This is a genomic window from Sediminibacterium sp. FW305-C-61 (assembly GCF_058231065.1).
In genome coordinates, this window is record NZ_JBIQXR010000003.1 from 230,687 (window position 1) to 288,357 (window position 57,671).

Below are 57,671 nucleotides of genomic sequence, written 5' to 3' on the forward strand. Positions count from 1 at the left end.
AAAATAACCAGCTCCTGTAAATTATTGCAGGAGCTTTTTTGTGGGGTTAGGTGCTGCGTACTGGGTACTAGGTACTAGGTAATAGGTGTTAGGTATTAGGAATTAGGAATTAGGAATTAGGAATTAGGTGTTAGGCTGGATAACTACTAAAAAAAGTTCCAAATACCTAGTACCCAGTACCTAATACCTAACACCTAAAGCCTAACACCTAACACCCCACCCAATGCTAATTCAATTGCGGGTCTATGGGGTAATTGATCATCTGGCTATATTCTCCCCCAAGATCGGCGAGGGCTTTTTTCCATATAATGCCTGTATCTGTATGGAATACCAGGCTTTTGTTTGCCGGGCGGGTGATCCAGCTTTTCTCGGTTAATTCAGCGGCCAACTGTTGTTCACCCCATCCACTATAACCCACAAACAAACGGATATCATTCGATTGTAAGGTTTTGTTTTGTAAAGCAGACAGTACTATATCAAAATCACCACCCCAGAAAACATGGTCCGTAATCTGTATCCCGTTTGGGATCAGGTCTGGTCGCTGATGTAAAAAATGCAGACTGTCTCTCTGAACGGGCCCGCCATCTTGCAGCGGAATCGGTAAACCAACAGCTTCGGGCATTACATCTTCCAAAGTGATATCCAAGGGTTTGTTTAACACAAAACCAAAACTCCCCTCATCCTGGTGCTCACATAAAAGCACAACTGTTCGAAGAAAATTAGGATCCTTTAAAAAGGGATCTGAAATCAGTAAAATACCTGGCTTTAATTGATCCATAATGAAAAGTTAAGCTAAAGATTTTATTTTGGCAAGCCCGAAAACATGCGTTAAAATGGTGATAAAGCTGCCATTTCAATTTTGCTGCTGCGGGCATACTATTATATTTGTGAGAATGAAGAAAACTTTCCCCGTTATCGTCATACTGATTACCCTCTCTCTTTTAGGGCTTTTTATTGTACAAAGCTCCTGGTTGAATAATTTAATGGAGATAAGGAATTCAGAATTCAGGAATAAGGTAGACAATGCCGGCTTCAGGGTAGCTAATCTGTTGAATGGTTCAGCAAAAAGCACACAATCATTGCGTTTGCCAAAGCGGGGTGGACTCACTTTTAATTCCGATTTCCATCTGCATGTACTAAAACCTCCTACCATCGATCAGCGTTACAGTATGCAGGATGTTTATCGGATGATCCGTACAGAATTAAACGGGGAAGGATTAAAAGATATCAATTTTGAATTTGCAGTCATAGCACCGAATGACGATATTGAAATGGCTACACGAAACTTCTCAAAAGAATATTGGGACACTGTCGTAAACCGCCGTCATTATATTCCAATTGTTCCGGAAAGTGGTTCAGATTTTGAGGGCATCAGCGCACTTGAATCTTTGGTAATAGTAGTGCCCGATTTCAAAAAACAGGTATGGGCCTCTCTTAAATGGGAATTAATTGGTGCCGCATTATTTATGCTGATCATCATTGCTGCTTTTTATGTAACCATTCGCTCCTTGTTGAATCAGAAAAAACTGAGTGAAATTAAAAGTGATTTCATCAACAACATGACGCATGAATTTAAAACACCACTGGCTACCATATCATTGGCTGTTGATGCGATCAAAAACGAAAAAGTACAGGCCGATCCGGCAAAGATGAAATACTTCAGCGGTATCATCAAAGAAGAAAATATTCGCATGAACAAACATGTGGAAACCATATTGCAAGCAGCACTTATGGAGAAGCAGGAGTTGAAGTTAAACCTTGAACCTTTGCATGTACACGATGTGATACAACATGCACTCGATAATCACCAATTGCAATTACAAGATAAAGAAGGGGTGGTAGAACTTCACCTCAATGCAGCCAATGACCTGATTGAAGCAGATGAAGTGCATTTCACCAATATGATCTCTAACCTGGTGGATAATGCCATAAAATATTCGAAAGACAAACCAGTGCTACGCATCACTACCCATAGTACCAATAAAAATATTGTTATCAGGCTCGAGGATAATGGTATTGGTATGAATAAAGAAACATTGAAACGAATTTTCGAAAAATTCTACCGGGCTCATACCGGCAACCTACATAATGTAAAAGGATTTGGTTTGGGTATGAGTTATGTTAAGACGGTAATGGATGCCCATCGCGGAAGAATAAAAGTAGAAAGTACATTAGGTAAGGGTAGTACATTTACGCTGGAAATGTCGTTAAAAAAGCATGAGGACTAATACCGCTAAAATATTCCTGCTAATCTGTATTGCACCATAACAGACATCCATCGCCATAACTTAGAAAGCGATAGCCATTCGTCAGCGCATGATGATAGATATCCTTCCATTTAGGTCCTGTAATAGCGGCTACTAATAATAATAAGGTTGATTGAGGTTGATGGAAATTGGTAATTAACCCGCGTATCATTTTGAATTGATAACCTGGGGCAATGATGATACTTGTTTTGGTTATCAGTCTTTTCATTTCATGTTGCTTCATCCAGTTCAAAAGTGCTTCAATTGCAGCGGAACTTTCTGGAAGTACGCTGCTTTCATAAGGCTCCCATTGGGTAACGGTTAAGTTTTCCGGTTTTATAGAAGGGTCTTGTAAGGTTTTAACACCTAACCAATAAATACTTTCTAAAGTGCGCAGGGAAGTTGTGCCAACTGCAATGATCGGATCCTTAAGTCTGCTTCTTAGTTGTTCAATAATATCAATAGACAGGTCAATATATTCTGCATGCATATCATGATCCTGCATGCGGGTAGCTTTAACAGGTTTGAAAGTGCCTGCTCCAACATGTAAGGTTACAAATGCAGCATCAATTTTTGCAGCAGCAAGATTTTCAAGTAATGCAGGTGTGAAATGCAAACCAGCGGTTGGGGCTGCAACTGAACCATCATGTTTAGCATATACTGTTTGGTATCTTTTATGATCTTCAGGTTCTGCGGCCCTGTTCATATAAGGCGGTAATGGAAGATTGCCTGCAGCATGCAATACTTCCGCAAATGAAAGATCAATATTGTTCCACTCAAGTGAAATGATATAATAATCCAGTGCCTGGTTTATTTTTTTTGCAGTAAGTATGGTATTTTTTCCCTGGTAGGTAAATGATAATTGTAATACAGGTTCCTTCCATTTTTTTGCACCCCCCACTAAACATTTCCAATATACTTTTCCCTTTTGTAACATAGCGGTGGTGATGTCTGGGTATTGATCATCTGGTTCGAGGCAAAATACTTCAATGGTACTACCACTGCTCTTTTGGAACAATAAACGTGCTTCTACAACTTTAGTATTATTAAATACCAGTAATGTTTGTGGTGATAATAAAGCAGGCAGCTGATGATAAAATGTATCCTGTATCTTTCCCTGCTGAAAAACCAATAGCTTGCTTTGGTCTCTTTCTGATAAGGGATATTGTGCAATTTTTTCTACTGGTAAATCATAGGTAAAATCCAGTATGGCTATATCTTTCGGATGCATCACATCAATTTAAGCGGCAAAGTTAATAGCGCAGGGCGATTATCAATTGTAGGATTAGGTAGAATAATACCAATTCCTTACTAGTAAAGCATTTCCCTCCGTTTACTTTTTTGTCTTGACACAAAAAAGTAACAAAAAAAGTCAAGGCTTCAGAAAAAAAGCTAAAATTCATTCCATTGCGCTACAATGGATGAAGACTAAAGCCAAGCTTTCAGTTCAATGATGGGTCGAAACTGTGCTTCAGCTATTGCACATTGCCAAACATCATCCATTGCTTAACGCTCCATTACATGAATTTCTTAACGCTTTTTTTCTAAGGCCGATCGCAAACCCAATAAAATAAGAGGTTTGATACTATTCTACCTAATCCTATATCAATTGTTCATTTCTTTCTGCGTAAGAATTTCAATCCACTCCATTGTTCGCTCACTGAACAAACTTTTACATCTACCCATCCGGTGGGCAATATTATTTCCCTGATACTGTCTTCTGTAAGATCGGTTTGTATGCCTGCAGATTTTTTATACCAGGAAATCCAGATACAACCTCCTTCTGCCACTTTTTGTATTAGGGCAGGCAATACCTTTTGTAAAGAAGCCCGGCTGGTCACAAAACAATGAATAATGTCGGCAGCCTTCGCTGTGGTGGTTAATGAGCCCGTCCAGCCAACCAATTCTGCATAATCAGCCGGAGCATCTACCAGGTGAATCCTGGAATCAGGCTCAATTCCGAGCTTTTGCCATACGGGTTTGCCAGAATATCCGGTGGTTTTCATGAATGCTTTTATAGTTGATAATCAGTTAAATGCGCTATGGGTAAGGGTCTTTCAGGCTTATGCACTTCTTATTAACAGCTATTCACATCTAATTCACATCTTCTTTTGCTAAAACACGCTGTAAATCAAGCTGGTATTGAATTGCAGGCATTTTTCGTTTGTGGATAAATACAATCGCTCCAAATTCGGGTAGAAAGTGGGAAAAAGTGTTATTTTGTGTCAACAAGTGGTAATCTAAACAAATATTTATTCACCAATGACCGGATTTCACGGAGAATATGAAGCTACAGTTGACGCGAAAGGGCGTTTCCTGATTCCTGGCGGACTGAAAAAACAGTTGCCGGAAGGGGAGAACCGTTTCATCCTCAGCCGTGGCTTCGAAAAATGTCTCACGTTATATCCTTTGAAAAGTTGGGAAATAATTATTGCAAAGATCAGCCAGTTGAATGATTTCGACCCCAAGGTACGTCAATTCCGTCGTCAGTTTTTGGGTGGAGCAACCGAAATAGAGCTGGATAGCGCTGGTCGGATGTTATTGCCCGGATCATTGAAGGAGTTTGCCGGCTTAAGCAAGGACATTATCCTGGCAGCAGCCCTTGATCGATTCGAAATCTGGGATGCAGGTAAGTACAAACAGCTCTTTGAGGATTTCTCACCAGAAGCTTTCAGTAGCCTGGCGCAGGAAGTGATGACTGAAAAAATTTGAAAATGAGGCAATTTGAAAATTTGAAAATGACACATGCATGTTGCTTCGTTTTCGACTTTTCTCCGTTGCAGGCATTTTCAAATTCCCAAATTTTCAAATTTTCAAATTAATAAAAAGTGTATCACATCCCCGTCCTCTACAACGAAACGCTCGATGCTTTGTCGATAAACCCCGATGGTGTATATGTGGATTGCACTTTTGGTGGTGGTGGACATAGCAGGGGTATTTTGGAAAAGCTTAGTACGAAAGGCAGATTGATTGCTTTTGACCAGGATGCTGATGCACAGCAGAATTTACCTGATGATAAACGCGTCTTATTTGTGCCACAAAATTTCCGTCACCTGCAACGTTTTTTACGCTTGCATGAAATTGAAAAGGTGGACGGTGTTTTGGCAGACTTAGGCGTTAGTAGTCACCAGTTCGATGAAGGAGAACGCGGTTTCTCTATTCGTTTCTCTGGTCCGCTGGATATGCGCATGGATAGAAGACAACCCTTAAGTGCGGTTGAAATAGTGCGTAATTATTCAGCACAGCAACTGCATAAATTGTTTGAACAATACGGTGAAGTCAGTAATTCAAAAACGCTGGCGCATCATATTGTACAGCAACGCAATCATCTGCAGGTTCAAACTATTGAACAGTTCAAGGCTATGATAAGTCCGGTGGTTAAGGGAAATCCTAATAAGTATTTGGCTCAGGTATTCCAGGCGCTTCGAATGGAGGTAAACGATGAAATGGGGGCTTTGAAAGAAATGCTGCAGCAGATTCCTGCTGTGCTTAAAACAGGTGGCCGTGTTGCCATCATCACCTTTCATTCTATAGAAGACAGGCTGGTAAAAAACTTTTTCCGGCAGGGGAGTTTCGATGAAACACCTGATAACCCCTTCTTGCCTGTTGTGAAAGAGCAGGTGCTGAAAGTGATCACAAAGAAGCCAATAATAGCCGCGCAGGAAGAGTTGAAACAAAATACAAGAAGCAGAAGTGCGAAGCTTAGGGTGGCGGAACGGGTGTAAAAAGAAACATGAAAAGTGCATTCCTCTCTCTCTGCAAAGGAGAGGCTGCTGGAACGAATGAAAATAAATCCCCTCTTTGCGAAGCTTGGGCTAGCGGAACGGTTGAAAAAACATTTCTCCTTCTCTGCGAAGCAGAAGCTATCGGAACGATTGGAAAAAAATCCCCTCTTTGCGAAGCAGAGAGGGCCAGGGTGAGTTAAAAAGATGTCAGAGACAGAAAAAATACAACAAAACAAAAATCCACTGAAAGGCTTATTCAACTATCAGTGGATACTGAAGAATATTCCATTCTTCCTGTTTTTATCTGTGCTGGCGGTATTATATATAGCCAATGGGCACCTGGCGGATAAAACAATCAGGAATATAAATAATACAACTAAAGAACTAAAAGAACTTCAATACGAGTATAAGACACTGAAAAGTGAAGTGATGTTTAAGAGTGAGGAGCAGCAGGTGATCAAAGCAACAGAACCACTCGGGTTGAAAGTGATTAAAGAAACACCGGTGAGATTGAAGAGTGAGAGATAGGGCGTGAGAAGTGAGAGAGGGGTGAAAAGTGAAAGAATTGTACTAGCTCAATGTTTGCCATCGGCAAACAGCATTCCCTCTTTGCGAAGCAGAGAGGGTTAGGGTGAGTTGAAAATATATAACCGTACCAACTTGGAAGTAAAACGCGACATACTATGGAGAGTCTACCTCAGTTATATACTGGTGGTGCTTGTATGTGTGGCCATTTTTGGTAAAGCGGTTTATATACAGCAGGTAGAAGGGTCTTACTGGAGAAGCATGAGTGATAGTCTTCACCAACGCATCGATGAAATAGAAGCAGAGCGAGGTACAATATATAGTGAAGACGGACAAATGCTAAGTACCAGTATTCCGCAATTTGATATTTATATGGATTTCCGCGTTGAATCATTGCGCGCGAAAAATGGCCTCCTGTTCCGTGAAAATGTTGATTCCTTAAGTTATCATCTCTCTAAACTTTTTGGCGATCAGTCTAAAGAAGATTACAAAACATTATTAAAACAGGGCTATAAGAAAAACGATGCCTATTTCCTCCTAAAGAAAAAAATATCTTTTCGTGAGTATGAAGAGCTGAGGAAATTTCCTTTGTTCAAATTTGGACGATACAAAAGCGGATTAATTGCAAACGAAAAAACCATTCGCCTCAATCCGTACAAAATGCTTGCTTTCAGAACCATCGGACTGGCAAGAGATGCGAATAAAGTCGGACTTGAAATGACTTACGACAGTATCCTGAAAGGAAGAAACGGTAAGCAGTTGGTGCGCTCAATTGCCGGAGGTGTTTATGTTCCGGTTGATGCAGATACCTATGAAATTGAACCTGAAACAGGAAAAGATATTGTTAGCACCATTGATGTGTTCATCCAGGAAGTTACAGAGAATGCCCTGATGAAAATGATGGTGAAGAACGAAGCCGAATATGGTACTGCCATAGTGATGGAAACAAAAACCGGAAAAATTAAAGCAGTGGCAAATCTTGGCAAAAGAAGTGCCGGTGAATATTGGGAAGATTTTAATTACGCGATTAGTCCATCTGAGCCGGGTTCCACTTTCAAGCTGGCCACCATGATTGCTTTACTTGAAGATAAAAAAGTAAACCTCAATCAAGGCGTTGACCTGGAAGGCGGTACTTGGAAAGTGGCCGGACAGGTAGTATACGATAGTGAGAAGCATGGTCGTAATATGGTTACCGTGAAACAGGCATTCGAGTTGAGCTCAAATGTGGGTATGGCCAAACTTGCGGTCGCGCATTATGCATCAAACCCTAACCGTTTTATAAGTCACCTGAAGAAAATGCGGATGGATACTTTAACGGGTATTGATCTGACAGGCGAACGTAGACCAACCATTTTTAAACCGGGTCATAAACTATGGGGTCCCACCACGCTTCCATGGATGGCTTTTGGATATAATTTATTGGTGAGTCCGCTACAAACCGTTTCACTGTATAACGCTGTGGCGAATAATGGACGAATGATGAAACCTTATCTGGTTAGCGCGGTAAAAGAAGAAGGTGTTTTACAAAAAAGTTTCTCGCCTGTTGTGGTAGATGAAAAAATCTGCAGTGACGAAACATTGCGCCAACTGCGTGAATGTCTTGAAGGTGTTTGTATTTCCGGAACGGCCGCTTCACTGTTCAAAGAAACACCTTATAAAGTAGCAGGTAAAACTGGTACAGCATTGGTGGCAAATGGAAACAGGGGTTATGCAGATAAAGTTTACCAGTCTTCTTTTGCAGGTTATTTCCCTGCCAATGATCCACAGTACACTTGTCTGGTTGTGATAAAAAATAAACCACATGCAGCGGTTTATTATGGGGGCTCTGTTGCTGGTCCGGTATTTAAAGAGATAGCCGATCGCCTGTACAGCACTTATGTACGCGTAAACAATCTTGCAAAAAAATCGAGTGGGTTAGATAGCAGCTATTTCGCGTATGCCGGTTATAAAAGTGATCTCGCGACTGTAGTAAAACAATTAAGTATTAGCTATAAAGATTCAAGTAAACGCATTGATGAGTGGGTTGCTATTAATGGAAAAAATAAACAGGTATCCATCAATACTAAACCCGTTTCAGATAAGTCAATGCCACAACTTAAAGGGATGGGATTGAAAGATGTGGTTTACCTGTGTGAAAACCTTGGATTAAAAGTTCATGTGCAAGGCAAAGGAAAAGCAGTTGCACAATCGGTACAGGCAGGTGAGGCAATAGCGAAAGGACAACTAGTAACAATAGCATTCAATTAAAATGACAAAACTGCAAGACATATTATATCGGGTTCACCTCAAACAGGTGCATGGCAGTACTGATATAACTGTTTCAGGCATTCAGATTGATTCCAGAAAACTGGAAGCGGGAAATGTTTTTGTGGCCATCAGGGGAGTTGTTTCTGATGGACATGAATATATAGATAAAGCTATTGCAAACGGTGCCAGTGTTATAGTATGCGATACTATGCCTGCCAGGTTTGAAGATGGGATCACTTACCTGGAAGTGGCAGATACGCAGGAAGCTGTGGCATATATGGCACACCAGTTTTATGATGAGCCATCCCTCAAGCTTAAATTGGTTGGGGTGACTGGTACGAATGGGAAAACTACTATTGCTACGGTGCTTTTCAAATTGTTTAATAAGCTTGGGTATAAATGCGGATTAATTAGCACGGTACAAAACCAGATCGGTGATGAAATCATTCCATCTACTCACACAACACCAGATGCGGTAAGTCTTAATGCCTTATTGAAACTGATGTTAGATGCAGGATGCAGTCATGTTTTCATGGAGTGCAGCAGTCATGCTATACACCAGCACAGAATCACCGGATTACAATTTACCGGGGCACTGTTTAGTAATATCACCCATGACCACCTCGATTATCATAAAACTTTTGAAGAATACATCAGGGTAAAAAAATCATTCTTCGATCATTTGCCTGCAACTGCATTTGCTATTTCAAATGCAGACGATAAAAGAGGAGAAGTGATGTTGCAGAATACACAGGCCAGTAAATATATGTACAGCCTTAAAACCGTAGCAGCATTTAAAGGAAAAATACTGGAGAATGCACTCACCGGTCTTATAATGACGATAAACGATAAAGAAGTGCATTTCAGACTGATCGGAGAGTTTAATGCATATAATCTCCTGGCAGTATACGGTGCAGCGGTTTGTTTGGGAGAAGATAGTGAAGAAGTGCTTACGGCACTTAGCATGTTAAGCGGTGCTGAAGGAAGGTTTGATTATGTGATCAGCGGAGGATTAATCATCGGTATTGTAGATTATGCGCATACGCCGGATGCATTGGAAAATGTGTTGATGACTATTAAAAAATTGCGGAAGGGGCATGAGCAGGTTATTACTGTAGTCGGATGCGGTGGCGACAGAGACAAAACCAAGCGCCCTGTTATGGCACAAACAGCCTGCGATTTAAGCGACAGGGTAATTCTTACCAGCGATAATCCCAGAACAGAAGAGCCGGAAGCTATTTTGAGAGATATGGAAACGGGTTTAGGCAGTTCAGCAAAAAGAAAATATATCAGTATAGTAGACAGAAAGGAAGCAATAAGAACAGCGGTAAGTTATGCAGGACCAGAAGATATTATACTGGTAGCAGGAAAGGGACATGAGAAATACCAGGATATAAAAGGAGTAAAACATGCTTTTGATGATAAGCAGGTTTTACTGGAAATGTTTGCGGCGCTTAAAAAATAACCTACAAAACCAAACACCAATATGCTGTATCAATTATTTACATGGCTAAAGCAGGAATTCAATGTACCAGGTGCGGGTATGTTCCAGTTCCTGACTTTCAGGATAGCTATGGCTGTTTTGCTATCGCTGGTAATAGCTACAGTATATGGTAAGCGACTAATCCTTTTCCTGCAAAAGAAACAGATTGGTGAAACTGTAAGGGATCTTGGTCTGCAGGGCGAACACCTGAAAAAGGGAACCCCAACCATGGGTGGGATCATCATTTTACTTAGCATATTGATCCCAACATTGCTTTTTGCCAATCTCGACAAAGTATATATCCGTTTGATGGTGCTTTGTACGGTATGGCTCGGCATTATTGGCTTTCTGGATGATTATTTCAAGATCAAAGCAAGAAGGGCCGCTTTGCAAAAAGGAGAATCTTATAAAAAGAAAGATAGTGATGGTCTGGCAGGCGTTTCAAAAATTATTGGTCAGGTAGGATTAGGTATCATCATAGGTGTTACACTTTATTTTAGTAATGCCGTAACGGTCGAAAGAGAAATCATATCTACCAATGTTGTTGAACTGCAAAAAGGTGAACGACTGGCAAAAGATACCAATATCATCACCAGAAATATCAATGGTGTAGAGCGCAGGTATGTAAAAGTGAAAACACCGATCACAACTATCCCGTTTGTAAAAAACCATGAATTCAATTATAGTAAACTCATTAGCTGGATGGGTGAGGGGGCAGAAAAGTACACCTGGATCATCTATATATTGATTGTCACTTTTATTATAACTGCAGTATCTAACGGCGCAAATATTACCGATGGAATCGACGGACAGGCTGCAGGTGTGAGTGCCATTATTGGCGTAGCACTTGGTGTGTTTATATATGTGAGTGGTAACTATGTATTGGCAGATTACCTGAATGTAATGTATATCCCTAATCTTGGTGAACTCTCCATTTTTGTAGGTGCGTTTGTCGGAGCCTGTATCGGATTTCTCTGGTACAATGTTTACCCTGCACAGGTATTTATGGGCGATACAGGAAGCTTGGCATTGGGTGGTATCATCGCATCGCTGGCCATTATTGTACGAAAAGAATTACTTATTCCAATTTTCTGTGGTGTATTCCTGGTAGAACTGGTGAGTGTGATGTTGCAAGTGAGTTATTTCAAATATACCAGAAAGAAATTCGGTGAAGGAAGAAGAATATTCCTGATGAGTCCCCTGCACCACCATTACCAGAAGAAAGGTTTTCATGAAAATAAAATAGCAATCAGGTTCTGGATTGTAACGGTGTTATGTGTTGTAATGTCGATACTGACCCTGAAAATGAGATAGAGCAAATGAAGCAACACAGACTTGTTATACTGGGTGGGGGAGAAAGCGGTGTAGGAGCTGCTATTCTTGGCAAACAAAAAGGATACGATGTGTTCCTTAGTGATGGTGGTGTAATAAAACCTGGGTATGAAAAAACGCTCATTGAAAATAATATCGAATTCGAATCGGCTAAACATACACTTGAGCTGATACTGAATGCAGATGAAGTGATGAAGAGTCCGGGCATACCGGAAAAAAATGAAGTGGTGAAAGCCATACGTGCAAAAGGTATTCCGGTGATCAGTGAGATTGAGTTGGCTTACAGGTTTAAAGGGAACTCAAAGATTGTGGCCATTACGGGTAGTAATGGTAAAAGCACAACCACTTCTTTGATTTATCATATCTGTAAAACAGCAGGATTAAACTGTGCACTGGTAGGCAATATTGGTTATTCGTTTGCCAGGCAGGTAGCAGAAGATCCGAAAGAGATATATGTGGCAGAAGTGAGTTCTTTTCAACTGGATGATATAAAAGATTTCCGTGCGGATGTAAGTGTGTTATTGAATATTACGGAAGATCATCTCGACAGGTATGATTATAAGTTCGAGAACTATATCAACAGCAAATTCAGGATCATTGAAAACCAAACGGCTGACGATTATTTCATCTACTGCGAAGATGATGAAGTGATCATGGAAAAATTGAGACTACTAACCATCCATACTAACCCATTACCATTCTCTATGAAACACGAAGTAAAAAAAGGCGGCTACATCAAGGGCGACCAGATGATGCTAAGAATCCAGGAAGAAAGAGTAAGCATGAGTATTTACGATTTTGCCCTTAAGGGGAAACACAACAACTACAACACTATGGCTGCAGGAATAGCCGCTACCACTTTGGGTATCAGAAAGGAAAAAATCCGTGAAGCAGTGAAAGATTTTCACAGCCTCGAACACAGGATGGAATTTGTTGCCATGGTACGTGGTGTTGAATTCATTAACGATAGTAAGGCAACCAACATAAACAGTACCTGGTTTGCCCTCGAAAGTATGACTAAGCCTACCGTACTCATACTAGGAGGGACAGATAAAGGCAATGATTATTCCTTACTGGAAGAATTGGTAAAAGAAAAGGTGAAAGCTATTGTTTGTATGGGTATAGACAATAGTAAAATAATAGAGGCATTTAAAGATATCGTACCTGTAATTGTTGAAACGGATAGCGCTAAAAAAGCGGTGAATGCTTCTTTTAAACTTGCGGCAAAAGGTGATATGGTTTTGCTGAGTCCGGCTTGTGCAAGTTTCGACCTGTTTAAAAATTATGAGGATCGCGGTACGCAATTTAAAGACGCCGTAAAAGAATTGTAATAACCCGCCCGCGGGTTACTCATTGAAGAATGAACTGTTGACATTGATATTATGCCAGAAGTAACCGATAAATTGTTTTCACAAATACCCAGCGTGCAAGGTGTACGAAGCCAGCTTGTTGACAGGGCAAGAGGTGATAAGTATATCTGGGGTATTGTGTTGCTATTATCCCTGATCTCTATACTGGTGGTATATAGCGCAACCGGATCACTTGCTTATAAAATGTACAAAGGGAATACCAATGTGTACCTTTTTAAGCAGGTTTCGTTTACACTGGTAGGACTTATGCTGATATATTTTCTGCACAGGATCAATTACTCCCTGTTTTCAAGAATAGCAACAATTCTATTCCTGCTGTCTATTCCGCTGCTGATTTATACACTGTTTTTTGGTGCAAAGATTAATGAAGGAAGTCGTTGGATTAAACTGCCGATTATTCACCTCACTGTACAAACAAGTGATCTGGCTAAGCTGGCATTATTTATGTATATCTCCAAACTGCTGAGTAAAAAGCAGGAAGTGATCAAGGATTTTAAAAAAGGGTTTATACCAATTGTAACACCTGTACTTATTATATGTGCGTTGATTATGCCGGCTAACTTATCAAATGCATTGTTAACAGGTGCAACTTCTTTGTTGTTAATGTTTATTGGCAGGGTAAGCTTGAAACATATTTTGTTAACCATCGGTGTGGCCTTGATACCCGTTGCATTTATTGTATCGGTAGCTGTAATGACACACCAGAGCAAAGCCAAAAATGGTGATGCAGTTGTAGCAGAGAAAGCAAAATCGATCGGACGTTTCGGTACCTGGGTAAAACGTGTGCAGGATTTTATTTATGCAAAAGAAGCAGAAGTGCCTTATCAGGTTCAACAAGCTAAAATTGCCATTGCTAATGGTGGTGTTTTAATGGGATTAGGGCCAGGTAATAGTCAGCAAAGAAATTTTCTTCCACAGGCCTATAACGATTTTATTTATTCCATCATCATTGAAGAGTATGGGTTGATTGGAGGAGCATTTATGATATTTATTTATCTCGTTTTCTTATTTCGGTGTATCAGGATATTCAGAAAATGTCCTTATGCATTTGGTGCATTTCTGGCACTGGGACTAAGCTTTACATTGGTAATACAAGCTGTTGCGAATATGGCTGTTAATGTAAACCTCGTACCGGTAACGGGCGTAACCCTTCCATTGGTAAGTATGGGAGGTAGTTCTTTTCTGTTTACCTGTTGCGCAATCGGAATTGTATTAAGTGTGGCGAGAAATGTGGAGCAAATAGAAGGTAAGCCTGAGCCAGAACCGATAGTTGTTCATCCTTTAACAGATACCCCTGCTTAGACTATGAAAAAGAAAATCATCATAGCCGGTGGAGGTACTGGCGGACATATTTTCCCGGCAATAGCCATAGCAAATGCCATTAAAAAGCAGGCGCCTGATACTGAATTTCTATTCATCGGTGCGCAGGGTAAAATGGAAATGGAAAAAGTGCCGCAGGCTGGTTATAAAATTGAAGGATTAGATATTGCCGGATTTAACCGATCAAATCTCTTTAAAAATATTTCACTTCCGCTTAAACTGATCAGGAGTTTTTGGAAAGTGAGAAAACTTGTGAATCAGTTTCAGCCAGATGCTGTAATAGGTGTTGGGGGCTATTCCACTTTTCCTGTGTTAAGATATGCACAGCAAAAAGGCTTACCAACTTTTATCCATGAAGCCAATTCATTCGCAGGTAAATCGAATATGTTATTGGGTGCCAGAGCTGCCAAAATTTTTGTTGGTACTACCGATATGGAAAAGTTTTTCCCGCCTGAAAAAATTATGGTTACTGGGAATCCTGTAAGACAATCAATAACAGGTGTTGATGCAGTAGCTAAAGATAAGGCGCTGGAAAGATTTGGATTAAAAAATGGAGCTACCACAATTCTGGTAATGGGGGGAAGCTTAGGAGCAAAGAGTATTAATGATGTAATCGCAGCGCATATTCATGAATTTCATTCCATGAATATTCAACTGATATGGCAAACCGGAAAAAATAATGCAGGTGCTTATAAGGAAAGAGGAAAATCATATGCTAACGTGTGGGTAGATACATTCATTACGGATATGGAAATGGCTTATGCAGCGGCAGATATCGTAGTGTCTCGCGCTGGTGCTATGTCGGTAGCAGAAATATGTGTAGTGAAAAAGCCGGCCATTTTTGTTCCTTATCCTTTTGCGGCCGAAGATCATCAAACAGTAAATGCAATGCACCTTGTTTCAAAAGGTGCGGCATGGTTGGTTAAAGATAATGAAGCACCGAAAGAGCTCTATTCAAAAATGGTGGAACTCGCAAAAGATAAAGCAATGCAAATGGAATTGATAGCGAAAATCACACCGCTGGCTATTATAAATGCTGATGAAATGGTGGCAACAGAAATACTAAAATACATACGTGGTTAAGTTAAACGACATACAGAAAATATATTTTATCGGCATCGGTGGCATTGGTATGAGTGCACTGGCTAGGTATTTTAAATCGAGGGGTGTTGCCGTAAGTGGATATGATAAAACCGTTACGCCGCTGACCACTGCACTTGCCGAGCAAGGTATTGATATTCATTATGAAGAGCGGGTTGATCTTGCCCCTAAAGATGTTGATGCAGTTGTATACACACCCGCTATTCCTGTAACACATGCTGAGCTGGTTTATTACAGGGAGCAGGGATATGTTGTGGTTAAAAGAAGCGATGTGTTACAATGGATCACTGAAGGCTCTTTCAATATCTGTGTAGGAGGTACCCATGGTAAAACAACGGTAACCTCTATGATTGCTCATTTATTAAGGCATTCAGGATACGGGTGTAACGCATTTCTCGGAGGTATTGCTGCAAACTACAATACCAATTTCTGGAGCAGTGAAAGAAATGTAGTGGTGGTAGAAGCTGATGAATATGATCGAAGCTTTCTGAAATTAGTGCCGGATATAGCTGTGGTAACTGCAATTGATCCAGATCACCTCGATATATATGGTACCCCGCAGGAAGTAGAAAATGCCTTTGTTGCTTTTGCGCAAAAAGTAAAACCAGGCGGATGTCTTGTAACCAAAAAGGGATTAAGCAGGGAAGCTGAATTAATGGCCGCGCATAATTACAGGTACAGCTATAATTCACCCGAAGCAGATGTTAAAGCAGTAAACCTGGAAGTAAAAAATGGCAGCTACCATTTTAATGCTAGTGGTCCGGGCTGGATGGTTGAAAATATTACCCTTACAATGGGAGGGTTTCACAATATCGAAAATGTAATAGCGGCTATTACTGTAGCTAAATATTTGAATATTGAAGATGATGCCATTCGTGCGGCAGTAGCAGATTTTAAAGGTGTTCGCAGAAGATTTGAATATGCGTTAAAAACAGATGAGCATGTGGTGATTGATGACTATGCACATCATCCGGAAGAGTTAAGGGCTTTAATCACTGGAGTAAGGAGCATATTTCCGAACCATAAGCTTACCCTGGTATTTCAGCCTCATTTATTCAGCAGGACAAATGACCTTGCCGATGATTTTGCAAAAAGCCTGGATATGGCTGATGAAGTAGTGTTATTACCAATCTACCCGGCTCGCGAATTGCCCATGCCGGGTGTGACAAGTGAACTCTTACTTCATAAAATGAAGTTGGCAGACAAACAAATACTTGAAAAGGAAGCCATGTTGGCTTGGGTAAAAGAACAACGGCCTTCGTTGGTGGTAATGGCCGGGGCAGGTGATATAGATGCATTGGTGAATCAGGTTAAAAATATACTGGAACAATAATAAGCAGATGCGCAAAGTGGATTGGAAAAAAAGACTGGTACAGGCTGCCTGGATTTTGGCAGGGGTTGGTACTATCGTACTGATGGGCGCTGCTATGCAAAAGAAAAGCCAAAAGGCCTGTAGCGATATTAAGATTGAAATATCAGGGATAGAGGAAAATATGTTTATCGATGAAAAAGATATTCTTGAATTGATCAACCAGCAACAGAAAACCATCGGAACACCGATAGCAAAGCTTAATCTCAGAGCGATGGAAGCAGCTATGGAAAAAAATCCCTGGGTAAGAAATGCAGAGCTTTTTATCAATAATCAACAAGTGCTGGAGGTTCAGATCGATGAAAGGCAACCAGTAGCAAGGGTTTTTACAACACAGGGAGGTTCCTTTTATGTGGATAGTGGCGGACTAAGACTCCCCCTGAGTGACAGACTAAGCGCACGTGTGCCAATGTTCACAGGGTTTCCATCAGATAATATTAAGCTATCAAAACCAGATAGTTTATTACTGAATGATATAGTAAAACTGGGCAGTTATATACTGGAAGACAGTTTTTGGATAGCGCAGGTGGCACAGATTGATATAGAACCGGGTAACCAGTTTGAACTGGTGCCGGTATTTGGTGAACATATTGTTAGCATCGGAGGGGCAACTGATCTTGATGCCAAGTTTAACCGCCTGTATACTTTTTATAAGCAGGCCTGGTTACAGCATGGTATCCATTATTATGAACGAATCAATGTACAATATGATAAACAGGTGGTGGCAGTAAAAAGAGGCATGAGTGGTATTAAACAAGATTCAACCGCAGCACTGGAACTGATCAGGCAGATGACAGCCCCGGTTACAGACAGATCTGTTTTGCCGGTTGAAACAACAAAGACTCCGGTAAAAGACAGTGTTGTAAAATTATCGGCACCGGTTAAAAGTCCTGTTAAAGAAACACCTCCTCCAAAAACTGTTACCAACATCAACAATAAAACAAATACGAAACCGTTATCGAAGAAGGCTGAGCAGAAAAAAGAGGAAAAGACAATAAAGCCTAAGCCTAAAGCAGTGATGAAGAAGAGTGAGTAATGAGTGTGAATTGTCAATGGTGAATTGTGAATGTATTGACCATTCACCATTGACAATTCACGCAAAAAAATGGAAACAACTAAAACGCATACCTTATGAATCACAATGAATCACCAATCATTGTTGGTCTGGACATCGGAACTACAAAGATCGCAGCTATTGCAGGTCGCAAAAACGAGTATGGCAAATTGGAGATACTCGGGTTTGGACGTGCCAACAGCAGCGGCGTGCAGCATGGTCAAGTGTTGAATATCGACCAAACGATCAAAGCAATCCAACAGGCTTTGTTAAACTGCTATGAAAGTAATCCTGATCTGGAGATCAATGAAGTATATGTGGGTATAGCCGGACATCATATCAAAAGTCTCCAAACCAGGGGAGATATGGTTCGCCAGGATCCGGAAACCGAAATACAACGCTGGGAAATTGACCAGTTGCTGAACAATCAGCGCAAAACATTTATTCCTGCAGGTGATCAGATTATTGATGTGATACCACAGGATTTTCATGTAGATAATATCCAGAACATCAAGGACCCCGTTGGATATAATGGCGTTAAAGTAGGAGCCAATTTTCATATCATTACCGGCGACAGAAACGCTATTCGTAATATCCACCGCGCTGTTGACAGAAGCGGTTTAAGCACTAAAGACCTTGTATTACAACCATTGGCTTCTGCAAGTGCTGTAATGAGTGAGATCGACATGGAAGCAGGTGTTGCCATCCTTGATATTGGTGGTGGTACCAGTGACCTGGCTGTTTTTTATGAAGGTATCCTGAAGCATACAGCGGTTATTCCTTTTGGTGGTGAAAATATTACCAATGATATCCGTATGGGATTAGGGGTATTAAAAAGCCAGGCTGAAGCCATGAAAGTGCAGTTTGGTAGTGCTTTAGCTGATGAAGCCAAAGCTAATGCCTATATCACCATTCCTGGACTGAAAGGCATGCCTGCAAAAGAAATCAGTGTTAAAAACCTGGCAGCAATTATCCAGGCGAGAATGAGTGAAATACTTGATTTTGTTACTTACCATATTAAAACAGTGGGTCTCGACAGCCGTGCGCTGAATGGTGGTATCATCCTTACTGGTGGCGGATCTCAGTTGAAACACCTGATTCAATTAACAGAATATACTACCGGCTTGAATGCAAGAATCGGGTTGCCGAACGAACACCTGGCTCCGAACCATATTGAAGAGTTGAAGAAGCCGATGTATGCTACCTGTCTTGGGTTGATACTTAAAGGTTACAGCGACTACGATCATAAGTACAAAGAGTTTAATGAACAATTCAAGAAGATCGAAGTGCCTAGGAACCTGAAAGTTGAAGCTGCAGCCGAGGTAGAAATGCCAGTAACATCGGCACCTCAGGAAGTAGACGGAAATGCAAGAAAACAGAAGTTCTGGGATAAGTTTAAAAACAACCTGATAGATCTGTTTAAAGAAGAGGAAGACCAGGTAATAAAATAAAATACAGTTAACATACGTTTCCTATATATCGTCCCATTGAAAACACAGTAATCTACTAACCCCTATAAATCGTTCTCTATGATTCACTTTGATCTTCCCAAACAGAAATCTTCCATCATCAAGGTACTTGGTGTTGGAGGCGGCGGGAGCAACGCTGTTAACTTCATGTTTGATCAGAATATCGAAGGTGTTGATTTTATTATCTGTAATACCGACGCCAAAGCAATCGAACAAAGCAAGATCCCGAATAAAATACAATTAGGCCCACACCTTACACAAGGTTTAGGCGCAGGTGCCAACCCTGAAGTTGGTAAAAAAGCAACGGAGGAATCGCTCGAAGAAATCAAACGCATACTTGAAGTAAATACCAAAATGGCATTTATTACTGTAGGTATGGGTGGTGGTACCGGTACAGGAGGAGCTCCAATTATTGCACAAATCTGTAAAGAACTTGGCATACTTACCGTTGGTATAGTAACAACGCCATTCGGATTTGAAGGCCCGCGCCGACAGCTACAGGCTGACGAAGGTATTCGCCAGTTAAAGCCTTATGTGGATACATTGCTGGTAATCAGCAACGATAAACTGAGGATCCAATATGGTAACCTCAAAATGAAAGAAGCATTTGCAAAAGCAGATAATGTTTTGGCAACTGCTGCGAAATGTATTACAGATGTAATCAACAGCCGTGGACATATCATCGTCGATTTTGCGGATGTATGTACGGTGATGAAAAATGGCGGTGTAGCAATTCTCGGTAAAGCAGAAGTAGAAGGTGAAAACCGTGCGCAACTTGCCATTGAAGAAGCACTTTCCTCTCCATTGCTGAATGATAATGATATCAGAGGAGCTAAATGGATACTCATTAATATCAACAGTGCTGAAGGTGATCATGAGTGTACCATGGATGAATTGGAAACCATCAATAATCACCTGCGCATGCAGGCTGGCGAAGACACAGATGTGATTGTTGGTATGGGTTATGATAATACACTGGATAAAAAAATTGGTATCACACTGATTGCAACTGGATTCGAACACAAAGACCCTTTCGCAAAACCAGTTGAGCAAAAAAAGCCAGAACCCAAGCAGGAGAAGATTGTTATGACATTGGATGTTGAACAGGCAGAACAAAAGCCGGTACAGCAACCAGTTCAACAAACACTCCCCCTTGAAGATAAAGATCCATTTGCACCAAGAATGGAAGAAGCGGTTGAAGAAACACCGGTGCTGAATATTTTTGCCGCTACACCTATTGTAGCTGAGGAACCAGTGGTTGAAGAACCAGCAGAAAATTTCACACTACAGTTTGAACTAAGTACTGAAATAACGGAAGAAATAGCTGTACCTGAAGTTCCTAAAGAAGAAGTACATGTTACTAAATCTATAGTACAGGATGAGATGCTGCAGTTCAAAGTAAACGAACAGCCTCAACAACCAGTAACTACCATGTTCAGCAAACCCATGAATATTTACGCTGAGCCTGAAAAACAAGCACCAGCTCCTTTACAGGAAATGGTGCAGCCTGTAAAACAGATTGTAGAAGAAAAACCAGTAGCGCAGGAAGAAGATATGATGATGCAACTGGTAGAGAAAGAAGAAAAACCAGCTCCTGTAGTTGCAGTTGCTCCGCCAACAAACTTTATTGATGATTCGGTATTAGATGATGCGGAAGAGCAGAAAAGAAGGGCAGCAGAGCGCATTCAGAAATTACGTAATCTTTCTTTTAACATGAATAACAGCACGGACGCAAATAATGAGTTTGACAATGTGCCAGCATATGTAAGAAGAAATATGGAACTTTTTGGAAATACACTTACTTCTGTGGAAGACTTTTATAGTAAATACACAGTAGGTAAGGATGAAAATAATCAGACCCAAATTTCTACCATCAATACTTTTTTGGATGGTAAGAAGCCTGATTAACGATTGCTTATCATAGCGTTTTAGCCTGGTGATTTTAGTTGTTGACCCCGACCTATGCGTCGGGGTTATTTTTTAGAACATTATTGTCGGATATTTGTTATACCTGTACAATCATGGAAACAATACTTATTACTGGTGGAACGGGTATGATAGGCCATTACCTCACCAAATTACTGGTGGAGAGGGGCTATCGTGTAACCTGGCTAAGCAGAAAAGCTGGAGAAGCATACGTTGACGGAAAACAGATTAGTATTTATTCATGGAATATTCAGGAGCAAACCATTGAAGAAGCAGCAATCAGTAGCGCTGATCATATCATCCATTTAGCTGGGGCAGGAGTAGCAGATAAAAGGTGGACAGAAGCCCGTAAAAAAGAAATACTGGATAGCAGAACTCACAGCAGTAAGTTATTGGTGCAGGCACTTCAAACGATGCCTAATAAAGTTAAAACTGTTGTAAGTGCGTCCGCAATTGGCTGGTATGGTCCAGACCGGGAAGATGTTCGATTGCCGTTTACCGAGGACATGCCTGCTTATCCTGGTTTTTTGGGCGATACCTGTAAAGCATGGGAGGAGAGCATAGCTCCAGTTACAGACAGTAATAAGCGACTGGTTCGTTTGCGTGTTGGAATAGTATTGAGTGGGACCGGAGGTGCTATTGCTGAATTTAAAAAACCAATTGCTGCAGGCATCTTACCCATATTTGGTACAGGAAAACAAGTAGTAAGCTGGATACATATAGAAGACCTGTGTAGGCTCTTTATCTATGCCATAGAAAACCCGGAGATAGCAGGGGTATACAATGCAGTGTCTCCAAATCCGGTATCAAGCAGAAACCTGATGAAGGCCCTTGCAAAAACTATGCGCAGGTCATGGGCCATCCCAATTCCAATACCTGCATTCTTTTTAAAACTATTATTGGGAGAAATGAGTATCGAAATCCTCAAAAGCACAACCGTAAGCAGCCGGAAAATCCAGGCCACAGGTTTTGTTTTTAACTATCCGGGAATTGAGGAAGGGGTTAGGGGTTAGGTATGAGGTATTAGGTGTTAGCCATTAGCCATTAGCTATTAGCACTAATACCATAACCTAAAGTTTTTTAAATCACTTATAAATCACCCATAAATCAGACATCAGACATCAGACATCAGACATCCGCCATCAGCGATCTGCCATCCTAAAGGTCTCTCCTCTTATGTATTCTATAGCAAATAAACCAGATTAGTGCAGTTAATACAAGGGTTAAGCCAACATGCATTGGGATGGCATCAAGTGCTTTTTGATATCCGGCTTTCATGTCTTGCCCGAATTTGCCAATAAACGCAGGTACAGGAATTAATCGGTCTGATATTTCAAATGGGAAAAATTTTCCGATATCAGTTTTTACCTGGTATTTAAACCAGGATACAGCAATGTTTTCCAGTATAAGGTAATGAAACAGAAATAGGCCGAGTGCAATGAAGGCTTTTTTAATCAAATACCCCAGTAAAAAAGCAATAGATAACTGTGAAAATGTCTGGAGAAAAAATAATGGTATGTATTGCAATTGTTCTGACCAGCGGTAGAAATTTTTATCGTCAGTGTATGCGCCATAAGCAATGGCAACAATCGCATAAGATAATGTGATGATGAATGTTACTATCAATACATCGCAGAGCTTACTCGTTATGAAATCTTTTCTTGACCAACCATCAATGATATTCTGTCGATGTGTTCTATAATTGTATTCATTGGTTACCAGCATAATTACAAGTATTGCGGGTAATACAATAAAGAATGAGGAGAAGAATGCAACAGTATGCCATGTTTCAGGAAAAGCATAGGGGTTGCCCAGAAGCATTTTTGCTATTTCTCCCATTTCTTTTCCTTTGGTAATATCTTCATACACCTTCAGGAACATCAGGTTAATGCTGGGATAGGTTAAGGCAACGATACCTAACATCCACCAGAATGCCGGGTATTTTTTAATTTTTAACCATTCTATTTTTATAAGGGAAAGCATAGTTTCTTTTTTAGGATGAATTAGTCGTTGGTTAATTCGAAGAACTTGGTTTCAAGACTCTTCTTCTTTAACAATAATTGATTGAGTACAACGCCATGTTCGAAGCAATGGCGGTTCAGGTCTTCCATGCGGGCAGTGCCGAGTGGGAAAAACAATTCAAACAATTTGCCATCTTGCTTCAGGTGCGAATGGCCGTTATAGCTTTCTAATACAGCTTTAAGTTTATCTGTATCTGTGGCAGAAATTTCAACGATATCTTCATTAGCCAATACTTCATCAACTTTTCCCGCAGTAATTAATGTGCCTTTTTTGAGGATGGCTACATGGGTGCAAACTTTTTCAACTTCATCGAGCAGGTGACTTGCCATGATGATGGTTTTTCCTTCCCTTGCCAGTTGCTTAATTAATTCCCTGATCTCCGCAATACCAACCGGATCGAGTCCGTTGGTTGGTTCATCAAACACCAGCACTTCCGGATTACCCAGTAATGCGGCTCCTATTGCAAGCCTTTGTTTCATACCTAAGCTATAGGTTTTGAACTTGCTGTTTTTACGTGCAGACAGTTTAACAATTTCCAAAACCCTGTCTATATCTGCAGCATCACCACGCCCACTGATTGCCTTGGTAATATTGAGGTTGTCAACAGCGGAGAGATAATGATAAAAATTGGGGGTCTCAAGCAATGATCCAATCTGTTTCCTTGTTTCTGGTGAACCCGGTTTTCCAAACCAGGCATAAGTGCCTGAATTCGATTGTAAAATATCCAGGATAATACTCAACATGGTTGTTTTTCCACTACCATTTGGACCCAGGATACCGAAAACACAGCCTTGGGGAACATCAAAAGAAACATTGTTCAATGCCTGGATAGATCCATATCTTTTAGATATTCCCTGTATAGAGAGGACAGGTTGCATAAGCAGTTGTTAACGATGAATAATAATCAAGGCATATTAATGCCTTAATTCCGAAGATACTTAGAATATTTTCAGATTCCCAGAAATGGGATGATCTGTTTTTTACATGTATCAGCGGTAGAAGGGGAGGGCGAATATATCACCAACCCTCTGCGAAACCTCCGTTTTCTCTCTGTCTCTGCGGTGAGTAAAAGGTCTGTTTACCGCAGAGGCACTAAGTGAGCAGAGGCTTCGCAGAGTGGGGTGATTAATTCCTGAGCGGGCGCCCGCTTTTGAGAACACTTTGGATACGTTCGAGGGTTTTTCTTTCTCCGCAAAGACTTAAAAAGGCTTCTCTTTCAAGATCCAGTAAATATTGTTCGGTTACGAGGGTTGGTTCACTAAGATCGCCTCCACACATTACATAAGCCAGTTTACGCGCAACTAATGCATCGTGGTCGGTTGCGTAGTTGCCTCTCCACATGCCATTTATGCCAGCGTAGAGGGCACCAAGTGCGGAGCGGCCGAGCACTTTAATATCGCTTCGTTGTATTGGTGTAGTGTAGCCACTATCATATAATTCAATAACAGATTTTTTTGCTTCGGTGAGTCTTCTGCCGAGGTTCATCACTATTTCATCAGCACCCTTTCTCAGAATACCCATTTCAACAGCTTCCTGTGCAGAGGTAGCTACCTTGGCGGTTGCGATGGATAAAAACCGATTCTTTAAAGTGATGGTTTCTGGTTCATCTTCGTGCATATCATCTGCAGCACGTAATACAAATTCTTTTGTTCCACCACCACCGGGTATCAATCCAACGCCCAATTCAACCAGTCCAATATAAGTTTCAGCAGCCGCACAAATTTTATCGGCATGCAGGTTCATTTCACAACCACCGCCCAGGGTAAGCCCGTGAGGGGCCGTAACAACCGGAACAGAAGAATATCGCACACGCATCATAGTATTTTGGAACATGCGTATAGCCATATCCAGTTCATCATATTCCTGTTCAATGGCCAGCATAAAGATCATGCCTACATTTGCACCGGCACTGAAGTTGGCGCCTTCGTTTCCGATGATCAGTCCTTTGAATTTTTCTTCAGCGATACCGATAGATTTGTTGATGCCTTCCAAAACCTCGCCGCCGATACTATTCATTTTTGTGCTCCATTCTAAACCGGCAACACCATCACCGATATCGTATAATCTGCAGGCACTGTTTTTCCAAACGAGTTTGTCTTTATGATTATTGAGTACTAAGAATGATTCTCCTCCAGGTATAGTCTTGTATGATTTTGAAGCCTGGTCATAATACATTCTTTTACCCTGCTCTACTTTATAGAAACTGGTAGCACCAGATGCCAACATTTCATCGATCCAGGCTGCAACACTATAACCAGCGGCTTTCATGGCTTTTACGGTTGTTTCAACACCAACCGTATCCCAGCTTTCAAAAGCACCTATTTCCCATCCGAAACCAGCCATCATGGCATCATCTACGCGATAAATATCATCACTTATTTCTGGGATGCGATGAGAGATATAAGAGAAAAGAGAGAAATGAAATGCACGATAAAATTCACCTGCTTTATCAGTTGCAGCAGAGAGCATTTTAATTCGCTGTTTCAGATCATCAACAGGTTTAGCTGCTTCGATGCTGGCAAATTTTGGTTTGTTTCTCGGACCATATTCCATGGTCGCGAGGTTCAGAGTTTGTATTTCCTTGCCTTCAGCCGATTTTATTTTTTTGAAAAAGCCCTGTCCCGTTTTATCTCCTAACCAGTTGTTGGCAACAATAGTATCAAGCCATGCAGGAATCGTGAAAATATCTTTTGCTTCATCCGTAGGACAATTATCTGCCACTCCTTTGGCTACTTTAACGAGAGTGTCGATGCCAACCACATCGGCGGTTCTGAAAGTTGCTGATTTGGGTCTGCCGATAATTGGACCGGTAAGCGCATCTATATCATCAATTCCTAAGCCCAGCTTATCCATGATATGAAAAATACTCATGATGCTGAATACACCAATTCTGTTGGCGATAAAGGCAGGTGTATCTTTACAAAGCACCGTTGTTTTACCAAGGTGCAGGTCACCATATTCCATTAGAAAATCAACTATCTCAGGATCTGTGTATGGTGTTGGAATAATTTCCAGCAAGCGCAAATAGCGTGGGGGATTAAAGAAATGTGATCCGCAGAAATGCTTTTTAAAATCATCCGATCTGCCCTCGGCCATCAAATGAATGGGTATACCTGAAGTGTTGGATGTAACCAGCGTGCCCGGTTTACGAAATGCCTCCACTTTTGTATAAATCAATTGTTTGATATCCAGTCTTTCAACAACCACTTCAATGATCCAGTCGCAAGTGGCAATATCTTTCATATTATCATCGAAATTGCCGGTCTTGATATGTTTGATTACCTGTTTGCTATAAACAGGAGAGGGGTTGCTTTTAATGGCAGATTGTAAAGCATCATTCACCAGTTTGTTACGTTCTGCTGGTTTGGTGCTTTCTTCAGCACCTTTGGTAACCATGTCTAACAAGAGTACCTGTACCCCAATACCTGCAAAATGACAGGCGATACGAGACCCCATTACACCACTACCCAATACCGCTACTTTTTTGATGGAACGTTTCATAAATTAAGCTTTACCGTAAAATTAGTTAGTTATGCAACTATTTGTATCGAAGGTAAGGGAAATTATTTTTAATACAGTGGGTTGGGAATCTGTGGTATAGACAAAAAATATCCAACAATAGGTTCTGGCAAGGGAACGATATTGTTGGATATCAATGGGTCTTCAGTAGAATAGTTATATCATGTTATTTATTCCTCCGAAGGAGCCGCACCTTTGTATGCCATGTAGAGGCAACCCAGGTAAACAATTAATAAAATGTATACTAACATAATCGGGGGGGATTTGTTTCCTACAATTTAAGATGAATGGCGCATATTTCAGGGAGGTTTAACAGTACTTTTATTCACTATATGTGGATAGACGAATGAATGAACTGATTTATAGCGGCTTAGGGTATGTTAAGTTTTTTCAAAACAGCTTTTGAAGTTTTATCTGAAGTAGTATTTTTTGGCTGCAAGCTGCAGGCCGTTGTTGACCTGCGAAAAACAGCTTCTAGCCACTAGCTGCTAGCTACTAGCTTTTTTTGCTTTTAATTTAACCATCCACAAGCGTGGAAATAGTAATTAAATATTTATTTTAAGTGGGTTTATTACAAAACAAATTCGCAAGACTTCTCATTTATTCAAATAATAGCAGAAAACCTAAAATAAGCACCCATCAAGGCTAGCAGCTAGTAGCTAGAAGCTCGCAGCCTATTTTCCCCTTAAAGCAATGGCTTGCAGCCCAAATTGTCTGCCATTCAACAATATTCGATTGATTTTGGGCTTCTTTCAGTTATTTTTGTTTACATGGAGCTCACACCCGAACTTGTTGATCATCTCGCGCATTTATCCAGGCTGCATTTTTCTGATGAAGCGAAAAAGGAAATCCAGGCCGATATGCAGAAAATGGTAGCTTTTGTCGAGAAACTTTCAGAGCTCGACACAAGTGGTGTACAACCAATGTTGCACATGGGGCAAACATTTAATGTACTGAGAGAAGATGAATTGAACGGTTCAGTAACGAGAGAACTTGCATTAAAAAATGCACCCGGCGCTGACGAGCAATTTTTCAGGGTGCCTAAAGTGATCAGAAAATAGTTTAATAAAATACGCATTCAGACATGTCAAACCAGGTAATCATCCGACTCGAACAGATCCAGAAAAGTTATTTTATGGGGAGCCAGGCCATTCCTGTACTCAAGGGCATATCTCTGGATATCCGTAAAAATGAATACGTAGCATTAATGGGACCATCTGGTAGTGGTAAAAGTACCCTCATGAATATCCTGGGTTGTTTGGATTCACCTACTGGAGGGAAATACATACTGAACCAGAAAGATGTAAGTAAGATGTCTGATGATGAACTGGCAGAAGTGCGTAATTCTGAAATCGGCTTTGTATTCCAGCAATTTAATCTCTTACCAAGACTAACCGCGGCTGAAAATGTGGCATTGCCTTTAATTTATGCGGGTGTTAGTAAAAAGGAAAGAATGGAAAGGGCAATGGCTGCATTAGAAAAAGTAGGACTTGCGGATAGAAGTCACCATAAATCGAATGAGTTAAGTGGTGGACAGATTCAGCGTGTGGCAATTGCGCGGGCCTTGGTTAATAATCCTTCCATTTTGCTGGCAGATGAACCTACCGGTAACCTTGATTCAAAAACATCGGTGGAAGTAATGGAGATATTTGGCAAAATACAGGAAGCGGGTAATACCGTGGTACTGGTTACCCACGAAGAAGATATAGCAGCCTATGCACACAGGGTAGTACGTTTACGCGATGGATTGGTGGAAACGGATAAAACCAGGAATACTTCAATGGCAGGATTCTCATAGTCTAAATATTTAGTACCGCATTAAATTTTCGTTGCTTAAATCTGAACCAATTGAATCTGTTTTTGTATATCAAACTGAATTTCTAAACAATGGCATTAAAGATTTATACAAAAACCGGCGATCTGGGTAAAACATCCTTAATTGGAGGTACCAAAGTGCCTAAGAACCATATTCGTATTGAAACCTACGGAACAGTAGATGAATTGAATTCACATATAGGAATGGTAAGTGATTGTTTCGATGAAACCCATTCACGCACGGTACTGAAAGAAATACAGGATCGTTTATTTACCATTGGATCTTCCTTAGCTTGTGACCCTGATAAAGAACCACTGATGAAACTTCCAGATTTGAAGGAAGCCGATATTACTGCGCTTGAAATGGAAATCGATAAAATGAATGAAGTGTTGGCGCCAATGAAATTCTTTATTCTTCCTGGTGGACATATAGCCGTTTCTTCAGCGCATATAGCGCGTTGTGTTTGCAGAAGGGCAGAACGGAATTGTGTGAATATGCAGGAGCAGGAAATTTTTGTAGACCCAATGGTAATCAAATACCTCAATCGGTTGAGTGATTATTTATTCGTCCTCGCCCGCTTCATAGCCCACCACCTGGGCGTAGCAGAAGTAGCGTGGAAACCGAGGGTTTGATTTCACGTGAATTGTCAATGGTGAATGGTGAATGAAAATGTACAATTCAAAAATCAAAAATCAAAATTCAAAAATCAAAATTCAAAATTCAAATTGACAATTCACCATTGACAATTCACCCCTTTCAGCTCATCCTCCCATCCTTCATATGTAGCACGCGATCGCTTAATGCTGCCAGTTCCTCATTATGGGTGACGATTAAAAAAGTTTGCTGAAACTGTTCGCGAAGTTGTCCGAATAAGGCATGTAATTCGCGGGCATTGGTGCTGTCCAGGTTACCTGTGGGTTCATCCGCAAAAATGATATCGGGCTGGTTTATCAGTGCCCTTGCAACGGCTACGCGTTGTTGTTCGCCTCCTGATAATTGGTTAGGTTTGTTTTCCATCCGGTCTTGTAATCCCAGGAGTTCAAGTAGTTCGATAGCTCTTTTTTCCACATTTTTTTTAGGTGTGCCTGCGATCCACCCGGGTATGCAAACATTTTCCAGTGCAGAGAATTCGGGTAAGAGATGGTGAAACTGAAAAACAAAACCAATATGCCGGTTACGGAAAGCAGATAATTTTTCACCTTTTAACAGATCAACCTGCTGCTGATTGAGCCAGATAGACCCGCTATCAGCCTTATCAAGGGTTCCAAGGATATGCAACAGGGTGCTTTTGCCGGCTCCGGATGAGCCTACAATACTTACCATTTCCCCTTTAGACACGTCAATATTTACACCTTTCAGTACCTCCAGTTGACCGTATTTCCGGGTTATATTGACCGCTTTTAGCATATTTTGAACCTGTTTAGACGCTCAAACTTAGCCTATATCGGGCTTTTTTTAAACATTTCTTTACACAGGAGGGCCGGGCACATTTGGTAGTATCATATATACGGTTACATTTGCAAAAAATTAAAAGGTAAGTTATGTTCTGGACATTAGAATTGGCAAGTTATCTGGAAGAAGCTCCCTGGCCAGCCACCAAAGATGAACTGATTGATTATTCAATCCGTAGTGGCGCGCCTATTGAAGTGGTAGAAAATCTCCAGGAGCTGGAAGATGAGGGTGAAGTGTACGAGAGCATAGAAGATATCTGGCCTGACTATCCAAGCCAGGAAGACTTCATGTTCAATGAAGACGAATACTAATACCCGCTTTCAGGAAGAATAGATCAAGAAAAAATCCCGCTACAGCATTGTGGCGGGATTTTTTTGTGCTGATAGCTTTTAGCCATTAGCCTTTAGCTGTTAGCTTTTCTTTTTAAAAGTAAGTTTAAAATAGAGCAGTACCAGCGTCAGGGTCAGCACTACAAAGTTGGCTACAATGACCGGACCGCTTTCTATGGCGAAACCATATACCAACCATACAATGGTGCTGGTAACAACAATGGTAATCATCCAGATACTCAAATCACCCACACTTTTAGACTGCCAGGATTTATATACCTGTGGAATAAAAGTAATAGAAGTAAGAAATGAGCCCAGGTAGCCGATTAATTCGATCCAATTCATAGTGTTATTATTTGATAATCGCTGATGGCTTATTTAAATATATCCGACATCAGCCATCAGCGATCAATACATGCTTATTCTACTCCCAATTTCGTCATCACATCCATACTCACCCCTGTGGTTGAATAACCGCCATCGTGGAAGAGGTTTTGCATGGTAACCATACGGGTGAGGTCGGAGAAGAGGGTGATACAGTAGTTGGCACAATCTTCTGCGCTTGCGTTTCCTAATGGTGCAATGGCGTTGGCATAATCAAAGAAATCGCCGAAACCTTTGATTCCGGTACCTGCTGTGGTTTTGGTAGGAGATTGTGATACGGTGTTGATACGAACCTTTTTCTCCAGACCATAATGGTATCCGAAACTACGGGCAATTGATTCCAGCATGGCTTTGATATCGGCCATGTCTGTATAGAAAGGATAAGTTCTTTGTGCCGCCATATAAGTAAGTGCAACAACACTTCCCCATTCATTAATGGCATCGAGTTTTTTTGCCACTGCCAGCATTTTATGAAGCGACATAGCAGATACATCGATACCCTTCATAAAGTAATCGTAATTAGATTCTGTATAAGGTATTTTTTTACGGATGTTAACGCTCATACCAATTGAGTGTAACACAAAATCGATTTTACCGCCCAAAACTTCCTGCGATTGGGTAAAAAGGGTGGTTAGTTCTTCTACACTGGTTGCATCTGCAGGAATAATCTGGGAATTTGTTTTTTCGGCCAATTTATTGATCTCACCCATGCGCATGGCAATAGGGGCATTGGTTAGTACAAAAGTGGCACCTTCTTCGTGTGCTTTTTCTGCCACTTTCCAGGCAATAGAATTTTCATCGAGGGCACCGGTAATGATACCGCGTTTTCCTTTTAGCAGGTTATAAGCCATATTGGTTGGTTTAAAAATGGTTTAGTAGGGGTAAAAGTATAGAATATCAGTTAAACCCTTTAATTCCGCATCATTTCCCTTGCATTTTCCATTGCTGCTGCGGTAGGTTTTTCTCCGCTGAGCATACGGGCAATAGCTGTTATGCGTTCATCAGTATCCAGTAAGCGGATATTTGTTTTTACCTGATCGGCAACAATTTCCTTGTAAACAAAGAAGTGTGCATCAGCTTTACCTGCTATTTGCGGCTGGTGGGTAATACAGATGATCTGCCTGTTGTTGGCCATGTTTTTCATGATCAATCCAACCTGTTTTGCAGCTTCGCCTGATATGCCTGAATCTATTTCATCAAATATCATGGTTGGCAGGTCGATAGAGGCTGCTACAAGCGATTTAATGCACAACATCAGCCTACTCAGTTCGCCACCGCTGGCGACCTTACGAATGGGTTCAAAGCGATTGTTATTACTTGCTTGTCCGGCAGGCTGGTTGGCATCAAAAAGAAAGTCGATCTGGTTCTTGCCAAATAAATGTAGTGCCACTGTTTTTATGTCGACTTTCAAACGTGCATTGGGCATACCAACCTGAACCAGTAAACGGTTTACAGATAACTCCAGAGGCTCCAACTGTTTCTGTCTGCTCACAGATAATTGTTCCGCCAGTTTCTCCGCCTCCTCGTATAAAATTTTTGCTTCTTTTTCTTTATTACTGATGGCCTCATCAATATTTAAAACCGCTTCCAGCTTTTTTGCTAGTTCTTCTTGAAGGGTCAACAATTCATGGGTGTTTTGCAGTGAATGTTTTTTCAGCAGTTTGTATCCCTGTGTTAAACGTTCGTTGATCCAATCAATTCTTTTTTCATCAAATTGAATCTGATCATTTATATGGTCAATTTCACCTGCAATATCCTGTAACTCAACCTGGGTACTTTGTAATCGGGTAATTATTCCGCCAAGGTCTTTTTGCAGCTCTGCAAAGGGCTGTAACTGTTGTAACAGTTGCTTAATGGTTGTAACAATCGGTTGTTCGCTTTCCCTTAGTTCATAAAATACTTTATTGAGTGCCGATTTAATACCTTCTGCACTGCTTAACACTTTCAGCTCCTGGTCGAGGTCTTCCAGTTCGTTTTCTTTGAAGGAAACCTCATTTAATTCATCCAATAAAAATTGATGGTAGTCCGCTTCTTTTGTGAAAGCATTTTTTTGCTCCTGCAGTTGTGTTAATTCTTTGGAAGTCTGTTGCCATTGCAGGAATATCTTTTTATACTGCTGTAAAACTGTTTCATTACCTGCTAATGCATCCAATACTTCCCGTTGAAAATCGCTGTCACCCAGTTCAAGTGTATCGAATTGCTGGTGAAGGTCTACAAGCAAAGAAGTCAACTGTTTTAATTGCTGAACTGTTGCCGGAGTATCATTGATAAAAGCCCTAGATTTTCCATTTGCTGCAATCTCTCTGCGCAGTACTAGTTCCGAATCATTATCAAATTCTTGTTCCTGTAAAAAAGATAAAACAGCCGGTTTGTCCAGTATACTGAAAACGCCCTCAATAAAACATTTCTTAGTCTTATTTACCAATACAGAACTGTCTGCCCTTTCTCCAAGTATCAGACTGAGTGCCCCCATCAAAATACTCTTACCCGCCCCCGTTTCCCCGGTAATAATATTCAGCCTATCAGAAAACTGAATCTCAATCTCATCAATGATTGCATAGTTCTGTATGTAAAGCTTTGTAAGCATAGTTTGAATTGTGAATTGTCAATAGTCAGTAGTGAACAACACTACCCCACAAATCCTCCATCCTCCATCAGACATCAGACATCCGCCATCCGCCATCTGCCATCTGCCATCTGCCATCTGCCATCTGCCATCTGCCATCTGCCATCCGCAAGTTATCTCAAATTCTATTCCCCTTTACACCTCAGTATCCCCGATTTTGCGCGTTGGTCGAGGGAGTTTTTGTATTCGTGATCACCCATGTCGAGACAACGCTGGTAATATTGAATGGCTATCGCTTTTTGTCCTTTGGCTTCATAAAGTTGTCCCAGTTGAACCGCCGCTCTTGCAGCATAATATTCTTTTCTGAATTCGCCCAGTCTTATAGCCGCTAAATAAGCATTGATGGCTTCAGGTTCTCTGCCCAGGTCATCATAAATACGTGCAACCCTGTAAACATACTCAAGTTTATCTTCAACGGTATCAAAATCGGCTTCTGTTTTTCCATGTAATAAAGCCAGTGCTTCCCGGTGGTAACCGCCGTCGTTTTGGAGGCGTGCTTTTAGCAATAATAGATTCGGCTGGTAATTCGCTTTTGCATCTTTGAGTGCTTTTTTATCTGCATCTGAATCGGTGGCCCCTTTCGTAAGCACGGATTGTCTGGCATTTTCCGCAGCGGCTTTATCGCCCAATAAATAATGGCATAACCTGATTTTATCATACACATCTTTCACATAAAAATTGCCCTTGAATTTGTGTAGAAATTTTTCAAAATAGGGGATGGCTTCTTCAGGCTTAAGCTGGTACATTTTTACAAATCCCATTTCAAAATCCCAGATGGCCAGATCAAGGTACTCGGGTGATTGATTTCTGTTCTGTACAATCTGTTGTGTTAACCGCGCCTGCTTATGGTTTAAACTAAGATTGGCAGCCATCCAGCCATGAAGGTGATTATTGATAAGGTCTAATTTCTTTTCCTGTATAAACGCCAATGCTTCATCTTTTTTATTGTCCATATAAAACAATAAATACGGGTAGATGAAATTCGCTTCATTGGCAAATATTTTAGCCACCGGATCATTACTATGCACAAATGAGTGTACTGTTTTTAGTCCATCCGTAACTGAGCCCCTCATGCCCAATACACTTGCAAGCCATTTATAACCTTTTGGAATCGTGCCAATCATGGCCTGTAAAGTACCATACATGAGATCATCAGGTATAAAGTTGGGAAAAGCTTTCCTGTTTTCTTTTAATAAATTCCAGGCTCTCCGGATATCCCATCCTGCTTCCCACATTTTACCAAATTTAATAGCGGATGCTGCTTTATGAATTCGAACTGTGCTTAATGCGAATCGATAATAGGGGGAGTTTGAAGGACCTTCTTCCAATAATTCAATCCTATTGCTGAACCTCGGTTGCCGAAGTTTATAGTCTGCCGGGTTTTCATTCAAAAAAAGTATGAGGAAGTCGATATAGCTTTCCAATACTATCGGAATCAGGTTCTCCGGATTTTGCTGGCGCGCTTTCTGAATCAATATTTGTCCCTGCCCTATTTTCAACCGTGTAATTTCAAAATACGCCTGTTGACAGGTTGCATTAAAATCATACACTTTTTGGCTCTTGCCCAAAAGCGAAAGGGATAAAAAAAGGAATACGAGGAAAGATAGTTTCATGTAGCCCGAAAATAAGAAAGGACAGCCAAATAGCTGTCCTTTCAAGAATCTTATAACAAGTGTTTATTTTACTTCTACGCTATCATTCAAGTCAGCATCTACCAGGATACGACCACAGTTTTCACAAACAATGATCTTTTTGTGTAAACGGATCTCGCTCTGGCGCTGAGGTGGGATAGAGTTAAAACAACCACCGCAAGCATCACGCTCAACCGGTACTACTGATAAACCATTGCGGTAGCTCTTACGGATACGGTCGTAGCTGTACAGGAGGCGCTCATCAATATGACCACGGGCTTCTGCACTTTGCTTATTAAAATGAGTTTCTTCTTTTTCCGTATCTGCGATGATTTTTTCCAGTTCGCTTTTCTTATGGTTCAATACACCATCTTTTACAGCGATTTGTTTTTTAGCAGCTTCCAGACTTTTTACTTTATCTGCAAGCTCTTCATTTGCATCGCGGATATGTTTTTCAGCCAGTTTAATTTCTAACTGCTGCATTTCAATTTCCTTATTGATAGCTTCGAACTCACGATTGTTCTTTACGTTCTCGCTCTGCTTTTCATATTTAGCAATCAAAGCCTCACTTTCTTTCATCGTATTCTTTTTGCTTTCGATGAATTCAGTGATACCGTTGATCTCTTCTTCAATGCGGGTCTGACGGCTCTGTAAACCCTGGATCTCATCTTCCAGGTCGCTTACTTCCATCGGAAGTTCACCCTTAAGAATTTGGATTTCATCCAGCTTGCTGTCAATCTTCTGCAACTTGAGCAGGTTAACCAGTTTTTCTTCAACCGAAAAGTCTTTAACGGAAGCCATATTGTATAAGTGGTTTATTGTAAATACTTGATTCCTGTACTTTGATCCTCAGATCTAGTTATTTTCCTCTCCTGTGAAGTAGTTCACCACATTGGTTTTTACCCCGGATTTGAGGACGGCAAAGGTAGGGAATTTAGCCTGTAAAACATCAAGCAGCAGGTCGATTGTATATTGTTCACTTTCCCAATGCCCTATATCGGCTATGACCATTCTGTCATTGGCATCAAAAAACTCGTGGTATTTAAAATCGGCGGAAATATAGATATCTGCCCCCTTCGAAAGGGCTTTTCCGGTTAAAAAGCTGCCAGAACCACCACAAAGGGCTACTTTTTTGATCTTTTTGCCCAAAAATGGGGTGTGTTTAACCATTTTCAGGTCAAAAGCCGTTTTCAGCATCTGGAAAAAGAAAAGCTCCTCCATAGGTTCGGGTAATTCTGCTATTAAACCACTTCCAACTTCCTGATAATCATTCGATAAACTCACAAGATCATAAGCTACTTCCTCATAAGGGTGTGCTTCAAAAAGGGCGGCCAGCACTGCCTGCTGTCGCCAGGCCGGAAAAATCACTTCTATTTTGGTTTCCCCTTCAAAATGGGTCTTACCGATCTCTCCTACATGCGGATTCGTTCCTTCCCCAGCCCTGAAACTTCCCGTTCCATCGGTTGAAAAACTGCAATGACTATATTTTCCAATATCACCGGCCCCTGCTGCAAAAAGGGCATTTCTGAGTTTTTCGGCATCAGCATGAGGCACAAAGCTGAAAAGTTTCATGAGCAAACCTGCTTTCGGCGCAAGTATTTTTCTGTTTATGAGGCCTAATCTATCGGCCATTTTATTATTTACCCCATGAATAACATTATCAAGATTGGTATGAATAGCATAAATCGCCACATCTTCCTTAATGGCTGAAATCACTGCTTTTTCTACATAATTCTTCCCATTAATTTTTTTAAGTCCACTGAAAATTATCGGGTGATGCGCCACTACCAGGTTACATCCTTTGGCTTTTGCATCCAATATCACTGCTTCCGTTGCATCCAGTGTGCAAACAATACCTGTGCACTCCCAGGAAGGAGAGCCGGTAATTAATCCTGCATTATCGTAAGACTCCTGCAAAGCAGGTGGCGCCAATTGTTCAAGTGCCTGTATAATATGATTGATCTTCATGTGTTTATTTTATTGAATTTAGTCACAAAGAATTCGCCAATGAACATTTCTGCTGATGTAAAATTTTAGTTTGGCTGATTTCATATTTGTTGATTGCTGCAGGCAAGTTACCTTCATTCTATAATTATAGGTATGCAGGAAGGAGATTTTCTTTTTTACGATGGACAAATGTTAAGGTCGGATAAACTATTGATTTCGCCTAATAACAGGTCGTACAGGTATGGCGATGGCTGTTTTGAGACGATTAAAATACTGGATGGCAGAATTTTGCTGGCCGATTACCATTTTGAAAGACTGATCAGCTCACTGGAGCTTTTGCATTTTAAAAAGTCGGGTTATTTTACCGCTTCCTGGTTAGAAAAACAGGTGATGGCTGTTGCCGAAAAAAATGGCCATAGTAAAAGTGGTCGAATCAGGCTTACTGTAACCAGGGGAGAGGGCGGTGTGTATGATGAACAAAATCAGTTTCCTTATTTACTGATACAAAGCTGGCCGCTGGCACATGGTAAATATGAGCTTAATGAAAATGGGTTGGTGATTGATTTATACAAAGATGCTCGTAAAACGATCGATCGTTTTTCAGCCATAAAAAGCAATAGCTACCTTCCTTATGTAATGGGAGCTTTATGGGCAAAGGAAAATCAACTAAACGATGCAATTCTGTTAAATGCCCAAGACCGATTAGCTGATGCAACCATTGCTAATGTATTTATTGTTGCCGGTAATGGTAAAGTAAAAACCCCGGCACTAACGGAAGGTCCGGTAAATGGCGTGATGCGCAGGAAATTATTAAAGTTGATGCGTGATGAAGGTATACCTGTAGAAGAAGGGATGATTAATGCCGAAGAATTAACTGAAGCATCTGAAATATTTTTAACCAACGCCATACATGGCATCAGATGGGTGAGACAACTTGGGAATAATAACTATACAAATACATTCGCAAGCCATTTATATAAGCTCCTGGTTCAGTCGGTTTAAACGGATTTTCATTTGAATCTTTGAACCATTTATGGCAAAAACTGTTAACCCTGAAAAATGATTTCATGAGATTATCTGTTCAGGTTATGTGGTTTCGAAGAGATCTACGCTTGACTGACAACGCAGCCCTATATTATGCGTTGCGAACAGGTGTGCCGGTTGTGCCCATATTTATTTTCGATAAAAACATACTGGATAAACTGGAAGACAAGTCAGATAGAAGGGTTTCTTTTATACATGAAGCCCTGAATGAAATGCAAACATTGCTTGCGTCATTAGGTTCATCACTGGAAGTTTATTATGGGAGTCCATTGGAAGTATATAAAGAACTGGTCAACAAATATGCCATTCAAAATGTGTTTACTAACCACGACTATGAACCTTATGCCCTTGAGAGAGATGAAGCTATAGCCAAATTTTTAAAGGAACAGGGTGTCGGTTTCAATACTTATAAGGATCAGGTGATTTTTGAGAAAAATGAAGTGGTAAAAGATGATGGTAAACCATATACTGTTTTCACACCCTATTCCCGTAAATGGAAGGCCAGGCTGAATGATTTTTACCTGAAAGCCTATCCAACTGAAAAATATTTCAGTAATTTTTTCAAACAACGGGTTCAATCAATTCCTACACTTGCTGCAATCGGGTTTAATGAAGCATCCAAAGTATTTCCCTCAAAACAATTAGAGGAACAAGTAATCAGGCAATATGGTAAAAACCGTGATTTCCCACATCTGCCAAACGGAACCTCAAAAATGGGTGTTCACCTTCGTTTCGGAACAGTGAGTATCCGTTACCTGGCAAAACAAGCCCAGGCATTGAATGAAGTTTACCTGAATGAATTGATCTGGCGGGATTTCTACCATGCCATTCTTTTCCATTTTCCTCATGTTGGAAAAGGAGCTTCTTTCAAACCCGAATATGATAAAATTGAATGGCGCAATAATGAAGCTGAATTTGAACATTGGTGCAATGGTACTACCGGATACCCAATTGTTGATGCAGGTATGCGTGAATTAAATGCAACAGGTTATATGCATAATCGGGTACGCATGATTGTTGCATCGTTTTTAACCAAGCACTTACTAATCGATTGGCGTTGGGGTGAAGCTTATTTTGCACAAAAGCTACTCGATTTCGATTTGGCTGCCAATAACGGTGGATGGCAATGGGCCAGCAGTAGTGGCTGCGATGCTGCGCCTTATTTCAGGGTATTTAATCCTAGACTACAAACAGAAAAATTTGATAAAGACCTCACTTATATTCGAAAGTGGGTACCTGAATTAAATGAGTTCAATTATCCTCAACCCATCGTGCAACATGAATTGGCAAGAAAACGTGTGCTTGAAGTTTATGCGAAAGCATTGAAGGGGTTATGAATGCAAAACCTGCTACAGTATTTGTTTTATCTGGATAAATACCGTTGCCCTATCTTTTCATTTCACTCGTTCTTTGCAGAGAAAGAAAATTACTCCTGCAAAAAGACAATAATTTCTTCACGCAACGGTAATATACAGCAGAAGGCAAGGCGATAACTTCACGCTCTCAAAATTTAATGATTATGCGTTTGTTATCAACCCTTATTGCTACGCTCATTTCCGTTGTTGCAATGGCACAAGATAAGGATCAGAAAATTATCATCATCACAACAGATGGTTTAAGATGGCAGGAAGTATTCAAAGGAATGGATGCCGAAATTGCTCGAAACCCAAAATTTAACCAGGAAGACAGCCTCGGAATATTCAAAAAATATTGGGATAAAACAGAAGCTGGTAGAAGGCAAAAACTGATGCCTTTTTTTTGGGGAACTCTTGCAAAACAGGGGCAGTTATATGGAAACAGGGTTTATAATAACAAGGTAGATAATGCAAATCCTTATTGGTTCTCTTATCCCGGATATAGCGAAATTCTTACCGGGCATGTTGATACACTGATCAACTCAAATGAATATCCGCCCAATCCGCATACCAATATCCTGGAATTCTTCAATAAAATACCTGCCTATAAAAACAGGGTTGCAGCATTTGGTGCTTGGGGAGCTTTTGACAGGATCATCAACGAAAAACGAGCAGGTTTTCCTGTGCTGAATGCTTACGATGATAATACGGCAGTACTGTCAGATCCAATTATGAAAATGCTGAATGAAATGAACCAGACTGGGTTTAAGCCTTTTGGTACGGGAGAAACCCTTGATGTATTTACACATTTTCAGGCCTTTCATTATTTGCAGGTAAAAAAACCAAAAGTATTTTATATCTCTTACGGTGATACAGATGAGTTTGCACATCATGGCGATTACAAATACTATCTCGAAGCAACACATCAGTTTGATGAGTGGGTTGGACAAATCTGGAACTGGATACAGCACGATCCCGATTATAAGGATAAAACTACTTTACTTATTACAACGGATCATGGAAGAGGGGATCTGGTAAAAACTGAATGGACCTCACACGGGCAGAAAGTATTGGATGCTTCGCAGATATGGTTCACTGTAATTGGCCCTAAAGTAAAACCATCAGGGGAAATTAAGAAGGCTCAGCAGCTCTATCAAAAACAATTAGCAGCTACTGTGGCACAATTAGCAGGTTTCAACTATACTGCAGAACATGAAGTAGCCAAAGCTGTTGAAACAGAACAAAAATAATGAAGCACAGAACGTTTAAAATAGTTGCACCTGTTATACTGCTTTTACTTTTAATAACATCAGCAAAAGCACAAAAAACTAAACTGGCACCCTGGTCGAGGGGTATGTTCGATATCCATCACATCAGCACCGGCAGGGGAAACGCCACTTTTATGGTATTTCCGGATGGAACCACCATGCTATTTGATGCCGGAGAAATTTCCGATACACATCCCCGCACCGGATCTGACAGGAACAGCAGGTTACATCCAGACAGTTCAAAACAGGCTTATGAATGGCTTAGTCAATATATTACCGAGTTTTCGCCGTTTAAAAAACCTCAGATAGATTATGGTGTTATATCTCATTTTCATGATGATCATTTTGGTGAATGGGATACACTAAAAAAGAAATCAGTCTATGGTGATTATGTGTTAACAGGATTTACGGGTGTTGGCGATATTGTTCCAATTAAAGTTATGCTCGACAGGGGACATCTTGCGCCAGTCAATCTGCGTTCGGAAGCATTTCAGCAACGATATGCTAAAGATGAATATCATATTGTACAAACACTAAACAACTACTTTTCTTTCCTGGATACACATAAGAAGAAAGGAATGCAATACGATTCTGTTGTTGCAGGAGCAAATGATCAGTTCGTACTAACACACGAGCCAGGTAGCTTCCCCGGGTGGGAGATAAAAAATATAGCCGCAGGTGGTAGGGTAGCAACAGGATTTAAAAACAGGGAGTCTGTAAATGTGTTTCCGGAAGCATATTATCCCGGAGAAAATCCGCTGAGTGTTTGTTTGAAAATCCGCTATGGTAAATTTGATTATTTCACCGGCGGTGATGTTTCGGGTATTGATGAATTTGGTGCACCCGATTTTCACTCGATGGAGGCACAAATTGCATCATTAATCGGCGCTGTGGATGTAGCCACTTTGAATCATCATGGTAACCGCGATTCTCAACAGGGGGTTTATTTAAGAACCTTACGCCCCAGGGTTTGGATACAGCAAACATGGTCATCGGATCATCCGGGACATGATGTGTTGAGACGTATTATGTCTGCGAGTATATATCCCGGCCCAAGAGACTTGTTTGCAACGGATATGCTTGAATCTAATATTAATGTAATTGGAGATTCATTTGTGAACAGGGCTTATAAAGCAAAAAAGGGACATATTGTTGTACGTGTACACCCTGGAGGCGATCGTTATACAGTATATGTGCTGAATGATTCCAGTGCGGATAAATATATTGTTTCAGAACACGGACCATACCTGTCGAGATAAAATCAAAATTCAACACCCCCTTTACTTATAGTAAGCGATTTGCAACAGTAAAAAGGGTATTGAAGATTGCAGGTAAAATGAATTATCTGAAGCTGATTAATTCTACATCAAATATCAAAGTACTGTTGGCGCCGATCTGCGCGCTTACCTGACGTTCACCATATCCAAGATGAGGAGGAATAAAGAAACGCCATTTACTGCCAACCGGCATGAGTTGTAAGCCTTCGGTCCAACCCTTAATTACCATGTTCAATGGAAAGGCTGCCGGACGGCCACGTTGTACTGAACTGTCAAAAATAGTTCCGTCGATTAAAGTGCCGTGATAATGACAGGTTACTTCATTATGAGCTTTAGGCTTTTCACCCGTACCAGTGGTTAATATTTCATATTGAAGACCACTCTCAAGTTCAGTTACTTCCGGCCTTTGTTTATTGGTGGCTAAAAAATCCTGACCTGCTTTTAAATTGGCGGCAGCTTTTTCTGCCTTTAGTTGCGCTAACTGATCTGCTACTCCCATAAAATTACTTTTTACAAAACTAAGGGAACCTCTTTATTTATGAACGTTTATAAACGACAGAAACCGTTTATATTACAGATAAAATCAGGTTATGCAGGAAGATATCATTATTCAGATCAGTAATCGGCTGCGCGATTTGCGAAAAGAAAAAAATATTACACTGCAGGAATTGGCAGAAGCAGCCGGTGTATCGAAAGCAATGTTGAGTCAGGTTGAAAATAACCGGACAATTCCCTCTCTGACTGTTTTACTGAACCTGATTAAATCGTTGAATATAGACTTTAATGATTTCTTTAAAGACATCAATTTGCTTGCGCCAGATAGCAAGGTTATTTTCCGAAAAAAGGAACAATATCAACCATTTGAAAAAGAAAACGCAGTTGGGTTTTACTATCAGCGATTATTCTCAACAACTGTACAGGATTTTCACACTGATTTTGTTTTGTTGCGCTTATCGGCCAATGCTAAACGCCCGATGGTGCGAACAGATGCATTTGAATTTAAATACCTGATCAGTGGCAAAATAACTTATTTCATTGGCGAAGAGTCTTTTGATATGGAAGAAGGCGATTCTCTTTTTTTTGATGCAGGTGAATTACATAATCCTATCAATCGCGGAAATGAAGAAGCACTGATGCTGGTGGTTTATATCTTTAAGAATAACCCTGTGTGAGGCTTAACAATTTATTTACAAAAGTTTAATATTTATTAATTACTTCCACTTTTTACCCAATATTGTAAAGTATTACTTTACTTTTCCTTAACCTAGAGCACATTTTGCCGTAACATTCCGCAGATAAGTTTGTGTCTTAAAAAAACACAACCTGCTTATGAAAGCGCAAAAAACTGTATGGCGCAGTGTGAGTTTGGCCTTTTTCTTAATGGCTCAGCTCATTAGTTTCTGCACCTTGGCTCAAACGAATATTACCATCAGGGGAAAAGTAGCTGATGCAATTACAAAGAAGCCGATTGAAGGTGCCAGTATATCCAATAATGGCAATGGTACATTTACAAATGCGGAGGGAGAATTTTCAATTCTAGCTGCAAATGGTTCTCAAATAACCATCAGTTCTGTTGGGTATACAACTATCCAAAAAAATGTATCCGGTGAGTATCTCAATATTTTATTATCTCCCGCTGTTCAGCAGTTAGAAGATGTGGTGGTTACTGCCTTGGGTATCAGAAAAGAAAGAAAGAAGCTGGGGTATGCTTCACAGGAATTAAAGGGTGAAGCTTTAACCACTGCAAGAGAAACCAATGTGGTAAATCAGCTTGCCGGTAAAATTGCCGGTGTTACTGTTGTTGGTAGTAATTCAGGTATCGGTGGTTCTGCCCGTGTAACCATTCGTGGTGAAAGATCAATTGATCTGAATAAAAACCAGCCTTTATATGTTATCGACGGCGTACCTATAAATAACTCCCTTACCGGAGGATCCGGAAGAAATAATCTGGAAGTAGATTTCGGTAATGGAGCCAGCTTCCTGAACCCGGATGATATTGAATCAATTAACGTATTAAAAGGACCTGCTGCATCTGCATTGTATGGCTCAAGAGCAGCCAATGGTGTAATTGTTATTAAAACCAAGTCAGGAAAAAATGCGAAAGGAATTGGCGTGGAAGTAAACTCCAACTTTACCATGGAAAAAGCACTGCGCCTGCCAGAGTATCAGAATAAATATGGACAAGGAAATGGTAACGGTGGTGCTTTTGCTTTTGTAAATGGTGGTGGTGCAGGTCTTACTGACGGTACAGATGAATCATGGGGCCCTGCATTTACAGGCCAGTCATATCCGCAGTTTAATTCGCCCCGTACTTTGAATGGTCAAACTATTCCATTCCTTGGTGGTGACCTTAATGCTCCTGCGGGCAGTGTAATAACAGCTACCCCATGGTTAAACGATGCAGATGGGGTAAAGAATTTCTTTCAGACCGGAACTACCCTAACCAATAATGTAGCGCTAGTAGGTGGTAATGAGTTTGGTGATTTCAGGTTATCATACACCAATCTAGATCAGAAAGGAATTGTACCGAATACGGATCTCAAAAGAAATACAGTTTCTTTCAGTGGCGGATATAATCTTACAGACAAATTTTCTGCAAAGGCATTTGTAAGTTATATCAAGAGTAACAGCGGAAACAGACCATCTATCAGCTATGGTACCGAGAATATCATGTATCTGTTTAACTGCTGGTTACCCAGGTCTGTAAAACTTGATGAAATGAAACGCCTGTGGCAGCCAGGACTGGAAAACAGAAAGCAATTCAGTTGGAACTATAACTACCACGACAATCCATATTTAACTGTATATGAAAATACAAATGGCCAGAACCTGGATCGTATTATTGGTAATGTTACACTTAAATATGATTTGTTGAATTGGCTGAGTGTTCAATTCAGAACAGCTACTGACTATTCAAGTGAAGTGAGAATGTACAAAAGAGGATTCAGCACACAACGCTTTCCTTTTGGCCAGTATCGCGAGGCACGTGTGATTGCGGAGGAAAGGAACAGTGATTTCCTTTTTAGCGCTAATAAACAACTTAACAGCGATTTGGTTATCTCAGGAACATTTGGCGGTAACCAGACTATCCAGAAAAGTGATTATAATGAATTGAATGCCGGTCAATTGAACATTCCAGGCATTTATAAACTCAGCAATAATCGTGTTCCGCTTGATGTAAGCCAATCTACCTCCGAAAAAAGAGTAAACAGTCTTTATGGATCAGCTCAACTAGGGTATAAAAATTATCTTTTCCTGGATATTACAGCACGTAACGACTGGTCCAGCGCGCTTACATTACCCAGTAGTTTAAAATTATTAGGAAACGAACAAAACTCGTTCTTCTATCCATCTGCTGCTTTGAGTGCCATTGTAAGCGATATAGCAAAATTGCCATCTTATATCAGTTTTGCTAAAGTAAGGGCAAGTGTGGCACAGGTAGGTAATGATACCGATCCGTTTACATTTACGCAGGCATTTAATCCAGGTACTGCTTTTGGTACAGCTCAGATATATGGTGAAACCGATCGTTTGGCAAACCTTAGCCTGAAACCTGAAATCAGTACTGCATTTGAGATTGGCACAGAAATTAAATTTCTGAAAAACAGGATTGGTCTTGATCTTACTTATTATAACAGTAATACCAAGAACCAGATCATTAATATTCCTTTATCTAATACAACAGGATACAGCAGCAGGGCCATCAACGCTGGTAAGATAAAAAACTATGGTTTTGAAGCCATGTTGAATGTGGTGCCAGTAATTACTAAAAAAGGGTTCAAGTGGTCAGCAGATATCAACTTCTCAACAAACAGAAGTAAAGTAGTATCACTTTCTGATGGTTTGACAAATCTTGTTATGGCAAGCAGAAGAGTAAGTATTGAGGCACGTGTTGGTGAGAGAATGGGAGATATGTATGGTATTGGCTTTGCACGTGTTCAAAGCACAGACAAAACAGCTCCATATTACGATGGGTCTGGTAAATATACTGGCCAGATGGTATTTAACAATGGACGACCCATTCCAACTACACAGCGAATTAAACTGGGAAATTACAATCCAGACTGGTTAGCAGGTATCAACAATACGTTTACCTACAAAAATTTCAGGTTAAGCTTCCTGTTTGATATAAGACATGGCGGTAAAGTATATTCTGAAACACAAACAGTTGGACGTGAAGGAGGAATTATTATTGAAACGCTTGAAGGCCGGGCTGATGGTTATGATCTCACAAAACCGGGCAATGGTGTTATTGGTCAGGGAGTAGTGCTTAATACAGACGGGTCTTTTAGTCCGAACACTGTTAAAAGAACTGCACGCGAATGGCATACTGCCTGGACTGGTGGAAGAAGTATTGCAGAAGGGGTTATGTACGATGCAAGCTTTGTAAAACTGAGAGAGGTACAGTTTGGATTCACCATTCCTGATAAATTATTCAGAGGTACTCCTTTTAGAGGCGCAACAATTAGTCTGGTAGGAAGAAATCTTGCACTATGGACAAAAGTACCGCATGTAGATCCTGAAGTAATGTCGTTTTCAGGAGGTACTGCTTTGCCAGGTATCGAATATATGTCTATTCCATCATCCAGAAGCTTTGGCGTAAATCTCAGCTTTAAATTATAACCTGAAAACTTTACTGAAATGAAAAATAAATTTCTAATAATAGGTTCATTTTCATTATTCGCACTTGGTTCATGCACAAAGGATTTTGAAAAGATCAATACCAATCCAAATGTGCCAGGAACAGTAACCCCTGATCTGTTATTGTCTGGTGTTATCAAAAATACAATAAACGACCAGGTTAATGAAGCCTGGGGTATCGGAAATATTGTTGCCCAGCATACCGCTAAGATTCAATTTGTAAATGAAGACCGGTATTTATGGGGAGAGAAAAATGGTGTATGGAACAGTGTATACGGTAATATGCGCAATGTGCAAAACATGATAGACCTGGCCAATGCTTCAACACCTGTTCAAAATAATTACCTGGGCGTTGCATTGATTCTGAAGTCATGGATGTTTTCTTTAGCAACAGATGCTTATGGTGATATACCTTATACTGAAGCCACTAAAGCAAAAGCAGAAGGTATCTATACTCCTAAATATGACAAACAGGAAGATATTTATACCGGACTCCTGGCAGACTTGAAAAAAGCAAATGATATCCTCGGTACAAGTAGCGAAGCAGTTAGCGGAGATATTCTTTACAATGGCTCAATTGACAAATGGAAAAGATTGGCTAATTCACTTCGTCTTCGTCTATTAATGCGCCTTTCAAAGAAAAAAAATGTAAATGCGGATATGCAGGCAATTATTGCAAATCCTACTGCAAATCCAATTTTTACAAGTAATAGTGATAATGCCGAACTAAAGTATCTCGCTGATGTTCCTGCTAATCAGTGGCCCTTATATAGTGCGAGAGTGGGCTCATTTGATGAATTCAGGGTAAGCAAAACATTAAGTGACAGGCTAACCGCTATAAATGATCCCCGCTTAGCAGTATTTGGAAGACCATCACAAAAATCGGTTGCAGCAGGTAATCCTAAAATAGAAGGAATTCCTAATGGACTAGGTGATGTTGCTGCACTTAATTACAATGGCGGACCACAAGGCGTGTCACGAGTTGGTTACAGCTATGCATGCCTGGTATGTAACGATGGTGGTCAGGCTGCTCCATTGCCCAATGTAGCCAGAGGTTTAATTATGACCTACGCTGAATTACAGTTTATACTTGCAGAGGCAGCCGAGAAAGGTATGATCACTTCTGCAAGCACCCCTGAAGATTATTACCTGCGTGGTATACAGGCGAATATTAGTTTTTACAATGGAATGGTACCATCACAATATGGAATCAATATTACGGCACCGGCAGGCTATTACACACAGCAGGGAGTAGCTTATACAGGAACGCAAACAGAAAAATTACAAAAGATTGCTTTGCAAAAATGGATTGCCCTGTTTTTTAACGGTTTGGAAGCCTGGTTCGACTGGCGTAGAACTGGCATGCCGGAGATTATTCCAGGTGCAGACAACTTAAATAATAATAAAGTGCCGCTTAGATATATCTATCCACTTTCTGAACAATCATTAAACAAAGCAAACAGAGCAGAAGCAGTAAGCAGACAAGGGGCTGACGATCTCAATACCTCAATGTGGATCATTAAATAATAAGAAAGAGCTCGGTAGGTTTATTGTTAGTAGTATATGGCGTAACTGATTGGTTACGCCATTGCTTCAAGATTTATCTCCATCTGTGGAAAATATTATACATGATTTATGACTTTAGAAATGATCGATAAACATATAGAAAATATTCTTGCGCTATATAATGCTTATGGGAATGAAAATTATATAGGCGAAAAAGTATCTCAGGTAGAACACATGTGTCAATGCGCACAGTTGGCAGAAACAGAAGGTTATGACGATGAGGTAATTCTAGCAGCATTTTTTCATGATATCGGTCATTTATGTGAGCACATTATGGATGTCCGCTATATGGATGAATATGGAGTTGCAGATCATGAAAGAATTGGTGCTGGATATCTTTCGGATAAAGGATTCTCTACGAAAATCGCACAACTCGTGGCATCGCATGTTGAAGCAAAACGATATCTGACTTATAGATATCCTGATTATCTCAGAAATCTTTCAAAAGCCAGTTTGGAAACTTTGCAATTTCAGGGAGGTATAATGTCTGCTGAAGAAGCAGCAGCATTTGAAGAAGATCCCTTGTTTGATTTGTATATAGCCTTGCGTAAATGGGATGAACAAGCTAAAGTTGAAAATATACCCTTGCCTGATCTTAAAACTTTTGCAGATAAGATGAAGAAACACCTTTTAGAACAAAATAATCTTTCGATATGAAAAAAATAGCTTTAGCAGTATTTGATATAGCCGGCACAACGGTAAGTGATGAGGGAAATATCAATGATTGCTTTCGGGTTGCTTTCTCCGAATCAGGAATTGATGTTGAGCCAACTGAAGTTAATCAGGTTATGGGGTATCGTAAAATCGATGCTGTAAAGATTATTGTTGAAAAATTCAGCAAGCATTCTGCTTCAGACAATGAAATGCTAATTGAGACTATTCACACTCGGTTTAATGATTTGATGGTTGGTTTTTACCAGGAAACGAAAACCCTGAAACCACTTCCGTATGCCGAAGAGATATTTAGATGGTTACAGGAAAAGAATATTAAAGTGGCGTTAAATACAGGGTTTACAAGCATTATTACAGATGCGCTCTTGGCAAATATCGGATGGAATAATCATCCATATATAAACAAAGTAATTTGTAGCGACCAGGTCGCTGAAGGGAGGCCAGCTCCTTATATGATTGAATACCTTATGAATGAACTGAATATCAGTGATGCGGCAGCAGTTGCTAAAATAGGTGATACCGAAGTTGATATCAAAGAAGGCAGGAATGCACATTGCGGTTTGGTAATAGCTGTAACCTCAGGAGCGTATCATAAAGAACAATTGATGCAATATAATCCTGATTTTATCATTGACTCACTGATGGAATTAACAGCAATACTCTAATACATAAGTATGCAGTTTAACCAGAAGGGAACACAAAAAAAGGATATCCAGGTTGCTATATATGCAGCACTTATCTGCTTTTTAACTTATGCATCCGTATATGCATTCCGAAAACCTTTTACCGTAGGAGCATTTAGCGAAGAGCGTCATATATTCGGTCTCGCCTACAAAGATGCATTGGTAATTTGTCAGGTGTTAGGTTACATGTTCAGTAAGTTTTATGGAATAAAATTTATTGCTGAATTAGCGCATATTGGCAGAGGAAAACTGGTGCTATTGTTATTAGCCATATCATGGTCTGCTTTATTGTTGTTTGCATTGGTGCCTTCACCTTATAATATACTGTTTCTTTTTGTTAATGGCTTCCCTTTAGGAATTATTTGGGGTATTATTTTCTCTTTTGCAGAAGGACGAAAAGCGACCGACTTTATTGGAGCTGCATTAGCCGTTAGTTTTATTTTTTCATCAGGCTTTGTTAAGTCAGTTGCGAAATGGTTGTTATTGAATTTTAATATAGCAGAGAAATGGTTACCATTCATAACAGGATTGGTATTTATGCTTCCAGTACTGATACTGGTCTATTTACTGGAACAAATTCCTCCGCCATCATTAGATGACCAAAAGCATAAGGTAGTGCGCGTTCCAATGGACAAACTCCAACGAAAAGCATTCTTTAAGAAGTTTAGTATCGGGATTGTACTGCTTATTGTAGTATATGTTTTTCTAACCATTTTCAGGGATATCCGGGATAATTTTGCAGCAGATATGTGGAATGAACTTGGCTATGGGAATGATCCGGGCGTATTTACCAATACCGAAATTCCCGTAACAATTTTTGTGTTATTAATAATAAGTGCAATGATGCTGATTCGAAGTAATAAGCAGGCATTTATTGTTACCCACTACCTCATTATTGCAGGTTTTTTATTAGCAGGAATAAGTTCGGTTATGTTTTCATTTGGAATGCTTGATCCTTTTTTGTGGATGAGTATTGTGGGGTTGGGTTTATACATGGGCTATATTCCATTCAATTGTATTTTGTTCGACAGAATGATAGCGGCTTTCGGAACTGCAGGTAATGTTGGTTTTTTAATGTATGTGGCCGACTCTTTTGGATACATGGGAAGTGTTGGTGTAATTGTTATGAAAACAATCCTTAAAATTAAAACCCAATGGATTGAAATATATAGTACCGGAGTAATCTACCTGTCAGTGATTGGAATATCACTAACAGTGGCAGCAATGGTTTATTTTATTAGGAAATTCAAATCAACAGTTGTATATGAGTCATAAAACCGCTATTGTAATTGGAGCAGGTATAGTAGGTCTTGCAACAGCAAGAGCATTATCATTGGCAGGCTATAGCGTTACAGTGATAGAAAAATCTGAAAAAGCTGTTGGAGCTTCAATCCGAAACTTTGGGATGATCTGGCCAATTGGTCAGCCAGATGGCTTGCTATTAAACAGGGCCATGAGAACCCGACAAATATGGAAAGATATTAGTGAGAGTACGGGTATGTGGTATAGCGAAACCGGGAGTATACATCTCGCCTATCATATCGATGAATGGCAGGTTTTAGAAGAATTAGCTGAATTATTTCAGGCAGAAGGAAGGCCGGTGTATTTAATTAGTGCTTCTACAATAGCGGCACGATTTCCTCATATTAAACAAAAAGGGTTGTTGGGTGGATTGTTTAGCACTACAGAAATGATAGTAGACCCACGCATTGCCATTCCTACTGTAGTAACTTACCTCGAAAATTTTCTTGATGTTGAATTCATGTTTAAGACACAGGTTACCCAAGTAGAAGCGGGTGCAGTATATATTGGAGATCAAAAATTGGAAGCCGATCAGGTTTGGGTTTGTAGCGGGCAGGATTTCGAAACTTTATTTCCCCTTGTTTTCTCCAATCAGCCGATTACCCGTTGTAAACTGCAAATGATGCGTTTTAAATCCGCTGATCAAAAATTTAAAATTGGAACATCAGTTTGTGGAGGATTATCGTTGGTTCATTATAAGTCTTTTGCAAAAGCAAATGGCATATCAAAGCTAGCACAACGTTATGAGGCAGAGATGAAGGAGTATATTGATAAAGGGATACATGTTATGGTCTCACAAAATGAAAGTGGGCAACTAACAGTGGGAGACTCTCATGAATATGGTCATAGTTTTGAACCATTTGATTCAGCACATATTAATCAATTGATCTTATCGTATTTAGGGCAGATGTTAAATTATTCCGACTGGCAATTGGAGCAAAGCTGGAATGGTATTTATCCAAAAATGCAAAATGGGGCAACTGAAATCTGTTTGTCGCCTGTCAATAATGTATTCATTCTTAATGGCCTTGGTGGTGCCGGAATGACCCTTTCCTTTGGCCTTGCTGAAGAAATGATAAAACTGTATGCTTAAGTTAAGCCGATTGTATGGTTAACAACAAAAAAAAAAGACAATATTCAAATTGATATTTTCTTTTTCGGAAACAACTAATTTATATACGATTTTATCTTGAGAAAACAAAGGAGATTTGGATTATCTCATGTTATGTTATTGTAAACTTACCATTAATTCTTTTCTAATACTGGCCAATGTAATTTCATATACTTAACATTGGCCTCCCAAAACAACCGATATGACCGCCATAACCAATCAACAGGGAGAAACGATTGCATACCTGCATCTCAATATTATTCTTAATCCAGAAAGAGATACGGTATGGGGATTGATTCTCGGTAATTGTGTTTTCGGCGAAACAGAAGCACCGGTTGGTAAATTCTTTAAAGACAGTTTCAGGGGAATGAATGGTGAAATTATCGCTGAACTTGGATCAGAAACTTCTTCCGAACGCCCATCAAATGAACCGGCAATTCTCAAACAGGCATGGGCAAAATTAACAGGCGTAAAAAATCATCTTTGTATGTGGGTGGAAGAAAAAAACAAATGGTCGGATGAAGCATTCGAACAATTTCTTCAGTTATCACATCGCAATGCAATAGCAGTGTAGGTTTTTAAGCAATTAGCCTTTAGCAATTTCTCACACCTAACACCTAATACCTCACACCTAACACCTAACAGTTACCAAATTGTTAGCGATCTCTTACTATACTGTGAACAAATCTTCATTGAATCATTAAGTTTACTTTCTATTGTTCCTCCTTGCTTTTAAAACAGAAACATTTGCAGTCTTAAAAACTGTTTATGAAATCTGTACCTACCCCATTCCCCCGAAAACTATTATTAATGCTTTGCCTGGTAATGCTGGCAGCTATCTCTAATGCACAAACGATCAAAGGTTTTGTAAAAGATACAGCATCTAATCCGCTGGCAGGTGCTTCCGTGCAGTTAAAAGGCGCTGATATAAAAACTGCTACGCAAACAGATGGTTCTTTTACATTGAACCTGCAGGGTAAATCTTTATCTAATTCAATTTTGGTTATCAGTTATACCGGTTACCAGGATAAAGAAATTACCGTAAAGAATACGAAAGAGTTGATGATTTTTCTGGAGGAGAAAAAAGAAGTGTTACAGGAAGTTGTAGTAACAGCTCTTGGTATCCGCAGAGAAGAGAAATCGCTTGGATATGCCGCACAAACGGTAAAAGAAAATGCAGTTAAAGATGCAAAAACCAATAACTGGGTAAATACCCTTTCAGGAAAAGTAGCGGGCTTAAATATTCAGGGAACAGGCTCTGGTCCGATGGGATCATCACGCGTTACCCTGCGTGGAGAAAATTCACTTAATCTTGATAATAACCAGGCACTCATTATTATTGATGGTGTACCGGTTAACAGCAGAATAACAGGTACTGGTTATAGTGCTCACCTTTCTTCAGACGGACCTGTTGATTTTGGTTCAGGACTATCAGACATTAACCCAGATGATATCGATAAAATTACTGTGTTGAAAGGTCCGGGTGCAACCGCTTTATACGGAAGCCGCGCAGCAGGTGGTGCAATCATCATCACTACAAAAACAGGGCAACGCAGTGATAAAGGAATTGGTGTAACCTTCAATTCAAATATCAGTATCGATCAAGTAAACAGATGGCCGGATTATCAATTTGAATATGGCGAAGGAAGAACTAATCTTTATTATTCTTATCTCGATAGTCCTGATGGTCCAAATACCAGCACCGGTGTTGCTGCAGGTAGGGCATGGGGACCAAGATTCAATGGTCAGCAATATTTCCAGTTTAATCCAGCTGCTCCCGATGGAAGACCAACAGTAAGAACACCATGGGTTGCGCATAAGGATTATATATCCGGGTATTTTAAAACCGGACTTACCATTTCCAATAGTATTTCTATGGAAGGTGGAAACGATAAGGGTTCTGCTCGTTTATCTGTTACCCATCTTAAAAATGAATGGATTTTACCGAATACTGGTTTTGAAAGAATAAACGCAGCATTGTCTGTTTCTCAAAAAGTTTCGGATCGACTCAAAATCAACGGTAAAGTAAATTATACCAATAAACACAGCGATAACCTTCCAACTGCAGGATATAATAACCAAACCATCATGTATTTCCTGATTATCGGTACTGCACCAAATATCAGGCCCGAATGGTTTAAACCTTATTGGGAGCCAGGACTTGTTGGCGTTAAACAAAGAAATCCATTTAACCCCGGGCCCGATAACCCATACCTTGATTTGTATGAAATGCTGAACAAAATGAATAAACATGGTGTGATCGGAAATATCTCAGCTACTTATACCATCAATAAAAAGTTGGAACTAATGCTGCGTACAGGTACGGATTTGTCTTTTGAATTTCGTTCGCAACAACGTCCGTACAGCATGACAAAATACCCGCGTGGAATGTATCGCGAGCAGAATGTATTCAATTATGAAATGAATAGTGATTTCTTGCTCACCTATAAAGACAAATTCGGTGACAATATTAATTATACTATTTCCGGAGGTGCAAATGCCATGAGACAAACCTATGATTTCTCAGGAGCTTATGCCGATCAGTTATCACAGCCCGGAATATATCAGGTATCCAATAGCCTTGATCCTGCAGTTGTTGATGCGGTTAAAACAAAGAAAGCCATCAATAGTGTTTATGGATCTGCACAATTCTCTTACAAGGACCAAATATTTGTTGACCTTACCGGAAGGAACGACTGGTCGAGCACATTGCCTTTTAAAAATAATTCATTTTTCTATCCTTCAGTAAGTACCAGTTTTTTATTGAGTGATATGTTCACCTTGCCTGAACTTATTTCCTTTGCAAAATTCAGGGCTTCATGGGCACAGGTTGGTAATGATACAAGACCATACCAAACCGATAAATATTATGACCGTATTTATGGTAATAGCTTCACCAATCCATCAACCTTATTTAATACTGACCTCAAACCAGAGATAACAACCAGTTATGAGGCGGGATTAGATATGCGTTTTTATAAAGGAAGGATAGGAGTTGATCTGGCTGTATATAATAATAAAAGTAAAAACCAGATTCTGGCCATTCCATTAGATCCAGTATCCGGCTACTCAAATGCATTAGTTAATGCCGGATTAATTAACAGTAAGGGTATTGAGTTAACATTAACAGGAAAACCGATTGTCAATAAACATTTCTCCTGGACAAGCACACTTACCTGGAGCAGAAACAGAAGTTATGTTCGTGAATTGGCGGCAGGTATTACAAACCAGGTTATTTATAGTCATGGTAGTAACGTGAGCATCGAAGCACGCGTTGGCGGTAGGATGGGAGATATGTATGGTAAGGGTTTTCAGCGTACAGCAGATGGACAAATCATCTATTCTACAAACGGACTTCCTGCACCACTTGATCCGGTTGTGAAGAAATGGGGTAATGCTTTTGCTGATTGGAAAGCTGGATTGATGAATGAATTCACCATCGGCAATTTCAGGATTAATATCCTGTTAGATGGACAGAAAGGAGGCAGCATGTATTCTCAAACCAACCATAAAAACAATACACTGGGTAAAACAAAAGTCACTTTACCTGGCAGAGATAATGGAATAGTTGGAGATGGGGTTGTATATAATAACGGAACTGGTAAATATGAAAAGAATACCGTAAATGTTCCAGCCAGCTCATACTATGATAATATCTACGCAATAGGCAATGCTGAAATGAACATCTTTGATGCTTCATACCTGAAATTACGTGAAGCACGTGTTGAGTTTAGTTTACCTAAAAAGACATTGGCTAAGATCGGAATAAGACAAACCAGCATCGCCATCTATGGCCGCGATCTGTTTAATATTACCAGCTTCCCTGGTTTTGATCCCGAAGGAGGGAACCTGAATAGTGGAACCTTAACACCTGGTGTTGAATTAACACAGTTTCCGTCTACCAGGAATATGGGTATTAACCTCACATTCAAATTCTAACCAAGCAAAACAGTAATCATGAAAAAGTATTTATCATCACCATACATTGCACTGCTCCTCATTGTTTTTTTATCGGGCTGTGCCAAAAATTTTGAGGCACTGAATACAGATCCAAACAGGCCAAAACAAGTAAACCCCGGTGTAATGCTTAGCCAACTTCAATACCGGATAGTTAGCTCCGCTGTTACAGCTTCCAGAAATTTTACGCACGAACTAATGCAGGTAGATGCGCCACGTTCTAGTCCGGGTGGAACCGGGTTACACCGTTATGTTGTTAACCCCGGAGCGGGTGTTTGGAGTAATTTTTATTCCTATCTCACCGATATTGAAGATATATATCAAATTTCGGATGAATTAAATGAACCAAACTATAAAGCCATTGCACTTATCTACAAATCATGGGCTTATTCCATATTGACTGATTTATATGGTGATGTTCCTTATAGTGAAGCCATTAAAGCAACCAAAGGAAATTTTCAGCCTGCATTCGATAAGCAAAAAGATATTTATACGAAGATATTGGCAGACCTTGAAACAGCTAATAACATGATTAATACCAGTAAAGCTTTGACTTATGGTGGCGATGTACTGTACAATGCCAATACATTATCAGGTACCATCAATCCTGGAATGGTGAAGTGGAAAAAGTTTTGTAACTCTTTAAGACTTCGCTTACTGTTGAGAATATCAAAGCGTAACGATGAGATAAGTGTAAATAACCAGATCAGTGCAATGCTCACAGATCAGGTAAAATATCCTTTGTTTACTACGAATGCAGACGAAGCCATTTTTCGCTTTACAGGGTCTTATCCTTATTTCAACCCATATTATAATGCAAGACAACTGGATTGGCGCGATGGAGTTTATTTCACCAAATTTTTCATGGATAAAATGAATGCCGACAATGATCCAAGAAGAACATTATGGTGTACCACTGTTACAGTAGGGGGTGTGCCAACTTATGTAGGTATTGAAAGTGGATATCCAACAACTACTGAATACCAGGTTGGTCGTAATTCAAGCTACAATGATGTTTTGAAAACTTATGTGCCAATGGGTATTATGATGACCTTATCTGAATTGGAATTCATCAAATCAGAACTTTCACTAAAAGGGTTCAATACCGGGAAAACTCCCAAACAACACTATGAAGCAGGCATCACTGCATCCATGGTTCAATGGGGATTAACGGTGCCAACAGGCTATGTAAACCAGCCAGGAGTACTGTATGATGTAGCAGCCAGTTCAGAAAAGCAATTAGAGCAAATTATGCTCCAAAAATACTACGCATATTTCTTTGTAGACTATCAATCATGGTTTGAAAAGAGAAGAACGGGATATCCTGTTTTACCAAGGGGCACTGGTATACCGGCTGAGAATAAATTTCCAAGCAGAGTGCCTTATCCGAGTTACCTGCAGTCATTAAATGCAGAGAACCTGGCAAAAGCTGTGACATCAATGGGTGGCGATAACAGCGATATTAAAGTATGGTGGGAAAAATAATCAACAGTAAAAATTAGTTTATGAAAAAATATAGCCTGATCATTTTGACTTTAGGCATTGGTTTGCAATTAACCGCTCAGGTAGATACATCTATTAAAACACTGATTGTATTCTTTGATGGATTGCGACCTGATTATATAACGCCTGAGTTAATGCCGAATGTATATGCATTCAGTAAACAAGGGTCTTATGGAAAACAACACCACAGTGTTTTTCCAACAGTAACACGGGTGAATTCTTCCAGTTATTCAACAGGAAGCTATCCTGGTACTAATGGTATTATGGGTAATACAGTTTATTTTCCTCAGGTAGAACCTTTAAAAGGACTTAATACAGGAGAAGCAAATGAATTAAACCGTATCACTGAAGCGACACATGGTAATTTATTGACTGCAATTTCTCTGGGTGAAGCTTTGG

49 protein-coding genes (1 of these 49 cut by a window edge) are annotated in these 57,671 nt (G+C 40.1%); 35 read left to right on the top strand and 14 right to left on the bottom strand.

Features of this window, described 5'->3' with window-relative positions; translation table 11 throughout:
- Nucleotides 1-226: 226 nt before the first annotated feature.
- Nucleotides 227-778 carry a YqgE/AlgH family protein gene (locus tag ACH30E_RS09955; protein WP_294995717.1) on the bottom strand — a complete coding sequence of 184 codons (552 nt, stop codon included), beginning with the start codon at nt 776-778 and terminating at the stop codon, nt 227-229.
- A 115-nt stretch (nt 779-893) separates the two neighbouring features.
- Here ACH30E_RS09955 and ACH30E_RS09960 point away from each other — a divergent pair, with 115 nt between their 5' ends.
- On the top strand, nt 894-2,228 hold the full coding sequence (locus ACH30E_RS09960) for a sensor histidine kinase (protein WP_490824703.1): 1,335 nt from the start codon (nt 894-896) through the stop codon (nt 2,226-2,228).
- A 19-nt stretch (nt 2,229-2,247) separates the two neighbouring features.
- Here the strand turns inward: ACH30E_RS09960 and ACH30E_RS09965 are convergent, their stop codons facing one another.
- Nucleotides 2,248-3,477, bottom strand: a complete 1,230-nt coding sequence (locus ACH30E_RS09965) for an S-adenosylmethionine:tRNA ribosyltransferase-isomerase (RefSeq protein WP_490824704.1) — start codon at nt 3,475-3,477, stop codon at nt 2,248-2,250.
- 382 nt (nt 3,478-3,859) lie between these two features.
- Nucleotides 3,860-4,252 carry a hypothetical protein gene (locus ACH30E_RS09970; protein WP_490824705.1) on the bottom strand — a complete coding sequence of 131 codons (393 nt, stop codon included), beginning with the start codon at nt 4,250-4,252 and terminating at the stop codon, nt 3,860-3,862.
- A 256-nt stretch (nt 4,253-4,508) separates the two neighbouring features.
- On the opposite strand from ACH30E_RS09970, the gene mraZ reads away from it, so the two are divergent.
- The 15 genes from mraZ to ACH30E_RS10045 all read left to right on the top strand — a co-directional run bounded on the left by mraZ (nt 4,509) and on the right by ACH30E_RS10045 (nt 22,180).
- Nucleotides 4,509-4,958, top strand: coding sequence for a division/cell wall cluster transcriptional repressor MraZ (gene mraZ / locus ACH30E_RS09975; RefSeq protein ID WP_294995705.1), 450 nt, complete (start codon nt 4,509-4,511; stop codon nt 4,956-4,958).
- 116 nt (nt 4,959-5,074) lie between these two features.
- The gene (gene rsmH / locus ACH30E_RS09980; RefSeq protein WP_490824706.1) at nt 5,075-5,971 is read left to right on the top strand and encodes a 16S rRNA (cytosine(1402)-N(4))-methyltransferase RsmH; all 897 of its coding nucleotides are present in this window, start codon (nt 5,075-5,077) and stop codon (nt 5,969-5,971) included.
- An 8-nt stretch (nt 5,972-5,979) separates the two neighbouring features.
- Nucleotides 5,980-6,171 carry a hypothetical protein gene (locus tag ACH30E_RS09985; protein ID WP_490824707.1) on the top strand — a complete coding sequence of 64 codons (192 nt, stop codon included), beginning with the start codon at nt 5,980-5,982 and terminating at the stop codon, nt 6,169-6,171.
- A gap of 4 nt (nt 6,172-6,175) precedes the next feature.
- Nucleotides 6,176-6,499 carry an FtsL-like putative cell division protein gene (locus ACH30E_RS09990; protein ID WP_490824708.1) on the top strand — a complete coding sequence of 108 codons (324 nt, stop codon included), beginning with the start codon at nt 6,176-6,178 and terminating at the stop codon, nt 6,497-6,499.
- A gap of 132 nt (nt 6,500-6,631) precedes the next feature.
- Nucleotides 6,632-8,743 carry a penicillin-binding protein gene (locus tag ACH30E_RS09995; RefSeq protein ID WP_490824709.1) on the top strand — a complete coding sequence of 704 codons (2,112 nt, stop codon included), beginning with the start codon at nt 6,632-6,634 and terminating at the stop codon, nt 8,741-8,743.
- A gap of 1 nt (nt 8,744) precedes the next feature.
- A complete protein-coding gene (locus tag ACH30E_RS10000) occupies nt 8,745-10,208 on the top strand; it encodes a UDP-N-acetylmuramoyl-L-alanyl-D-glutamate--2,6-diaminopimelate ligase (RefSeq protein WP_490824710.1) in 1,464 nt (487 codons plus the stop codon).
- Between the two features lie 21 nt (nt 10,209-10,229).
- Nucleotides 10,230-11,540 carry a phospho-N-acetylmuramoyl-pentapeptide-transferase gene (gene mraY / locus ACH30E_RS10005; protein WP_294995691.1) on the top strand — a complete coding sequence of 437 codons (1,311 nt, stop codon included), beginning with the start codon at nt 10,230-10,232 and terminating at the stop codon, nt 11,538-11,540.
- A gap of 5 nt (nt 11,541-11,545) precedes the next feature.
- Complete coding sequence (gene murD / locus ACH30E_RS10010; RefSeq protein WP_294995688.1) at nt 11,546-12,889, top strand: UDP-N-acetylmuramoyl-L-alanine--D-glutamate ligase; 1,344 nt, start codon at nt 11,546-11,548, stop codon at nt 12,887-12,889.
- Nucleotides 12,890-12,940: 51 nt separating this feature from the next.
- Complete coding sequence (locus ACH30E_RS10015; protein ID WP_294995685.1) at nt 12,941-14,230, top strand: FtsW/RodA/SpoVE family cell cycle protein; 1,290 nt, start codon at nt 12,941-12,943, stop codon at nt 14,228-14,230.
- 3 nt (nt 14,231-14,233) lie between these two features.
- Entirely contained in the window at nt 14,234-15,331 is a 1,098-nt protein-coding gene (gene murG / locus ACH30E_RS10020; RefSeq protein WP_490824711.1) for an undecaprenyldiphospho-muramoylpentapeptide beta-N-acetylglucosaminyltransferase, read from the top strand.
- Nucleotides 15,324-16,682 carry a UDP-N-acetylmuramate--L-alanine ligase gene (murC, locus tag ACH30E_RS10025; RefSeq protein WP_490824712.1) on the top strand — a complete coding sequence of 453 codons (1,359 nt, stop codon included), beginning with the start codon at nt 15,324-15,326 and terminating at the stop codon, nt 16,680-16,682. The genes murG and murC overlap by 8 nt, the downstream gene beginning before the upstream one ends.
- Before the next feature lie 7 nt (nt 16,683-16,689).
- The gene (locus ACH30E_RS10030; protein ID WP_294995638.1) at nt 16,690-17,754 is read left to right on the top strand and encodes a cell division protein FtsQ/DivIB; all 1,065 of its coding nucleotides are present in this window, start codon (nt 16,690-16,692) and stop codon (nt 17,752-17,754) included.
- A 95-nt stretch (nt 17,755-17,849) separates the two neighbouring features.
- Nucleotides 17,850-19,223 (top strand): cell division protein FtsA, encoded by a 1,374-nt coding sequence (gene ftsA, locus ACH30E_RS10035; RefSeq protein ID WP_490824713.1) that lies wholly within the window; start codon nt 17,850-17,852, stop codon nt 19,221-19,223.
- A 78-nt stretch (nt 19,224-19,301) separates the two neighbouring features.
- Nucleotides 19,302-21,149, top strand: a complete 1,848-nt coding sequence (gene ftsZ, locus ACH30E_RS10040) for a cell division protein FtsZ (RefSeq protein ID WP_490824714.1) — start codon at nt 19,302-19,304, stop codon at nt 21,147-21,149.
- Between the two features lie 113 nt (nt 21,150-21,262).
- Nucleotides 21,263-22,180: a TIGR01777 family oxidoreductase gene (locus ACH30E_RS10045; protein ID WP_490824715.1), complete on the top strand. Its 918-nt coding sequence runs from the start codon at nt 21,263-21,265 to the stop codon at nt 22,178-22,180.
- Nucleotides 22,181-22,325: 145 nt separating this feature from the next.
- Here ACH30E_RS10045 and ACH30E_RS10050 read toward each other — a convergent pair whose 3' ends face one another.
- The 3 genes from ACH30E_RS10050 to ACH30E_RS10060 all read right to left on the bottom strand — a co-directional run bounded on the left by ACH30E_RS10050 (nt 22,326) and on the right by ACH30E_RS10060 (nt 26,690).
- A complete protein-coding gene (locus ACH30E_RS10050; protein WP_490824716.1) occupies nt 22,326-23,150 on the bottom strand; it encodes a DUF2705 family protein in 825 nt (274 codons plus the stop codon).
- 20 nt (nt 23,151-23,170) lie between these two features.
- Nucleotides 23,171-24,067 carry an ABC transporter ATP-binding protein gene (locus ACH30E_RS10055; RefSeq protein ID WP_294995623.1) on the bottom strand — a complete coding sequence of 299 codons (897 nt, stop codon included), beginning with the start codon at nt 24,065-24,067 and terminating at the stop codon, nt 23,171-23,173.
- 247 nt (nt 24,068-24,314) lie between these two features.
- Nucleotides 24,315-26,690 carry a 3-hydroxyacyl-CoA dehydrogenase/enoyl-CoA hydratase family protein gene (locus tag ACH30E_RS10060; RefSeq protein ID WP_490824717.1) on the bottom strand — a complete coding sequence of 792 codons (2,376 nt, stop codon included), beginning with the start codon at nt 26,688-26,690 and terminating at the stop codon, nt 24,315-24,317.
- Between the two features lie 716 nt (nt 26,691-27,406).
- Between ACH30E_RS10060 and gatC the strand changes: the two genes are divergently transcribed.
- The 3 genes from gatC to ACH30E_RS10075 all read left to right on the top strand — a co-directional run bounded on the left by gatC (nt 27,407) and on the right by ACH30E_RS10075 (nt 29,156).
- Nucleotides 27,407-27,769 (top strand): Asp-tRNA(Asn)/Glu-tRNA(Gln) amidotransferase subunit GatC, encoded by a 363-nt coding sequence (gene gatC, locus ACH30E_RS10065; protein WP_490824718.1) that lies wholly within the window; start codon nt 27,407-27,409, stop codon nt 27,767-27,769.
- Between the two features lie 23 nt (nt 27,770-27,792).
- The gene (locus tag ACH30E_RS10070; RefSeq protein ID WP_294995613.1) at nt 27,793-28,506 is read left to right on the top strand and encodes an ABC transporter ATP-binding protein; all 714 of its coding nucleotides are present in this window, start codon (nt 27,793-27,795) and stop codon (nt 28,504-28,506) included.
- Nucleotides 28,507-28,595: 89 nt separating this feature from the next.
- Complete coding sequence (locus ACH30E_RS10075; RefSeq protein WP_490824719.1) at nt 28,596-29,156, top strand: cob(I)yrinic acid a,c-diamide adenosyltransferase; 561 nt, start codon at nt 28,596-28,598, stop codon at nt 29,154-29,156.
- A 124-nt stretch (nt 29,157-29,280) separates the two neighbouring features.
- Here the strand turns inward: ACH30E_RS10075 and ACH30E_RS10080 are convergent, their stop codons facing one another.
- The gene (locus ACH30E_RS10080; RefSeq protein WP_490824720.1) at nt 29,281-29,931 is read right to left on the bottom strand and encodes an ABC transporter ATP-binding protein; all 651 of its coding nucleotides are present in this window, start codon (nt 29,929-29,931) and stop codon (nt 29,281-29,283) included.
- Nucleotides 29,932-30,065: 134 nt separating this feature from the next.
- On the opposite strand from ACH30E_RS10080, the gene ACH30E_RS10085 reads away from it, so the two are divergent.
- On the top strand, nt 30,066-30,287 hold the full coding sequence (locus tag ACH30E_RS10085; RefSeq protein ID WP_026767946.1) for a DUF2795 domain-containing protein: 222 nt from the start codon (nt 30,066-30,068) through the stop codon (nt 30,285-30,287).
- A gap of 99 nt (nt 30,288-30,386) precedes the next feature.
- Here the strand turns inward: ACH30E_RS10085 and ACH30E_RS10090 are convergent, their stop codons facing one another.
- From ACH30E_RS10090 to ACH30E_RS10115, 6 genes are all read right to left on the bottom strand, one after another.
- Nucleotides 30,387-30,650: a SemiSWEET family sugar transporter gene (locus ACH30E_RS10090; protein ID WP_294995600.1), complete on the bottom strand. Its 264-nt coding sequence runs from the start codon at nt 30,648-30,650 to the stop codon at nt 30,387-30,389.
- Nucleotides 30,651-30,724: 74 nt separating this feature from the next.
- A complete protein-coding gene (locus ACH30E_RS10095) occupies nt 30,725-31,540 on the bottom strand; it encodes an enoyl-ACP reductase FabI (RefSeq protein WP_294995597.1) in 816 nt (271 codons plus the stop codon).
- A 59-nt stretch (nt 31,541-31,599) separates the two neighbouring features.
- Nucleotides 31,600-33,276, bottom strand: a complete 1,677-nt coding sequence (gene recN / locus ACH30E_RS10100; RefSeq protein ID WP_490824721.1) for a DNA repair protein RecN — start codon at nt 33,274-33,276, stop codon at nt 31,600-31,602.
- A gap of 164 nt (nt 33,277-33,440) precedes the next feature.
- Nucleotides 33,441-34,928, bottom strand: a complete 1,488-nt coding sequence (locus ACH30E_RS10105; RefSeq protein WP_490824722.1) for a tetratricopeptide repeat protein — start codon at nt 34,926-34,928, stop codon at nt 33,441-33,443.
- Nucleotides 34,929-34,991: 63 nt separating this feature from the next.
- Nucleotides 34,992-35,747, bottom strand: coding sequence for a zinc ribbon domain-containing protein (locus tag ACH30E_RS10110; protein ID WP_294995588.1), 756 nt, complete (start codon nt 35,745-35,747; stop codon nt 34,992-34,994).
- A 54-nt stretch (nt 35,748-35,801) separates the two neighbouring features.
- Complete coding sequence (locus ACH30E_RS10115; RefSeq protein ID WP_490824723.1) at nt 35,802-36,914, bottom strand: Nif3-like dinuclear metal center hexameric protein; 1,113 nt, start codon at nt 36,912-36,914, stop codon at nt 35,802-35,804.
- Nucleotides 36,915-37,046: 132 nt separating this feature from the next.
- On the opposite strand from ACH30E_RS10115, the gene ACH30E_RS10120 reads away from it, so the two are divergent.
- The 4 genes from ACH30E_RS10120 (at nt 37,047) to ACH30E_RS10135 (ending at nt 41,819) form a co-directional block, all read left to right on the top strand.
- Complete coding sequence (locus ACH30E_RS10120; protein WP_294995580.1) at nt 37,047-37,895, top strand: aminotransferase class IV; 849 nt, start codon at nt 37,047-37,049, stop codon at nt 37,893-37,895.
- Between the two features lie 65 nt (nt 37,896-37,960).
- Nucleotides 37,961-39,274 (top strand): cryptochrome/photolyase family protein, encoded by a 1,314-nt coding sequence (locus ACH30E_RS10125; RefSeq protein ID WP_490824724.1) that lies wholly within the window; start codon nt 37,961-37,963, stop codon nt 39,272-39,274.
- Nucleotides 39,275-39,456: 182 nt separating this feature from the next.
- Nucleotides 39,457-40,542: a hypothetical protein gene (locus ACH30E_RS10130; RefSeq protein WP_490824725.1), complete on the top strand. Its 1,086-nt coding sequence runs from the start codon at nt 39,457-39,459 to the stop codon at nt 40,540-40,542.
- Nucleotides 40,542-41,819: a ComEC/Rec2 family competence protein gene (locus tag ACH30E_RS10135; protein WP_490824726.1), complete on the top strand. Its 1,278-nt coding sequence runs from the start codon at nt 40,542-40,544 to the stop codon at nt 41,817-41,819. The genes ACH30E_RS10130 and ACH30E_RS10135 overlap by 1 nt, the downstream gene beginning before the upstream one ends.
- 82 nt (nt 41,820-41,901) lie before the next feature.
- Here ACH30E_RS10135 and bamJ read toward each other — a convergent pair whose 3' ends face one another.
- Complete coding sequence (gene bamJ, locus ACH30E_RS10140; RefSeq protein WP_490824727.1) at nt 41,902-42,336, bottom strand: BamJ family beta-barrel-assembly machinery protein; 435 nt, start codon at nt 42,334-42,336, stop codon at nt 41,902-41,904.
- A gap of 91 nt (nt 42,337-42,427) precedes the next feature.
- Between bamJ and ACH30E_RS10145 the strand changes: the two genes are divergently transcribed.
- From ACH30E_RS10145 to ACH30E_RS10195, 11 genes are all read left to right on the top strand, one after another.
- Nucleotides 42,428-43,009 carry a helix-turn-helix domain-containing protein gene (locus ACH30E_RS10145; RefSeq protein ID WP_490824728.1) on the top strand — a complete coding sequence of 194 codons (582 nt, stop codon included), beginning with the start codon at nt 42,428-42,430 and terminating at the stop codon, nt 43,007-43,009.
- 157 nt (nt 43,010-43,166) lie between these two features.
- Entirely contained in the window at nt 43,167-46,460 is a 3,294-nt protein-coding gene (locus ACH30E_RS10150) for a SusC/RagA family TonB-linked outer membrane protein (protein WP_490824729.1), read from the top strand.
- A gap of 18 nt (nt 46,461-46,478) precedes the next feature.
- Nucleotides 46,479-48,005: a SusD/RagB family nutrient-binding outer membrane lipoprotein gene (locus ACH30E_RS10155; RefSeq protein ID WP_490824730.1), complete on the top strand. Its 1,527-nt coding sequence runs from the start codon at nt 46,479-46,481 to the stop codon at nt 48,003-48,005.
- A 108-nt stretch (nt 48,006-48,113) separates the two neighbouring features.
- Nucleotides 48,114-48,701: a phosphonate degradation HD-domain oxygenase gene (locus ACH30E_RS10160; RefSeq protein WP_490824731.1), complete on the top strand. Its 588-nt coding sequence runs from the start codon at nt 48,114-48,116 to the stop codon at nt 48,699-48,701.
- A complete protein-coding gene (locus ACH30E_RS10165; RefSeq protein WP_490824732.1) occupies nt 48,698-49,381 on the top strand; it encodes an HAD family hydrolase in 684 nt (227 codons plus the stop codon). Before ACH30E_RS10160 ends, ACH30E_RS10165 begins: the two co-directional genes overlap by 4 nt.
- Before the next feature lie 9 nt (nt 49,382-49,390).
- A complete protein-coding gene (locus tag ACH30E_RS10170; RefSeq protein ID WP_490824733.1) occupies nt 49,391-50,674 on the top strand; it encodes a DUF5690 family protein in 1,284 nt (427 codons plus the stop codon).
- Nucleotides 50,664-51,794, top strand: coding sequence for a TIGR03364 family FAD-dependent oxidoreductase (locus ACH30E_RS10175; protein WP_490824734.1), 1,131 nt, complete (start codon nt 50,664-50,666; stop codon nt 51,792-51,794). The genes ACH30E_RS10170 and ACH30E_RS10175 overlap by 11 nt, the downstream gene beginning before the upstream one ends.
- Before the next feature lie 220 nt (nt 51,795-52,014).
- Nucleotides 52,015-52,386 carry a hypothetical protein gene (locus tag ACH30E_RS10180; RefSeq protein WP_294995571.1) on the top strand — a complete coding sequence of 124 codons (372 nt, stop codon included), beginning with the start codon at nt 52,015-52,017 and terminating at the stop codon, nt 52,384-52,386.
- A gap of 194 nt (nt 52,387-52,580) precedes the next feature.
- The gene (locus ACH30E_RS10185; RefSeq protein ID WP_490824735.1) at nt 52,581-55,751 is read left to right on the top strand and encodes a SusC/RagA family TonB-linked outer membrane protein; all 3,171 of its coding nucleotides are present in this window, start codon (nt 52,581-52,583) and stop codon (nt 55,749-55,751) included.
- A gap of 18 nt (nt 55,752-55,769) precedes the next feature.
- On the top strand, nt 55,770-57,254 hold the full coding sequence (locus ACH30E_RS10190) for a SusD/RagB family nutrient-binding outer membrane lipoprotein (protein ID WP_490824736.1): 1,485 nt from the start codon (nt 55,770-55,772) through the stop codon (nt 57,252-57,254).
- A gap of 20 nt (nt 57,255-57,274) precedes the next feature.
- Nucleotides 57,275-57,671, top strand: the 5' portion of a protein-coding gene (locus ACH30E_RS10195) for an alkaline phosphatase family protein (RefSeq protein ID WP_490824737.1). Its footprint extends 1,118 nt past the window's final position; only the first 397 of its 1,515 coding nucleotides appear in the window; the start codon lies at nt 57,275-57,277; its stop codon lies off the right edge, out of view.

Coding starts and splice junctions, on each gene's coding strand:
- ACH30E_RS10070 (WP_294995613.1), top strand. CDS start 27,793: ATGTCAAACCAGGTAATCATCCGACTCGAACAGATCCAGAAAAGTTAT.
- ACH30E_RS10105 (WP_490824722.1), bottom strand. CDS start 34,928: ATGAAACTATCTTTCCTCGTATTCCTTTTTTTATCCCTTTCGCTTTTG.
- ACH30E_RS10045 (WP_490824715.1), top strand. CDS start 21,263: ATGGAAACAATACTTATTACTGGTGGAACGGGTATGATAGGCCATTAC.
- ftsZ (WP_490824714.1), top strand. CDS start 19,302: ATGATTCACTTTGATCTTCCCAAACAGAAATCTTCCATCATCAAGGTA.
- ACH30E_RS10110 (WP_294995588.1), bottom strand. CDS start 35,747: ATGGCTTCCGTTAAAGACTTTTCGGTTGAAGAAAAACTGGTTAACCTG.
- ACH30E_RS10135 (WP_490824726.1), top strand. CDS start 40,542: ATGAAGCACAGAACGTTTAAAATAGTTGCACCTGTTATACTGCTTTTA.
- ACH30E_RS10130 (WP_490824725.1), top strand. CDS start 39,457: ATGCGTTTGTTATCAACCCTTATTGCTACGCTCATTTCCGTTGTTGCA.
- ACH30E_RS10095 (WP_294995597.1), bottom strand. CDS start 31,540: ATGGCTTATAACCTGCTAAAAGGAAAACGCGGTATCATTACCGGTGCC.
- ACH30E_RS10185 (WP_490824735.1), top strand. CDS start 52,581: ATGAAATCTGTACCTACCCCATTCCCCCGAAAACTATTATTAATGCTT.
- ACH30E_RS10015 (WP_294995685.1), top strand. CDS start 12,941: ATGCCAGAAGTAACCGATAAATTGTTTTCACAAATACCCAGCGTGCAA.
- mraY (WP_294995691.1), top strand. CDS start 10,230: ATGCTGTATCAATTATTTACATGGCTAAAGCAGGAATTCAATGTACCA.
- ACH30E_RS09970 (WP_490824705.1), bottom strand. CDS start 4,252: ATGAAAACCACCGGATATTCTGGCAAACCCGTATGGCAAAAGCTCGGA.
- ACH30E_RS10060 (WP_490824717.1), bottom strand. CDS start 26,690: ATGAAACGTTCCATCAAAAAAGTAGCGGTATTGGGTAGTGGTGTAATG.
- ACH30E_RS10190 (WP_490824736.1), top strand. CDS start 55,770: ATGAAAAAGTATTTATCATCACCATACATTGCACTGCTCCTCATTGTT.
- ACH30E_RS10090 (WP_294995600.1), bottom strand. CDS start 30,650: ATGAATTGGATCGAATTAATCGGCTACCTGGGCTCATTTCTTACTTCT.
- ACH30E_RS09965 (WP_490824704.1), bottom strand. CDS start 3,477: ATGCATCCGAAAGATATAGCCATACTGGATTTTACCTATGATTTACCA.
- ACH30E_RS10050 (WP_490824716.1), bottom strand. CDS start 23,150: ATGCTTTCCCTTATAAAAATAGAATGGTTAAAAATTAAAAAATACCCG.
- murD (WP_294995688.1), top strand. CDS start 11,546: ATGAAGCAACACAGACTTGTTATACTGGGTGGGGGAGAAAGCGGTGTA.
- ACH30E_RS10170 (WP_490824733.1), top strand. CDS start 49,391: ATGCAGTTTAACCAGAAGGGAACACAAAAAAAGGATATCCAGGTTGCT.
- ACH30E_RS10165 (WP_490824732.1), top strand. CDS start 48,698: ATGAAAAAAATAGCTTTAGCAGTATTTGATATAGCCGGCACAACGGTA.
- ACH30E_RS10160 (WP_490824731.1), top strand. CDS start 48,114: ATGACTTTAGAAATGATCGATAAACATATAGAAAATATTCTTGCGCTA.
- ACH30E_RS10155 (WP_490824730.1), top strand. CDS start 46,479: ATGAAAAATAAATTTCTAATAATAGGTTCATTTTCATTATTCGCACTT.
- ACH30E_RS09985 (WP_490824707.1), top strand. CDS start 5,980: ATGAAAAGTGCATTCCTCTCTCTCTGCAAAGGAGAGGCTGCTGGAACG.
- ACH30E_RS10000 (WP_490824710.1), top strand. CDS start 8,745: ATGACAAAACTGCAAGACATATTATATCGGGTTCACCTCAAACAGGTG.
- ACH30E_RS10145 (WP_490824728.1), top strand. CDS start 42,428: ATGCAGGAAGATATCATTATTCAGATCAGTAATCGGCTGCGCGATTTG.
- ACH30E_RS09990 (WP_490824708.1), top strand. CDS start 6,176: ATGTCAGAGACAGAAAAAATACAACAAAACAAAAATCCACTGAAAGGC.
- ACH30E_RS10055 (WP_294995623.1), bottom strand. CDS start 24,067: ATGCAACCTGTCCTCTCTATACAGGGAATATCTAAAAGATATGGATCT.
- ACH30E_RS10115 (WP_490824723.1), bottom strand. CDS start 36,914: ATGAAGATCAATCATATTATACAGGCACTTGAACAATTGGCGCCACCT.
- ACH30E_RS10075 (WP_490824719.1), top strand. CDS start 28,596: ATGGCATTAAAGATTTATACAAAAACCGGCGATCTGGGTAAAACATCC.
- ACH30E_RS09960 (WP_490824703.1), top strand. CDS start 894: ATGAAGAAAACTTTCCCCGTTATCGTCATACTGATTACCCTCTCTCTT.
- murG (WP_490824711.1), top strand. CDS start 14,234: ATGAAAAAGAAAATCATCATAGCCGGTGGAGGTACTGGCGGACATATT.
- ACH30E_RS10125 (WP_490824724.1), top strand. CDS start 37,961: ATGAGATTATCTGTTCAGGTTATGTGGTTTCGAAGAGATCTACGCTTG.
- bamJ (WP_490824727.1), bottom strand. CDS start 42,336: ATGGGAGTAGCAGATCAGTTAGCGCAACTAAAGGCAGAAAAAGCTGCC.
- recN (WP_490824721.1), bottom strand. CDS start 33,276: ATGCTTACAAAGCTTTACATACAGAACTATGCAATCATTGATGAGATT.
- ftsA (WP_490824713.1), top strand. CDS start 17,850: ATGAATCACAATGAATCACCAATCATTGTTGGTCTGGACATCGGAACT.
- ACH30E_RS10080 (WP_490824720.1), bottom strand. CDS start 29,931: ATGCTAAAAGCGGTCAATATAACCCGGAAATACGGTCAACTGGAGGTA.
- mraZ (WP_294995705.1), top strand. CDS start 4,509: ATGACCGGATTTCACGGAGAATATGAAGCTACAGTTGACGCGAAAGGG.
- ACH30E_RS10180 (WP_294995571.1), top strand. CDS start 52,015: ATGACCGCCATAACCAATCAACAGGGAGAAACGATTGCATACCTGCAT.
- ACH30E_RS09955 (WP_294995717.1), bottom strand. CDS start 778: ATGGATCAATTAAAGCCAGGTATTTTACTGATTTCAGATCCCTTTTTA.
- ACH30E_RS10120 (WP_294995580.1), top strand. CDS start 37,047: ATGCAGGAAGGAGATTTTCTTTTTTACGATGGACAAATGTTAAGGTCG.
- ACH30E_RS10030 (WP_294995638.1), top strand. CDS start 16,690: ATGCGCAAAGTGGATTGGAAAAAAAGACTGGTACAGGCTGCCTGGATT.
- ACH30E_RS10085 (WP_026767946.1), top strand. CDS start 30,066: ATGTTCTGGACATTAGAATTGGCAAGTTATCTGGAAGAAGCTCCCTGG.
- ACH30E_RS10175 (WP_490824734.1), top strand. CDS start 50,664: ATGAGTCATAAAACCGCTATTGTAATTGGAGCAGGTATAGTAGGTCTT.
- ACH30E_RS10150 (WP_490824729.1), top strand. CDS start 43,167: ATGAAAGCGCAAAAAACTGTATGGCGCAGTGTGAGTTTGGCCTTTTTC.